This window comes from Saccharothrix sp. S26 (genome assembly GCF_021390395.1).
Classification (GTDB): domain Bacteria; phylum Actinomycetota; class Actinomycetes; order Mycobacteriales; family Pseudonocardiaceae; genus Actinosynnema.
Window position 1 is genome coordinate 56,485 of record NZ_JAJUWT010000012.1, and the last position, 57,671, is coordinate 114,155.

Consider the following 57,671-nt stretch of genomic DNA (forward strand, 5'->3'; position numbering starts at 1 on the left):
TCGCGGTCGTGCTCCAGCCGCAGGCGCTGCTCGGCCTTGCGCAGCTTGCCGACCTCCTCGTGCACGTGCATCGGCAGGCGGATGGTCCGGGTCTGCTCGGCCAGGCCGCGTTCGACGGCCTGGCGGATCCACCAGACCGCGTAGGTGGAGAACTTGAAGCCCTTGGCGTAGTCCCACTTCTCCACCGCGCGGATCAGGCCCAGGTTGCCCTCCTGGACGACGTCGAGCAGCGGCAGGCCGCGGAACGCGTGCTTCTTGGCCACCGACACCACCAGGCGCAGGTTCGCCCGGATCATGTGGTCCTTCGCCCGCCCTCCCTCGGCGGTCACGGTGCGCAGCGCACGGTGGTGTTCCGCGTCCAGCACCGGGCCTTCGCCCTCGTCGGCGCGGCGCAGCAGCTCGGCCGCGTACACGCCCGCCTCGATGCGCTTGGCCAGCACGACCTCCTCGTCGGCGGTGAGCAGGGGCGTCGAGGTGAGTTCACGCAGGTAGCGGCCGACCAGGTCGGCCTCGCGGGCACCTTCACGGGCGGTCGTGGCCGGCCGGGCCTCGCGGGTCGGGCGGGTCTGGCGGGGCATCTGGGCCGTCGACGACATGTGTCTCCTTGCCGGATCGCATCCACGCACCGGTGGGTGCGGGATTCGCTCGGATCAGTGGGGCCGTCCGCCGACGTCGCGGCTTCGGACGACTTCGCCCCGCGCACCTCGGGCAGGGCCGACACAGGGTCCAACGGAACGCTTCCGACTCGTATTCCACCTCGGAAGGTGGTGTGCGCGTGGACGTGATTGGGCACACGGGGACATGCTGTGGTTGCGTTGACCGACGACGCTTGGAGGAGGGCCCGTGGTCGAGAACGCGACCGACGACGACCTGGCCGTGCGGCTGAACAAGGTGGCCCGCGCCCTGCACCGGCAGGACAACGCCCAGGACACGTTGGACGAGATCGTGCGCGCCGCGGTGGACACCATCCCCGGCGCGTGGCAAGCCGGGATCATGACGATCGTCGGCAAGCGCGACGTGCGGACCGTGGCGGCGACCGGCGAGGTGCCGCACGACGTGGACCAGGTCCAGTACGACACCGGGCAGGGACCGTGCCTGACCGCGCTCTACCAGCAGAAGATCGTCAGCGCGCCCGACCTGCACGAGGAGAGCCGGTGGCCGGTGTTCGCCAAGCGGGCGCTGGCGCTGGACGTGGCCAGCATGTTGTCGTTCCGGCTGTACGTGGCGGGTGACGACCTCGGCGCGCTCAACCTGTACTCGCCCGACACGCACGCGTTCGACGAGGATTCCGAGCACGTGGGCCTGCTGTTCGCCGGGCACGCCGCCGTGGCGCTGGCCACCGCCCAGGAGCGCGAGCACTTCACCGAGGCCGTGCAGACGCGCGACCTGATCGGGCAGGCCAAGGGCATCCTGATGGAACGCCACAAGCTCACGGCCGACCAGGCGTTCGCCGTGCTCGTGCGCGCCAGCCAGCAGGCCAACCTCAAGCTGCGCGCCCTGGCCGAACAGCTCACACGGACGGGTGAACTGCCGACCAGGTGAACCCTCCCCCGGGCCGCCGCGGGAGAGCACTCAGGCGGTAGTTGCCGGTCGCCCCCGCTCACTACGTTCAGGGAAGTCACGTCGGACGGCACGAGAGGCGACTCGTGGGGCCGGACATCACCGACCGGCGGTGGCGGGACGCACGTGAGGCCCTCACCGGTGCCGCGCACCGGTTCAGCCGGATGCTCCTGGACTGCCGCGAGGCGGACCGCACCGCGATCGGCGACTGGTCGGTGGCCGACACGCCGCGCACGTAGCCCTCGTGGCCCGCCTGAACGCCGGGCTGATCGCCGGCGACCTGGCCCCGCTGGACGCGCCCGACCTCGACCGCGGCTGGCAGCGGTCGAACCCGGGTGGGTTCGCCCGGCTCAACGCGCAGACGCTGGACCGCTTCCCCGAACGGGCGCTGGACGTGGTCTCGCGCACCCCGCTCCACCAGGTCGACCTGGTGCTGGCCAGGGCCGACGAGGTCGACCCGCAGGAGCTGCGGCCGTGGCTCGGCGGCGCGCTGCTGCCCGCCGCCGCGCACGTGGCGCACCAGCTCAACGAGATCCTGATCCACGGCCTGGACGTCGCGCGTGCGCTGGACGTGCCGTGGCACATCTCCGCTCCAAGCACACCACACCGGTCGTCCTGAGCAGCGACAACGGTCGATTATCCGTCCAGCCCGCGGCCGGGCGGCGCAGCGACGCGCAGGTCAGGTTCGACCCGGCCGCGATGATGCTCACCATCTTCCGCCGCACCCGCCTGGCCCGGGCCGTGCTCACCGGCGAGGTCTTCGCGTTCGGCCGCCGCCCCTGGGCGGCCGTCACCTACCTGCGGGGCATGCGCTCGCCGTGATCGGCGACGGGGAACTCCGCGTGGACGTCGCCGTCGAACAGCCGCCAGTAGAACCCGTTCATCCGCGCGGCCGCGGGTGCGTGGCGGGCCAGGATCGCGGCCACGCCGGGCGGCACGTCGTCGGGGATGTCGCCGGCGGCGCACCGGCGGACGTAGGCGTTGCGGGCGGTGGGGATGCCATCAGGTGGCACCGCGACCCCGCACACGGCGGTCACCAGCCAGTTCACCAGGCGCATGGCGGCGTAGTCGGCGTCGTGCCCGGCGTGGCGGCGGACGAAGTCCCGTTCGGCGGCCGACAGGTCGAACGAGGGCGAGGTGGCCAGCCCGAAGTCGGTCAGGTAGAGCCGCTCGCCGTCGGTGCGCAGGTTGCCGAAGTGCCCGTCCAGGTGGAGCAGGTCGTGGTCGCGCAGGAATCCCACGATCCCGGCCAACTCCCGCTCGACCACGTCCGCCTTGGCCTCCGGGTCCTCGGCCAGCCAGCCCTCCACCGGGTGGGCGATGTACTCGCTGAACAGCACGAGGCTGTGCGAGGCGGCGGCCAGCGCTTCGAGGCGGACGCGCACCGCCGCGCTGCCGCCCATCAACGCCGCGGTGGCGTCCACGTCCGCGTGCTCGGCGGCGACGGGTGCGCGGCCGGGCAGCACCCGCCAGTGGTGCAGCAGCGGGACCGGGGCCGTGGCACCCGCGTCGGTGGCGACGCGGTTCGCGGCCAGCTCGCGCCAGGCGTTGAACGACGGTCCGCCGATGCCGTACTGGCAGAACACCGGCAGGTCGAACAGGTTCGCGGTGGAGTGCGGCCGGGCGAGCTCCTCGTCGGTCAACGGGATCCGCTTGACGAACACCGGCTCGCCCTCGACGTCGATCACGGACGAGCCGCCGCCCACGCCGACGACTTCCCGCGTGTCCACGCGGGACGCGAGGTCGTCGTCGCTGCGGGAGGCGAGGAAAGCCGACAGGCGCTCGTGCCTGGCACGACGGGAAGTGGTCACCCCACGATCATGCCGCGCCCGGGCGGAGGGGCCCGTCGGGAACCGGGTGGCCGGCTCCACGAAGGCCCAGCGCGGAAAACACCGTCTGCTCCGCGTGCCGAGTGGCTACTGTGCACGTGCGTGCATCCGTGAGGGCACGTGGTCGTCCGGTCGCAGCGGGGGTGGGCGTGGTCCAGCCGATGGTGGTGCCGGCCCGGTGGCCGCAGGACGCCGAGGTGCGGACGGAGCGGTTGCGCGTCGAGCCCGTGCGGGTCGGGCACGCCGAGGAGATGGCGGCGGTGCTGGGCGATCCCGCGCTGTACGCCATCACGGGCGGCGCGCCGCCCAGCGTCGCCGACCTCGCCTCCCGGTACCGGCGGTGGGAACGGCCCTCGTCCGACGACGGCCGCGAGGGCTGGCTGAACTGGGTCGTGCGCCGGGACTCCGACGACACCGCGGTCGGCACCGTGCAGGCGACCGTCACGGCGGGCGCGCACGGCCCGGTCGCCGAGGTGGCGTGGGTGGTCGGGGTGCCGTTCCAGGGCCGCGGCTACGCCACCGAGGCCGCCGAGGCGGTGGTGGCGTGGCTGGTCCAACGCGGGGTGCGGGACGTGTGCGCCCACATCGCGCCCGAACACCTGTCCAGCGAGGCGGTGGCGCGGCGGATCGGCATGAGGGCTACCGGCGAGTTCCGCGACGACGGCGAACAGCGGTGGCGGTACCGCCTGCCCGGCACCGGCCGCAACCCCGTCTAGGGCTGTCCTGCCCCCGGCCGCCGGGTTGGTCTCGATCCGTCGCACGACGGCGGTGTCGGGTTGACCTCGCCGGCGGCTCGGGTTATCCACGGTTGTGCGCGATGAGCAGAGCGGGCCGGTGCCCCAGGACGACCGCGTGACCGTGCCGCCGCCCGAGGCCCGCCCCGCACGGCAACGGCAGGTGGGGTTGTCGTTGCTGGCCGTGTTCCTCGCCGGGCAGATCACCATGCTCGTCGTGTCGGTCGTCGTGCTGCTGTCGAACGGCCCGGGTGACGCGGCGTCGCTGGAGGACGGCCGGTTGCTCGCGCTGCTGGTCGTGCCGACGTCGTTGGGCGCGCTCGTGGCGGCGCTCGGGACGGGGTGGCTGGGTGCCGGGCCGAGGGCCGGGCGGGTGTGGCGTGAGCTGGGGGTCCGCTGGAACGCCAAGGACCTCGCCATCGGCCTGGCGCTGGGGCTGGGCGGGTTGGCGCTGACGCTGCCCGCCGCCGCCGTGTGGTCCGCCTGGGTCGGCGAGGACGAGGCGTCCTCGGCGGTCGGTGACGCGTTCGCCGGGCGCGAGCTGGCGCCGGCGGCGGCCGTGGTCGCGTTCCTGGCGGTGTGGCTGATCGCGCCCGTCGCCGAGGAGGTGCTGTTCCGGGGCGTGCTGTGGCGGGCGTTGGAGCACCTGGGCTGCAATCGCTGGGTCGTGTTCGCGGCGACCAGCCTGGTGTTCTCGATCGCGCACCTGGAACTGCTGCGCACGCCGTTGCTGCTGGTGCTGTCGATCCCGATCGGCCTGGCCCGGCTGCTCACCGGCAACCTGCTCGCGAGCATCGTCGCCCACCAGCTCAACAACCTCCTGCCGGCCATCGCGCTGCTCCTGGCCACGACCGGCAGCCTGCCCTGACCGTTCGCCCGTACGGGGGACACGGCGACACGACCGCATGATCCTCGGCGATACCCGGAGTACTACGCCACAACTCCGCGCGGAGGTCCGGGTGCACACGTCGGGAGGTGCCGCAGAGCGCGGGAGCGGCCTGCGCGGCCGGTGGCTCGCGCCGGTCTACGCGCTGGCCGTCTCGTTCCTGGCCGTCCTGCTGCTCGGTGCCGTCATGCCCGAGCCGGAGCAGCCGACGACCGTGCACCTGCGGTTCGTGACGAACGGACAACCGGCTGCGGCGTTGCACGACGCCGAGGTCGAGGTGCTCGCCGGCGCCGATTCGGACCTCACGGTGAACGCCGAGGGCGGGGTCGACGCCGTCACGTCCGGCCGACCGCTCAGGATCTGCGTGCACCTCCCCGCGGGCTGGAAAGCGCAAGGGGAGACCAAGCCGCTCGGCGACCTCACGTGCTGGGAGCGCGTCACCCCCGACGCCGAGGGCCGGGTCCAGTTGGCCGTGACCCGATCGGGGGCGGCCGGATGACCACGAGGAACGCGAACATCCTGCTCGTGACCGCGCTGGGTGGCGTGGTGGGCGGGCTGCTCGGCTGCCAGTTCCTCGACCTGGGCTTCTGGCGGTCGGTCGGCGTGGTGGCGGGCGGCACCGTCTTCGGGGTCGCCGTCGCACTCGGGCTGCTGACCGCAGACCGGCGTCCGGTCACGCGCCCGCGACGCACCGTGCCGGTCGCCCCGGATCGCGAGCCGGTGTTCGCGCGGGCGGCGGAACCCGAACCCGCGGCGGCGAACCGGACCTGGTGGACCGAGGCACCCGCCCGGCCCGCGTCCGGCCCGGCCGACCCCGCACCGACGCCACCCGACGACGGCCACGACGTCGGTCGGGCGGTGATCGCGCAGTGCCCGCGCTGCGGCGATTTCCGGCTGGACCTCCAGCAACGGGCCGACGCCTACGCCTTCCACTGCCGCAACCCCCGCTGCGGCCACCGGTGGGAGTGGCGCGCGGGCACGCCGTGGCCGATGACGGTGATCCGCCGCAACCTGACCGGATGACGTGACGACCGACGAAGAGGGGGGTGTGCCGTGGAGAAGTACCGACAGTCCGTGTCTCGGTCCGAGCCGGGGTGCGTGGTCATCCTGCTGGACCGCTCGGACTCGATGAAGCTCGCCTGGGGCCGCACCGGCGCGTCGCTCGCGGAAGGCGCGGCGCTGGCGGTCAACAACATCCTGCTGGACATGTGCATCAAGGCGACCACCGAGGTCAACGCCCCGGTGCGGCACTACTTCGACGTGGGCATCTTCAGCTACGGCGCCCGCCTGACCGACCCGGGAGAGGGCGTCGAGTCGGCGTTCGGCGGTGCGCTGGCCGGTCGCGGCCTCGTGCCGCTGCCGGAACTGGCCGAGCACCCCGTGGCGGTGCGCGAGGAGCCGTCCATCGACGTGATGCCGGTGAGCGCGCGCATGCCGGTCTGGGTCGACCCCGTGCACGGGTACCGCACGCCGATGTGCCAGGCCATCGCGGTCGCCGGCGCGCACGTGTTCGACTGGGCCGCCGCGCACCCCGACTCGTTCCCGCCCATCGTCGTCAACATCACCGACGGCATGGTGACCGACAGCCCGTACGACGGCGCGACCCTGGAGGACTGGGTGCGGCGGCTGACGTCGATCGAGACCAACGACGGCGCGACGTTGTTCTTCAACGTCTTCCTCTCCCCCTTCGAGGTCACCGAAATCGTGTTCCCGTCCGACCCGACCGGGCTGCCCGCGCCCGGACCGGACCTGTTCGCGCTGAGCAGCCCGCTGCCGCCGCCGATGGTCGACAACGCCAGGGTCGACGGCTACGACGTCCGGCCGGGCGCGCGCGGCCTCGCGTTCAACGTCGGCCGATCGACCCTGCTGCGGGTGTTGCAGATCGGCACCAGGGTCCCGGATCGCGCGAGGTGAGGTGTGCTCCACACCCGGCAGGTCGTCTTCTACGCGCCCAAGCGCGGCAACGCCGACGCCGAGTGGGAGGACGGCGCGGCGGCGGCTCCGGCACAGGCCGGGCGCGGGCCGCGGTTCGCCGTCGCCGACGGCGCCACGCAGGGCTTCGGCTCCGCCCGGTGGGCCCAGCAGCTGGTCGCGGGCTTCGTCGGCGACCAGGGCGCGCCGCCGGACCTGGCGGTGGACGCGTTGCACCACTGGGCGTCGGACGTGCAGGAGCGGTGGCGGGACGACCCGCGCCTGTCCGGCGCGACCGACCTGCAACGGCTCAAGCAGGCCACGGTGGGCTCGTTCGCCACGTTCCTGGGCTGCGAGCTGCGCGACCTGACCGGGCCGCGCCCGCGCTGGGCGGCGGTCGCGTTGGGCGACGCGGTGCTGTTCCACGTCCGCGAGCACCGGGTGGTGGCGCAGTTCCCGCGCATCGCGCCGGAGGAGTTCGGGTCCAACCCGGACGGTGTGCCGACCGGTGCGGCCGCGCTGGCCGAGCTGATCGGGCGGGCGCGGTTCGCCGACGGCGACCTCGCCGACGGTGACCTGCTCTACCTGGCCACGGACGCGTTCGCGCAGTGGGTCACCGTGGCCGACCGGCGCGACCCGCGGGCGTTGTGGAGCACGTTGGCCGGGTTGGACCACCCCGAGGCGTTCCGGGGCCTGGTGCGCGGCCGGCGGGCAGCGGGCGAGATGGTCAACGACGACGTCACCCTGATGCGGGTGCGCCTCGAACGGTCACCGGCCACGCACTTGGTGGTGTGCCTGTGACGCGCTACCCGACGCCCGACGAGTACATGAAGGCGGTGCAGCGGCCGGACTGCTTCGTCGCCGAGGAGCTGCGCGGGCTGCGGCTCGTGACGCACCCGCTGTACGGGATACCGATGCCGGCCGCGGGCACCAGCGCCGTGGTGTTCAAGGCGACGGCCGGTGCCGAGGCGCAGGCGCTGCGGTTCTTCACCAGGGACGACGTGTCCAGCAGCGAGCGTTACGGCGCGTTGTGGGAGCACTTCACCGCGCACCGGCTGGAGAGCGTGGTCGCCCTGCCCCGGTGGATCGACGACGGCGTCCGCGTCAACGGGCGCGTCTGGCCGGTGGTGCGGATGCAGTGGGTGGAGGGCCACACGCTCAACCGCCACGTGGACGAGCTGGTGGAGCGCGCGGACACCACGTCGTTGTCCGCGCTGGCGGGCTCGTGGCGCGGCTTGGTGACGCGGATCCAGCGGGCCGGGTTCGCGCACGGCGACCTCCAGCACGGCAACGTCCTGGTCGGCCGGGGTGGCGAGCTGACGCTGGTCGACTTCGACTGCTCGTGGATCGAGCGGTTCTCCGGGGCGCTGCCGCCCAGCGAGACCGGGCACCGCAACTACCAGCCCGAACACCGGCCGTGGGGTCGGTGGATGGACACGTTCTCCGGGCTGGTCATCTACCTGTCGCTGCTGGCGCTGGCGAAGGACCCGACCGGCTGGCGCGCCTGCCACACCGGGGAGAACCTGCTGTTGCGGCGGGAGGACTTCCGGCCGCCGTTCGACACGCCACCGTGGGCGCGCCTGGCCGCGATCGGCGACCCGCAGGTGGACGAGGTGGCGGCCCGGCTCCAGCAGTGCTGCACGCCGGGGTGGGTCGCGCGGTCGGGCCTGGACGACCTGCTCGCGCCCCGCGTCACGCCGTGGTGGGAGCGGACGCCCACGGTGGTGGCGCCGACACGCGTGCCCGTGCCCGCCGCACCCCCGCCGGTCACCGCGCCCGTGCGGCCACCGGTCGTCGCGCCGCGGGACGGCAACTGGTGGGCCGCGGTCGACCCGGCCGTTCGCGCCGTGCCCGGAGCGGCCCGGCCGCCCGGGCGGAAGCGGCCGTCGGTGGCGGTCGTGGTCCTGGTCGCGTTGCTGGCCGGCTCGGTGGTCGCCGGGCTCGGGGAGGACTCGGAGCTCGGACCGGCGCTCGGGGCCGTGGTGACGCTGGTCGCGCTCGTCATCGGGTTGGTGTGGCGCAGGAGGGTCGGTTAGGCGGCCGCGCCACTCACGACTCGCGCCGGTGCAGGGCCATCACGCCGAGGACCACTCCCGCCATCATCGCGGTCACGCCCAGGGCGGTCAGCGACGCCAGCGCGGGCACGTTCGTCGCGAGCAGCAGGACGACGATGCCGAGCAAGCCGAACACCATGCCGAGCCGGCCCGACCGGCGGGCGTTCCACCGTGACGCGGGAGGTTGGGGTCCGGGTGGCTCCGGTGCGGGCTGTGGCGCGGTGGAGGGTTGAGCGGCGGAGGGTTGAGCGACGGACCACTGCGGCGGTGGCTGCTGTTCCGCTGTGGACGGTTGCGCGGTGGAGGGCGGTGTCGTGGACGGTTGTGCTGCGGGTGAAGTCGGGGTGCGAGGGCGAGCCGTCGTGCCCTGCCACCACGGCTGTGTGGGCGGCGGGCCGGTCGGCTTCGGCTCCTCGGCGGCGGTCTGAGGTTCGGCCGCCATCACGTCCCGCAACCACGTCGGCGTCGTCGCGGGCCCGGTCGTCCCGGGTTCTTCGGGCGGCGGCGCTTTCGGCGGCTCCACCGGCGCCTGCTCCGCAGCGGGTGGCGGACCGATCACCACCGGGTGCTGCTGCCAGTAGTCCGCGCCGGACAACCAGGTCACGCCCTCGGGCAGCTCCTCGCCCTCACCCGGTTCGACGTTGGCCAGGATCTCGTCGATCTCCCGCGTGTTCAGGTTCGTGATCTCGCCGCGCTCGCGGAACTCGCGCAGCAGCTTAATGATGTCGGCCCGGGCGACCTCGTCGCGCTCGGTGCGCAGGTGCCGGCGCAACTGGCCGATGATGATCTCCTGCCGCTCCGGCGAGATCGGCTGCGGCCCGAGCAGCTCGGCGATCCTGTAGAGGTACTCGAACGGCACCTTGGGCGGCGTGGGCATCGGGTTCGGCAGCACGCGCGGCCGGGCGGTCAGCTCGGTGAGCGCGCCCGCCAGCGACACGATGGCATCGGCGCTGCGCTCCCGGTAGTCGACCAGCTGCCGTTCCATGATCGGGATGCGCAGGTTGTCCAGCGGTCCCACCTGCACCGGGAGCACGGGCACGCCGAGCTGCTGGGCGTAGTCGAACTCCGCGTGACAGGGCACCGACCTCCACGACGCCTCCGACAGCGCGAACACGAACACCCGCGCGGCCTGGATCGTGCGGATGATCTCGCGCCACCACAGCTCGCCGCCGTGGATCTCGTGGTCGAGCCAGACCTGGTGCCCCATCCGGTCGAGGTCCTGCCGGAGGGCGCGCACCAGGTTCTCGTCGGCACGGGTGTAACTGACGAAGACGGTCATGGGTCACGCCCTCCGGTCCGGGCACGTCGCTCCTACCTGTTTGGTCGCCCGCGAGCGCCCTTTCGTTGCGCCCCGACGCGGCGCGATGTCGGCGATCCGGCGTCGTTACGATGACCGCATGGCCCTGATCCACCAAGCCACGCTGAACCCGACCAAGGCCGAACTGCTGGCCGGCTGGCTGCCCGGCCGCGCCTGGCACACCGGACCGACCGGTGCGGTCCGGCGGGTGGCGGGCTACCGCTTCGACGACCCGGCGGGCGCGGTCGGGATCGAGACGATGCTGGTCCAGGTCGGCGACGGGCCGGTGTTCCAGGTGCCGCTCACCTACCGCGACGCGCCGCTGGACGGTGGCGACGAGTGGCTCATCGGCACCTCCGAGCACTCGACGCTGGGCAAGCGCTGGGTCTACGACGCGTTCGGCGACCCCGTGTACGCGGCCGCGCTGGCGGAGGCGATCCTCGGCGGGCACGGCCAGGCCGAGGAGTTCCTCCAGGTCGAGGACCGGCTCCAGCCCCGGGAGCTCAGCATGGGCATCACCGTGACCGGGCACGGGCGTGCGGAGCGGCCGGTCGCGGGCGCGGTCGAGCGCGTGGTCGAGGGCGACCCCGCCACGATCGTCACGGCGACGGTCGAGCTGACCGTCCGCCGTCGCCTCGACACCGAGCGCGAGCTCACCGGCGTCGTCCTGGCCGGCACGTGGGCCGGCCAGGAGACGCCGGTGCCGCTGGCGTCCGCCTCGCCGCGCTGAGCGCGGCTCAGTCCTTCCAGGGCATCTCGTCGCGCAGGCCGTCGTGGATCGCGTAAGCGTTCTTCACCGCCGCCTTCAACGCGCCCTCGACCCACCTGCGGTGCCGCCGGTCGCAGGCGTCGTTGGCGAACCACACCCGGTTCACCGGCCGGATCACGTCCTCGTAGAACGTCTCGCTCATCTCGAACGCCCGGAACAGCGGGCCGATGCCGCACGCGAACCAGTCCAGCGCCCAGTCCTTGTACACGCCGAACTCGAACGTGTCCCGCGCCTCCGGGTGGATCTTGACCAGGTCCTCCAGCGCCTGCATCACGCTCTCCTCGCCGGCCAGCGGCGTGTACGGCATGCTGTCCTGCTCCCAGCAGTACGACGCGATCATCACGCCCTTGCGGAACCGGGTGTCCTGTCCCGCGGGCGGGTAGACGATGTTGCGGATCGCCAGGTCGGTCACGGTGAGGCCGTGCGTGATGCCGTACGCGCTCTCCCACCACCGCTCGCTGAACTGCATGAACAGCTTGTGCGCGCGGCCGTAGTAGGTGTTGCGGATGGCGTACCACTTGTCCGGGTCGAGCCCGCCGATCTCCATGTGCCGCAGGCTGGCGAACGGCACCGTCACGATGCACTCGTCCGCCGCGACGGTCTGCGAGCGGCGGCCGGCGCGGTAGTGCACGCGCACCCCGCTGTCGTCCTGGTCGATGCCGTGCACGAGCGCGCCGAGGCGGATGTCGTCCATCAGCATCGGCTCGAACGCGCGCGGCAGCGAGTCGGCGCCGTCCACGATGTAGTTCAGGTGGCCGAACACGTCCTCGTAGAAGTGCGAGAACCACTCGACCAGCGAGAAGTGGTAACGCCCTTCCAGGTTGAACAGCGGCCCGAGCATCGACAGGGCACCGTCGCTCAGGCCCCGTTCCTTGAGGTAGCCCAGCAGCGTGTACCGGTCGTAATCGGTGAGCAGCCGGTGCCACGCCTTCGCCTCTTCCTCCTGTTCCATGATGTCGATGAGCGGCTGCACGGTGTGCCGCAGCAGCTCGTGCGGCGCTTTGTCCGCTTCGCCGGGAGCGAGGGCGAACGAGAACTGGTCGGCGGTGAAGTCGCGCCGCCGCACGCCCTTTCCCTGGAGGTACACGAAAGTGTCCTCGTCGTACATCGGGAACGGCTTGGTGGCGAGCTTGAACTTCTCGTCGATCAACCAGGAGACCAGCGGGTGCTGTTGTGGGAACCGCATCGCGCCGAACTCGCCGTACATGTCACCCGCGAACTCGCGATGGGTCAGGATCCGCCCGCCCAACCGGTTCTGACCTTCGAGGATCGTCACCTCGTGGCCGGCTTCCTTCAGCAGCATGGCGGCGGTCAGGCCGGCCATTCCGGCGCCGACGACCACGATCCGCCGCCGCGGCGCGGAACTGTCCGGCAAACCTTCCTTGAGCAGGTCGAGCGCATCCAACCCCATCGAGACCACCTCACACCGGATCGACACCCGCGGGCACACCGCGGAGTTGTGCTGACAGCGGAGGTGGCCACCCTCGGTAATGCCGACCGTACTAGGCCGGAAACCGGCGGCCAACGCCCTGATGGGGTGAGCCGAATCGTCGCCGAACGACCTGGAACGAGGTCGCGGAAACGCAATACGGCGGTTTCACGGACCGGCCGGGTACGGCCGAACGGGGTATCCCATCCACCTGCCGGGTGGAAACCCCGACGAAGTGCGGACCCGCTGCGCCAACGCAGACCTCCGGCTCGACGGCCGGTTCGACGTGACGCGGAGGCGCGAGGGCCGGCGTCATCGCGCCGCCGGCGTGCCGTCGACTTAGGCGATCCACGTGGTGCCGTGACGGACCTCCTCGGCGATGCCCGTGCGGCCGGCGGCAGGCCGGAGGGGCCGCGCCGTGGTGGCGGTCACACGACCCGGACCGAAGGTCTCCGCGTCCGACCTCACCGCGCCGAAGATCCGGGCACAAGATCGTCGAGCCGCGGGCCGTCGCGCCGCGGCTCACCCGGCCGGAGGTCACCGGGCCGGGTGTCGCCGAGCCGGACGGGGATGCGCCGCAGGTCGCCGGGCCGGAGGCCGCCGAACCGGGAACGACCGAGCCGAACGACCGCGCGGCCGCCGTCCGGCGTGTCCACGCGTCACGTCCGGTGTTCGCCGCGAGACTCGGCGTGGTCGATCGGCGGGTGGCCGTACTGTTTCTTCGCCGGCCCCGGCACAACGCCGGTCGGACCGGGAAGAGTGTGACCTGACCTGTGAACCAGCACCGCACGCTCGAAGGCACGGACAGAAGGGAATGGCCGGTCGGATGTTCCGCCGAATCGCGATCGTCAACCGAGGAGAAGCCGCGATGCGGCTCATCCACGCGGCCCGGGAATTGGCCGAGGAGACAGGTACCGCGATCGAGACGATCGCGCTGCACACCGACGTGGACCGCGGTGCCGCTTTCGTGCACGAGGCCGACGTCGCCTACGACCTCGGCCCCGCGGCCAACCGCCCCTACCTCGACCTGAAGGTGCTCAAGAAGGCGCTGGTGGAGACCGGTGCCGACGCGGTCTGGCCCGGCTGGGGCTTCGTCGCCGAGGACCCGGCGTTCGCCGCGCTGTGCGACGAGATCGGGGTCACGTTCGTCGGGCCGAGCGCCGAGGCCATGCGCAAGCTCGGGGACAAGATCGGCGCGAAGCTGCTCGCCGAGGAGGTCGGCGTCCCGGTCGCGCCGTGGAGCCGCGGCCCGGTGGAGTCGCTGGACGCGGCCCTGGCCGCCGCGGCCCGGATCGGCTACCCGCTGATGCTCAAGGCCACCGCGGGCGGCGGCGGGCGCGGCATCCGCGTGATCACCAACGAGGCCGACCTGGCCGACGCCTACGAGCGCACCAGCCAGGAGGCCGCGCGGGCCTTCGGCAGCGGGGTCGTGTTCCTCGAACGCCTGGTCACCGGCGCGCGGCACGTCGAGGTGCAGGTCATCGCCGACGGCCAGGGCACGGCGTGGGCGCTGGGCGTGCGCGACTGCTCCGTGCAGCGGCGCAACCAGAAGATCATCGAGGAGTCGGCCTCGCCGGTGCTCGCCGCCGACCAGGCCGCCGACCTGAAGGCCTCCGCCGAACGGCTGGCCGTCGCGGTCGGTTACCGGGGCGCGGCCACGGTCGAGTTCCTCTACCACCCCGGGGACAAGGCGTTCGCCTTCCTCGAGGTCAACACCCGGTTGCAGGTCGAGCACCCGATCACGGAGTCCACCACGGGCTTCGACCTGGTCAAGGCCCAGTTGTGGGTGGCGGCGGGCAACCGGCTGGAGGGTGAGCCGCCGGTCGAGCGCGGCCACGCCGTCGAGGCGCGGCTCAACGCCGAGGACCCCGACCGGGACTTCGCGCCGTCGCCGGGTCACATCGCCCGGCTCGCGCTGCCGTCGGGTCCGGGCATCCGGGTGGACACCGGGGTCCGGGAGGGCGACACCATCCCGGCCGACTTCGACTCGATGATCGCCAAGATCATCGCGCACGGCCGCGACCGGGAGGAGGCCCTGGGCAGGCTGCGCCGCGCCATGGCCGACACCACGGTGCTCATCGACGGCGGCGCGACCAACAAGAGCTTCGTCCTCGACCTGCTCGACCAGCCCGAGGTCGTCGACGGCAGCGCGGACACCGGCTGGATCGACCGCGTCCGCGGCGAGGGCGGGCTCGTCGCGCAACGCCACTCCGCGGCCGCCGTCGCCGCGGCGGCCATCCAGGCCTACGAGGAAGAAGAGGGCGCGGAGCAGCAGCGGCTGCTGTCCAGCGCGTTCGGCGGCCGCCCGCAGGTGCGGCACGAGTACGGCCGCAGGCTCGACTTCAAGCTGCGCGGCGTCACCTACCGGGTCCGGGTCACCCGGGTCGGCGCGCAGGGGTTCCGGGTCGGCATCGAGGCGGGCGGCCAGGACCGCACCGCCGACGTCGAGCTGGAGCGGTTCGACCGGCACACCGGGCAGCTGCGCGTGAACGGGAGGCGTCACCGCCTGCTCATGGGCGCGACCGGGCCCGTGGTGCTGGTCGAGGTCGACGGCGTCGCGCACCGGGTCAGCCGGGACGAGGGCGGCGTGCTGCGCTCCCCCGCGCCCGCGCTCGTCGTGGACACCCCGGTCGGGGTCGGCGACGAGGTGGAGGCCGGCGCCCCGGTGCTCGTGCTGGAGAGCATGAAGATGGAGACGGTGCTGCGCGCGCCGTTCGCCGCGCGGGTCAAGGAGTGCGCGGTCACCGTCAACAGCCAGGTGCCCAGCGGCGCGCCGCTGCTGCGGCTGGAGCCCCTCGGCGACGACGCCGTCGCCGACACCGCGGCCGACCAGCCGGTCGTGCTCGACCTCGCCCCGCTGCCGGACGCCTCCCTCGCCGACCGCGTCCAGCGCGGCCTGCAGGAGCTGCGCGGGCAGCTGCTCGGCTTCGACGTCGACCCGCTCGACGACGGCCGGGTGCTGCGGGACTACCTGGACGCGCGGCAGGAGGCCGCCGCGGCGGGTCGTCGGCCGCTGGCCGGGGAGGTCGCCGTGCTGACGGCGTTCGCCGACCTGGCCGAGCTGAGCCGCAACCGCCCCGCGGGCGAGGACTCGGCGGGCGAAGGCCACCTCCACAGCGCCCGCGAGTACTTCCACACCTACCTGCAGAGCCTGGACGTGGAGCGCTCGGGCCTGCCGGAGCGGTTCCAGCGCAGGCTCGCCAAGGCGCTGGCCCACTACGGCGTCACCAGCTTCGACCGCACGCCGGAGCTGGAAGCGGCCGTGTTCCGGATCTTCCTCGCCCTCCAGCGGTCCACCGCCGACGCGGGCGTGGTGGCGGCGATCCTGCGGTCCTGGCTGGCCGAGGCGCCGCCGGACGACGCGCTGCGCGACACCGTGGGGCGCGCCCTGGAGCAGCTGATCTCGGCCACCCAGGTGCGGTTCCCCGCGGTCTCCGACCTGGCCCGCGGCGTCGTGTTCGCCTGGCTCGGCCAGCCGCTGCTGCGCCGCAACCGGGCCCGCGCCTACGCCGAGGTCCGCAGGCACGTGCGGTACCTGACCGAGCACCCCGACGCCGAGGACCGCGACGAGCGGGTCGCCCGGATGGTGCGGACCACCGAGCCGCTCGTGCGGCTGTTCAGCCAGTACCTGGAGCGCAGCCCGCTCGACGACGCGCTGATGCTGGAGGTGCTGACCCGGCGGTACTACGGCAACAAGCGCCTGGTCGACATCCGGACCAGCACGCTGGACGACCGCACGTTCGTGGTCGCCGAGCGCACGGACTTCACCGTGGTGTCCGCCGCGACCCACTACGACGACCTCGGCGCGGCGCTGCGCAGCCTCGCCGCCCTGGCGTCGGACACGGGTCCGCTGGAGGCCGACGTCTACGTGGCGTGGCGCGACCAGCCGCAGGACGCCGCCGAGCTGGCGGCCGCGCTGGCCGCCGTGGTGAGCGCGCACCCGCTGCCCGAGCAGGTCCGCAGGCTCACGCTCACCGTCGCGGGCCGCGGCGTGGTGGGCCACCAGCACGTCACGTTCCGCCCGTCCGAGGCGGGGATGGCCGAGGACCGGCTGATCCGCGGCCTGCACCCCTACATCGCCCAGCGGATGCAGCTGGAACGGCTGCGCGAGTTCGACCTGACCCGGTTGCCGTCCTCCGACGAGGACGTGTACCTGTTCCACTGCGTGGCCCGCGACAACCGCGCCGACGAGCGGATCGTGGCCTTCAGCCAGATCCGCGACCTGGTGGCCCTGCGCGACCACGACGGCCGCCTGGCCGCCCTGCCGACCGCGGAGAACACGCTGGCCACGTGCCTGGACTCGATCCGGCGCGCGCAGTCGCTGCGCTCGTCGTCGGTGCGGTTCAACACCAACCGGATCGTGGTCTACGTCTGGCCGGCCAGCGACATCACGCGGGACGAGCTGGAGATGCTGGCCAAGCGCATCCTGCCCACCACGGCGGGCGCGGGTCTGGAGGAGATCGAGTTCATCCTGCGGCAGCGGCGCGAGACGGGCGAGCTGGCGCGGATCGCGCTGCGGATCACCTTCGACACCACCGGGACGCCCGCGCTCACCATCGGCGAGCCGTCCGACGCGCCGATCCCGCCGCTGGACGGCTACCGGCAGAAGGTGCTGCGGGCGAGCAGCCGCAACACGGTGTACCCGTACGAGATCACCGACATGATCGGCGAGTTCACCGAGTACGACCTGGACGAGGACCACGCGCTCACGCCGGTGGACCGCCCCAAGGGCAAGAACACCGCGGCCCTGGTCGCGGGCGTGGTCCGCACCCCGACCGCGCGGTACCCGGAGGGCGTCACCCGCGTGGTGCTGCTCGGCGACCCCACCAATTCGCTGGGCGCGCTGTCCGAGCCGGAGTGCCGCCGGGTGATCGCGGCGCTGGACCTCGCCGAGCGGCTCCACGTCCCGGTGGAGTGGTACGCGCTGTCGGCCGGCGCCCGGATCTCGATGGAGTCCGGCACGGAGAACATGGACTGGGTGGCGGCCGCGCTCAAGCGGATCGTCGAGTTCACCCAGGCGGGCGGCGAGATCAACGTGGTGGTCGCGGGCATCAACGTGGGCGCCCAGCCGTACTGGAACGCCGAGGCCACGATGCTCATGCACACCAAGGGCGTGCTGGTGATGACGCCCGACTCGGCGATGGTGCTCACCGGCAAGCAGTCGCTGGACTACTCCGGCGGCGTGTCGGCCGAGGACAACTTCGGCATCGGCGGCTACGACCGGGTCATGGGCCCCAACGGGCAGGCGCAGTACTGGGCCCCGGACCTGCCGGCGGCCCGTGACCTGCTGATGGCCTACTACGACCACACCTACGTCGTGCCCGGCGAGGACGGGCCGCGCCGGGTGGAGACGAGCGACCCGCACGACCGCGACATCACCGGCTACCCCCACCACGCGCCGGGCAGCGACTTCACCAGCGTCGGGCAGATCTTCTCGGCGGTGGACAACCCGGACCGCAAGAAGCCGTTCGACATCCGGGTCGTCATGCGGGCGCTGTCGGACCAGGACCGGCCGGTGCTGGAGCGCTGGGCGGGCATGGCCGACGCCGAGACCGCGGTGGTGCAGGACGTCCACCTGGGCGGCATCCCGGTCTGCCTGGTGGGCATCGAGTCCCGGCCGGTGGAACGGCGTGGCTTCCCGCCCACCGACGGCCCGGACACCTACACGGCGGGCACGTTGTTCCCGAGGTCGTCGAAGAAGGTCGCGCGGGCGATCAACGCGGCCAGCGGCAACCGGCCGCTCGTCGTGCTGGCGAACCTGTCCGGGTTCGACGGCTCGCCCGAGTCGATGCGCAAGCTCCAGCTGGAGTACGGCGCGGAGATCGGCCGGGCGGTGGTGAACTTCCGCGGGCCGATCGTGTTCTGCGTGATCTCCCGCTACCACGGCGGCGCGTTCGTGGTGTTCTCCAAGGCGCTGAACCCGAACATGACCGTGCTCGCGGTGGAGGGCTCGTTCGCCTCGGTGCTCGGTGGCGCGCCCGCGGCCGCGGTCGTGTTCACCCGCGAGGTCGCGGCCCGTGCCGCGGCCGACCCCCGGGTCCGCGACCTGGAGGCCAGGACCGCGGCCGCGACCGGTGCGGAGCGGGCCGCGCTGACCGCCGAGCTGGACGAGCTGCGTTCCGCGGTCCGCACCGAGAAGCAGAGCGAGATCGCGCGCGAGTTCGACCGGATCCACAGCATCGGGCGCGCGGTGGAGGTCGGCTCGGTCGACGCGGTGATCCCGGCGGGCGAGCTGCGGCCGCGGATCATCCACGCGCTGGAGGCGTGGCAGGCGTAGTGGTTTCGAGCTGACGAGGGGCGGACACCGCGCGGTGTCCGCCCCTCGTCGCGTCTTGCCATCGTCGGGTGAGAGTTCTAGAGTTCTAGAAGTGTCCGTTGATGGAGTTACCGGCGTGATGCGCGCACCCGACGCGGCCGGTCGGTTCGGGAGGTTCGGCGGGCGTTACCTGCCGGAGGCACTGGTGCCCGCCGCACAGGCGGTGGAGGCGACGTTCCGCGAGGCGTGGGCCGACCCGGCGTTCACCGCGGAGTACCGGCGGCTGCTGGCGACGTACGTGGGCCGGCCGACGCCGGTGACCGAGTGCGAGCGGTTGTCTCAGGTGCTGGGCGTGCGGGTGCTGCTGAAGCGGGAGGACCTCGCGCACACCGGGTCACACAAGATCAACAACGTGCTGGGGCAGGCGTTGCTGGCCCGGCGCATGGGCAAGCGGAAGCTGATCGCCGAGACCGGAGCGGGCCAGCACGGCGTGGCCACGGCCACCGCCGCCGCGCTGCTCGGGCTGGCGTGCACGGTCTACATGGGGCACACCGACGTGCGGCGGCAGGCGGTGAACGTCTTCCGGATGGAGCTGCTCGGCGCGGAAGTCGTGCCCGTGACCTCGGCGAACGGCGTCGGCACGCTGAAGGAGGCGACCAACGGCGCGCTGCGCGCGTGGGTGAACGAGACGGAGCACGCCCACTACTGCGTCGGCTCGACGATGGGTCCGCACCCGTACCCGTGGATGGTCCGGGAGTTCCAGCGGGTCATCGGCGACGAAGCCCGTGCCCAGTGCGCGGAACCGCCGGACGTGGTGGTCGCCTGCGTGGGTGGCGGGTCCAACGCGGCGGGCACGTTCGCCGGGTTCGTGGACACACCGGCCCGGCTGGTCGGGGTGGAGGCCGCCGGCGGCAGCGCGGTCGAGAAGGGCAAGCTCGGCGTGCTGCATGGGTTCATGTCGCACTTCCTCCAGGACGACGACAGCCAGGTGCTCGAAGCGCACTCGATCTCGGCCGGGCTGGACTACCCGGGCGTGGGGCCCGAGCACGCGCACCTGGCCGAGACCGGCCGAGTGCGGTACACGAGCGTGACCGACGAGCAGGCGCTGCGGGCGTTGAAGCTGGTCACCCGGACCGAGGGGATCCTGCCCGCGCTGGAGTCGGCGCACGCGCTGGCGTGGGTGGTCGACGCCGCCGCGACCGGTGAGCTGGCGGCCGGGTCGACGGTGCTGGTCACGCTGTCGGGGCGGGGCGACAAGGACATCCAGCAGATCAGGGAGCACCTGCGATGAGCACGGCGTTGGACTTGCGGGCAGACGGGCCGCCGCTGGTGATCCCGTACGTGATGGCGGGCGTCGTACCCGACTGGCTGGACCTCGTGCGGGGTGCGGCGGAGGCCGGCGCGGACGCGGTCGAGATCGGCCTGCCGTTCTCCGACCCGATGCTGGACGGACCCACCGTGCAGCGGGCCGCCGCCCTGTCCGCCGCCCGCGGCGGCAGGCCCAGGCCCTTGCTGGACGAGCTGGCCGGGCTCGACGTGGGCGTGCCGCTGGTCGTGATGACCTACGCGAACGTGGCGATGACGTTGACGCCCGACCGCGGGGTCGCCGGTTTCGTCGAGCACCTGGCGTCGGTGGGCGTGCGGGGTGTGATCGTGCCGGACCTGCCGCTGGAGGAGTCGGCGGAGTACCGGGCGCGCGCGGCCGAGGCCGGGGTCGCCGCGGTGCTGCTGGCCGCGCCCTCGTGCGGTGACGACCGGTGCCGCGAGATCGCGCGGGCGTCCGCCGGGTTCGTGTACTGCATGAGCTCGATGCGGGTCACCGGTGAACGCGCCGACCTCGCCGCCACGGCCGGCCAGACGGCCCGACGGGTGAAGGCGGTGACCGACCTGCCCGTGGTGACCGGTTTCGGCATCTCCGCGGTGGAACACGCGGTTCAAGCGTGCGAGGACGCCGACGGTGTCGTGATCGGCTCGGTGCTGATGCGGATGCTGGTCGACGGCGCGCCCGTGGCCGAGGTCGTGGAGGAGGTGGCCGCGTACCGCCGGGCGCTATCCTCCGTGCACCACTCCCCCGCGGGGGGCTGAGAGTCGGGGGTGCCCACCGGTGGACGACGGGCGGCGCACGGGCCGCGAGTACGGGGCGCGCGTGCCCAAGTACCTCGCGATCTACCGGGAGCTGGCCGACCGGATCGCCGACGGCCGCTACCCGGCCGACGCGCCGCTGCCCGCGCAACGGGAGCTGGTCGACGAGTTCGACGTCTCGTTGATGACGGTCCGCCAGGCGATCCAGGCGCTGGAGGCCGACGGGTTGCTGGAGACCCGGCACGGGGTGGGCACGTTCGTGCGGCGGCCCTCGTTCGCCTACGACCTCACCGGGTTGCGGAGCCTGTCGCAGGACCTGGTCGAGCAGGGCATCGAGCTGGAGACCGAGGTGTTGGACGCGCGGCTCGTCGTGCCGCCGGGTGACGTGGCCGCCCGGTTGGGCCTCGCCCAGGGTGGCCGGGTGCTGGCGGTCGAGAGGCTGCGCAGCACCCGGCCGTCCTCGGTGCCGCTGTTGTTGCAGACGTCGTACCTGCCGGAGGCGATCGGGGCGCGGATCGGCGTGGACGACCTGCGCGACCGGTCCCTGTACCGGTTGTTGGCCGACTCGGGGCGGCCGGTGCGCGAGGCGAGCGAGACGATCCAGGCGGTGGCGCTGACCGCCGAGCAGGCCCGGGTACTGCGGCGGGAGCCGGGTTCGCCCGCTCTGCTCAGCTCCCGGCTCAGCCGGGGCGAGCACGGCACGCCGCTGGTGGACGACCGCGCCGTGCTCGTCGGCGACACGGTGATCACCGCGGAGCGCGCGGCGACCGGCACCAACCTCGCCTACGAACACCGCTGACGACGCCCGGACCCCGGCCGCGCCGCCACCACCTCAGCGCCCCAGGCTCGTCCCGTGCTCCAGGTGCGCGAGCTTCGCCGGGTTGCGCACGGCGTACAGGCCGGTGACCTTGCCGTCGTCCACCCGCATCGCCACGACGGTGTCGACCTCGCCGTCGAACCGCAGGAGCAAGGCCGGGTGCCCGTTGACCTGCGCCGGCTGCAACGACCCCCGGGCCATCCGGCCCAACCCGGCGGCCAGCAGGCGGGCCACCTTGTCCGCGCCCACGACGGGCCGCGGCACGGCCCGCACGACCCCGCCGCCGTCGCCGAGGAAGACGACGTCCGGCGCGAGGACGTCGAGCAGCCCTTGCAGGTCGCCGGTCTCGACCGCGCGCTGGAACGCCGACAGCGCGTCACGGGTGGCGTCCGGGGAGACGGTGCCGCGCGGTCGGCGTTCGGCGACGTGCGCGCGGGCCCGGTGGGCGATCTGGCGGACGGCGGCCGGGCTCTTGTCCACGGCCTCGGCGATCTCGTCGTAGCCCAGGTCGAACACCTCGCGCAGCACGAACACCGCCCGCTCGGTCGGCGCGAGCGTCTCCAGCACCAGCAGCATCGCCATCGACACGCTGTCGGCCAGCTCCACGTCCTCGGCCACGTCCGGCGAGGTCAGCAACGGCTCGGGCAGCCACGGGCCGACGTAGGACTCCTTGCGCCGACCCAACGTCCGCAACCGCGTCAACGCCTGCCGGGTGGTGATCCGCACCAGGTACGCCCGCCGGTCCCGCACGGTGTCGAGGTCGACCGACACCCACCGCATCCACGTCTCCTGGAGCACGTCCTCGGCGTCGGCGGCCGAGCCGAGCATCTCGTACGCGACGGTGAACAGCAGGTTCCGGTGCGCGACGAACGTCTCGGTGGCGGAGTCCGAGCGGTCGTCCCCCGTGGTGCGCGTGGGCGCGGTCCGCGTGCCGGTCATGGTCGTCCCCTCGTCAGGTCTGGCGCGTCACCACCAGACACCGGTCACCGCCGATCTGTGACAGCGGGACGCGGCCGTCGCGGGGTGGCGCTCGTCACGCCGCCGAGTCGTCACGGGGAGCCCGTCGCCGGCATCTGGTGGTCGCCCCAACAAGCGCCGACGAGTGAGGACGACACCATGGAACCCCGCTTCAACCTGTTCGAGAACGAGTTCGCGGCCAAGTTCGCCAAGCGGTTCGCCGGCATGGCGACCGTGCTCGAGCAGTCGCCGCTGCCGAAGTCCACCCAAGAGCTGGTGTCGTTGCGCGCCAGCCAGATCAACGGCTGCGGCTGGTGCATCGACATGCACACCAAGGAGGCCGCGGCCGCCGGGGAGACCGCGGTGCGGCTGCACCTGGTCGCCGCCTGGCGCGAGTCGACCGTGTTCACCGAGGCCGAGCAGGCCGCGCTGGCGCTCGCCGAGGAGGGCACCCGGCTCGCCGACGCCCACCGGGGCGTGTCGGACGAGACGTGGGCCCTGGTGCGCGAGCACTACGACGACGACCAGATCGCCGCGCTGATCGCGCTGGTGGCGCTGATCAACGCGGCCAACCGGCTCGCGGTGATCGTGCACCAGCGGGGCGGCTCCTACGAGGCGGGCATGATGGCCGCCGCCCACTGACCGGTGAGCCCCGGACCGGTCCGGGGCTCACCGGGGTTCGACGGCGGTCAGCCACGCGCGACGGGCGGCGGCACGGGTGAACTCGCGGACGTGCAGCCCGGCGCGCAGCCACGCGGACGGGAAGTCGTCGCCCTCGTCGCGGACCACCCGGCCGAACGCGTCACGGCCCCGGTCGCGCGCGGCGTCGGCCAGGTCGGCCAGCAGGTCGGCGGTGGCGGTGAGGCCGTTGCGGGTGAGGGCCGCCACCTCGCGCTGGGCCGAGGCGACCGCGGCGACGGCACGTCCGCCGAGCGCGATGCGGTGCACCACGTTCTCCAGCGGGCGGACCGGGCGCGGGACGCGGTCGACCGGGTCGGGACGCGGCGGCAGTTCACGCGTGCCGTCGCCGGCGACGTGCGAGCGTTGCAGCCGGTCCAGGCCCAGGTCGACGTGGTGGCGCAGGTCGTCGGGCAGCTCGAGGTCGCCCGCGACGGCCAGCGCGACGGCGGTGCCGGGCCGGTCGGGCAGCAGCCGGGCCACCACTCGCAGCCGCAGGCCCGGCGCGTTCGCCAGGACCCGCAGGTTCTCCCGGGTCCGGTCGCGGTCGCCGACGAGGTCCAGCCGGGCCTCGTCGGTGGCCAGTCGCAGCGCGTCGCCCGCCGCGCCGAGCACGGTCCCCGTCACGAACAGCAGGTCCGCGCCGGCCGGGCGGTGGGAGTCGGGCCTGGTGTGCGCGTGGAAGGCGCGGGTGACCTGGTCGGCCAACGGCCGCGCCCACAGGCCCGCCAGCGGCGGCTCGTCCCACGACGCGGCGGACGCGGCCACCGCGCGCACGGCCTTGCCCGCGCCGAGCCGGTGGTCCGGGGACGCCGTGCCACCGGACAGCAGCAGCCCGCCACGGCCCAGGTCGCGCTGGCTCAGGCCGGATTCACCGATGGCCACCGGCCCGCTCGCGGCGGCGGCGACCCGTTCCGCGCCGCCCGGCATGATCGCGGGCACGGTCCACAGGCCGCCGGCGTCGTCGACCAGGTGCGTGACGACGCCGGCGTAACCCGAGGCGGCGACCACCACCTCGGTGCACAGGCCGTAGAGGCGCAGTGAACCGATCGGGCGGTACTCGCGCCGGGCCGTGCCGCGCAGCTCGGCCACCGGGCCGGTCGACGTGCCCAGGTCGTGGCACAGCAGCATCAGGTCGACCAGTTCGGCGGTCAGCTCCTCGCGGTCGAACGACGAGTCGCCCGACCGTGCGGCGGCCAGCGCGGTGGCGATGCGCAGGCCGTTCGCGGCGGCCCGGTGCAGGCCCGCGACCCGGGCGGTGTGCACGGCGCGCAGCAGTTCGGCCCGCACCACGGCACCGCTGCCGGTCGCTCCGGCGCGGAGCACGGTCGCACACGCCTGCCAGAGAGCGCTCGCCGCCGCACGCTCGTCCTCGGACGTCGTCTCGACCTGCCCGGGGTCCAGTTCGGCGGCGACCGGCTCGGTCGGGGCCTCGGTCGGGTCCGGCACGCCGTCGGAGACCTCCGCGGCGGCCACGGCGATACCTCGGTGCAGGCACTTCGGCGCGAGCAGGCAGCTGCACGCCAGGTCGTCGGCCGCCGTGAGCACGCCCGCGCGCAACGTCCAGGTGAGCGTGGTCTCGGCGTCGAGCGTGGCGCGGGCCGTGTCGGCGTCCGCGGTCACGGTCCACTCGGCCACCCGCCCCACCGAGGCGTCGACCCGCTTGCGCAGCCGGGGCGGCAGGGCGTCGAGCACGTCGCCCACCACCGCCGGGAACACCGGGGGCACGCTCATCCGCGCACCTTCTCCCCCACCCAGCGGGCCAGCTCCTGCGGGCTGAGCGCGGCGACCGGCATGCCCGCCGCGACCAGCGCGCCCGCTACCGACGTGGAGTAGCGGGCGACGCCGCGGTCGTCGAGGCTCGCGCAGCCGAGCACCGTCACACCGGACGTGACCAGCTCCCGCACCTGCGCGACGAGCGGCCCGACCGGACCGCCCTCCTCGAAGTCGCTGACCAGCACCACCATCGTCCTCTCCGGCACGGTCACGAGGGAACGGGCGTGGCGCAACGCTCCCGCGATGTGGGTGCCGCCGCCCACCCGGACCTCCAGCAGCAACGACAACGGGTCGGCCACCCGGTCGGTCAGGTCCACGACCTCGGTGGAGAACGCCAGGAAGTGCGTCGACAGCGCGGACACCCCGGCGAAGACGGACGCGGTCAGCGCCGACCACACCGTGGACGCCTCCATCGAGCCGGACACGTCGACCACCAGCACCAGCCGCCAGTCGTTCGCCTTGCGCCCGCGGGTGCGGAACACCGGTCGTTCCGGCACCACGACCACCCGGCCGCTGCCGTCCCGGCGCGCGGTGGCGAGGTTGGCGCGCAGGGTGCGGGGCAGGTCCAGCCGACCACCGGGCCGCCGGGTCGGCCGCGGCAGCTGGATGCCGGTCAACGCGGGCTTCACCCGGTTGGCCAGTTGTTCGGTCAGCTCGCGCACCAGCCGTGCCACCAACGGTCTCAGCCGGGCCAGCGCCGACTCCGACAACCCGCCCGCCAACGCCAGCACGTTGCGCAGCAGTTCGACGGACGGCCGGACCGACCCGGGATCGATCTCCAGCGCCGCCTCCAACCGCCCGCCTTCCGCCGCCGCGGCGAGCACCTCCTCGCGGACCCGCTCACCGAACAGCTCCCGCAACTCCTCCGACCACTCGCGCACGTCGGGGAACGGCGTGGAGCGGTCGGCACCGAGATCACCCCGCGCCGCCCCTTCACCACCGTCACGCCCGTACAACTCGTCCAACGCCGCCGCGAACCGCCCGACCCCGGCCGGCCGCTCACCGTTCGCCCCGAGCACGAGCCGCCACCGGATCCCGGCGGACAACGAACCGGCCTCCACCGACCCGGCGGCCGACGGCCCACCCCCGGCCGCCTCTACAACCACACCTCCAGCAGCCCGCCCACCGGCCGATCCGCCCGACGCCGCTCTTGCGCCGGCTCCCCCGACCGACCCCTCACCCACACCGGCCGCCCCGGACCGCGCAGCGCCCGCACCAGCGCTCTGCCCACCGGCCGATCCTTGCGGGCCGGCTACGCCGGACATCCCCTCTTCCCCGTCGGACCGCGCAGCACCCGCCCCAGCGCTCCCAGCGGTCTGTCCGCCGGCGGCACCGTCGGTCAGGTCACGCGTGCCCGCCGTCCTCGGGCCGCGCGGCGACCGCAGGCCGTGGGCCCGCAACACCTCCACCGCCGCGTGCTCGGCGTCCAACCACCCCGCCAGCAGTTCCGGGTCCGGGGCGCCGACCACGTCCACCCGTTCACCCGAACGCTCCTCCACGACCGCCAGCACCCGGGCCCGCGCGGCCGGTCCGACCGTCGTGAACGCACCCCGCAGCGCCGGCAGCCGGTCGAGGAAGTCGCGGTCCGCCAAACGCTCCACCCGGTCCAGCAACGGCGACAGCGCCTCCGGCGTCTCCAGCAACGGCCCGGCCGCCGCCAGCACACCGGTCAGCGCGCGGCGCAGCACACCCCGCCCCTCGAGTGTCGTCGCACCGTCCACCCACGACGCCACCCGCTCCCCCAGCGCCGCGGCGGGCACCAACCCGAGCAGCACCCGAGCGGCACCGGCCGCGCCGGCGATCAGCGGCGCACCCGTGTCGGCCAACGTCCGCAGGCACGCCGCCAGCCGCAGCCCGTGCGCCTGCGGCCGCTGCCCCAGTTCCACCAACGCCCGCGCGTCCTCGACGTCCTCCGACCCGGCGAGCCCGACGAGCCCGGCCACCGCCGCCGTCTCCAGTTCGCCCGCCAGCGACGGGTGCGCGTCGAGCACGTCACCGGGCGTCCCGGGCACGTGACCGGCGCGCAACCGGTCCAGCAGGTCCAACGCCGACAGCAGCTCCCGCACCGTCGCCGACGACGGCAGGACGGTCGCCGCGTCGGCCAGCACCGCGTCCACCATCCCCGGCAACCCGCACCGCGCCGCATCGACCAGGTCGACCAGCACCGCGGCGGGCGTCGGTTCACGTTCCGCCCGTCGGGCGCGCAGCCGGCCGAACGCGGCCAGCTCCAACGTCGCGCCCCACAGCCCCGCCACCGGCAACGTGGCCGCCGTCGCCGGGGTCCACGCCACCGTCCAGCGGGTGGTGAGCGCGTCACCCCCGCCGACACCCGTGGTCGCGGTCTCCTCGGCGTAGGTCACGCCCAGCACGGTCAACCGCCGCAACGCCACCTCGCGCCGCGCGTCCAGCTCCGACCGCAGCGGGTCCAGCCGCAACGACACCGGCTCCCGCGAGTCCGGCCCCGGCAACCGCAGCGACGCCACCAGCGCCTCCACCGCCGGTGCCAGACCGGACCGGGGCGTGCCGGGAGCGAGCACCCCGGTCCGACGCCCGACCAGCACGTCACCGGCGGCCCGCGCCACCACCCGGCCGCGGCCCAGCGGCTCGGCGTGCGTCAGCACGGTCTGCACCGCCTCCACCAGCTCGCCACGACCGGGCGCGGGCAGGCCGCGCAGCCGGGCCAGGTCTACGGCCAGCCGCAACGCCTCCCGCGCCTCACCGGGACCGGCCGGGTGGCCCAGCTCCCGCACCCGCGCGCAGATCCGCACGATCACCGACGCGGCGGCGGCCTCCACCGCGTCCGGGTCACCGGCCGCCTCCAGCACGGCCTGCTGCCACTCCGGGTCGCGGATGCCCGCCGGGTAGCCGGACCGCTCGTCCAGCAACGCGAACCCGTACGGCACCAACGACGTGACGATGTCGGCGGCGGCCGGCTCCGAGGTGTCCACCGGCCCGTCCAGCAGCGCCGCCGCGTGGAACGACCCCACCACCGCCGCGCACCGCCGCTCGCCCACGTCCCGCACGGCGCGTCGCATCCACGCCTCCCGGCGCAGGTCGTAGGGGTCGACGACGGCGTCCTGGCGGAACGCCCAGCCCACCATCAACGCCGCCCGCCGCACCGCCTCGGGTGTCTGGCCCGGCGCGGCGGCCTCGACCAGCCGGTCCCACAGGTCCTCGCCGTCACGGCCGGTGATCGCGCCGCGCAACGCATCGGTCAACGGCGACGGGCCCCGCTCCCCCACCCGGTGCCCGTCACCGCGCGCCGCGAGCGGCAGGTCGCACGGCCGCACCTCGACGCCGTGGCGGCGCGCCCACCGGATCGCCGCCAGCTCGGGCGAGAAGTCCGCGAACGGGTAGAACGCCGGCTCGCCGCCGGGCGACGCGCCGGACAGCGCGACCGGTGCGACCAGGTCGGGGTCGGCCAGGTACGGCAGCCACTCGCCCAGCTCCTGCGGCAGCTCCACCAGCAGCACCTCGGGCGCGAACGCGTCCAGCAGGGCGGGCACCACCGCGGCCAGCGCGGGCGAGTGGTGCCGCACCCCGATCAGGTACGGGTGCCGGTGGTCGGCCAGCTCACGCATCGAGGACGTCACGGAGTTCCCACAGCCGTCGCCAGGTGCGCGCGCCGGACTCGGCCCGCCGCCGCACCGCGCCGTCCCAGTAGCCGAGCAGCCGGGCCGCGTCGCTCGGGTCGTCCTTGCGGACCACGCCGAGCAGGTGGCCGGGCAACAGCGACAGCGGATCCCGGTCGCCCGGGAAGTACGCGCCGGCCAACCCGAGCGAGGTGGCGACCGACACCGCCTCCGCCGTGCTCATCACGGTCGACGGCCGCTCGACCGCCCAGCCCTCCTCCGACACGCCGTTGCGCAGGTCCCGGAACGCGGTGACCAGCACCTCCAGCACCACGTCGTCCACCGCGAAAGGTGCGCTGACCCGGTCCAGCGCGGCACTGGCCTGCCGCCGCACCAACGCCGTCTCGGCGGCCAGGTCGCCGATCGGCCCCACGTTCTCGAAGTTGAACCGCCGCTTCAACGCCGCCGACATCTCCGACACGCCCCGGTCGCGCAGGTTCGCCGTGGCGATCACGGTGAAGCCGGGCGCGGCGTGCACGGTCGCGCCGTCCGTGCCGGACAGCTCGGGTACGGCGATGCGCCGGTCCGACAGGATCGACACGAGCGCGTCCTGCACCTCCGGCAGGCACCGGGTGACCTCCTCGACCCGCACCACGCCGCCGCCGCGCATCGCGGTGAGCACCGGCGACGGCACCAGCGCGCGCGGGCTCGGCCCTTCGGCCAGCAGCAACGCGTAGTTCCAGCCGTAGCGCAACTGGTCCTCGGTCGTGCCCGCGGTGCCCTGCACGACCAGCTGGCTGCTGCCGGACACGGCGGCGGCGAGCAGTTCGGACAGCATCGACTTGGCCGTGCCGGGCTCGCCGACCAGCAGCAGCCCCCGTTCGCCCGCCAGCGTCACCACGGCCCGCTCCACCAGCGCCCGTTCGCCGACGAACTTCGGGCTGATCGCCAGCCGGGACGGCACGCCGTCCGCCGACGCACCCTTGGGCAGCGCCAGCACCTCGCCGCTGCCCATCACGAACGTGACGACGGCACGCGGGGTGAGCCGCCACCCCGGCGGGCGGGGGCCGCTGTCGTAGGCGGCGAGGAACGCCAACTCCTCGCGGTAGGCGTCCTCCGCCGGTTCGACCTGCCTCGCTGCGGTCACCTGCGTCCTCCGGTCTTGAGCTCTTCGTATGCGGGCGCGTCGCCGTCGAGCACCCGTTGCCAGGCGCGGGCGAACAGGTCGGCGACGGGTTCGAGCGGCACGATGACGCCGCGACGGCCCTCGACGTGGTCGAACATCGGCGCTTTCCACGACTCCAGCGGCAGGTGCGGCGCGGACAGCGCCAACCACCCGCCGGGCAGGAACAGCGACCGCCCGGCCCGCGCGCGCTTCGCGGTGAGCACGAGGTCGGTCTCGGCCAGCGCGGCGCGGGCCTGGCGCAGCCGGGCGGGTTTCCAGCCGGTCCACCGCGCCACGTTGGCGTCGGTCGGGTCGGGCAGGGCCAGCAGTTGCAGGTACAGCGCCGCCGCGTCCTCGGTCAGGCCGAACCGCGTCGCGACCTCCGCGACCAGCGCGGGCACGGACACCGTCGGGTCCTGGTGGTAGCTGGCCGGGTCGACGCCGTCGGACGCCGGGACCGCGCACAGGGCGGTGAGGCGGTCGTCGGCCAACCGGTCCAGCAGCGGCAGCACGTCCCGCGCGCCGGTCAGCTCCACCACGGCGACGAGGAGGTCGCGGTCGGCCGGCCCCACCAGGCCCGGCCTGGCCACCAACCGGCAGTGCGCCTCGCCCGCGCGCGCCAGCTCCAGCCAGTCGCGATAGGAGTGGACGCCGTCGGGCGGCACCTCGACCCCGAGCAGCGCCTCGACCTTCTCCACCGCGACCCACGTGCCGAGGGCCACCGCGAAGCCGGGGTGCGCGACCCGCTGCCGCGCCAGCGCCAACGCCTCGGGCAGCCGCGCCCGCAGCGGCGAGCCCGCCGGCAGCCGGTGCGCCAGCCACGACAGCACCTGCGGGACCACCCACAGGGTCGTGCGGTCGAACCCCTTCGGGTTGCGGGCCTCCAGCCCCGCGCCGGTGAACGTCAACTCGGCGTCCTCGGTGAGCCACGGCGTGAGGTCGGGGTTGACCGCACCCGCCACGTGCTCACCGGGGTTCGGCACCGCCAGCAGCTTCGCCGCGTCGGTGAGGACGTCGTCCGGCACCGGCGACCGGCGGCCCATCCGGGCCACCCACACCTCGGCGAGCGCGGCCACGTCCGGGCCGCCGGTCCACAGGTCGGCCGGGTCGGCGGGCACGGCCGCGGCGACGAGCTCCAGCCGGAACCAGCCGGCCAGCCGGCGGAACCGCTCCTGGGCGGCCTTGGCGCCGCCCGAGGACAGGCCGAGCAGCCGCCGGTCGTCGGTGGCGAGGAAGTTCGCGTCCCGCCGGTCCACGCCGGGCAGCCCGGCCAGCAGCAGGATCGCCTCGGCCGTGCTGAGGCCGGTGCGCTCCACCAGCGCGGGCACCGCGTCGGGGAACCACGGCGCGGGGCCGCGCTCGGCGAGCACTTCCAGGAACCGGGCCACCCGCTCCGGCCCGAACGGCGTGCGCACCTCCTCGGCCGACTCCAGCGTCCAGTTCTTCGGCAGCTCGAACGCACCGGGCGTGCGGCTGTGCTGCACGCCTTCGAACCGGCTGCCGGGCTCGTGGCGCCACCGGGTCTCGAACAGGGCGATGAACCCGTCGCCCACCGGCGTCACCCGGTTCATCGGGTTCGCCTGCCCGTCGGGGACGACCACGGCGACGGTGCGCCAGTGCCCGGCGTCGTCGGCCAGACCGCTGTCCGCGACCGACCGCAGCACGAGCGCCAGCGCGGCCCGCTCGTCGTCCGACGCGAGCGGCGACGCGGCGCGGTGGGCCAACGCGGCCAGGTGCGGCAGCACGTCGAACCAGCGCGGCGCGTTCGACGGGTTCAGGGTCCGTCCCTCGGGCCGCGCGGCCGCCTCGCCGAGCGCCGCGATCAACGCGGGCAGCGTCGTGGGCACCGGGCCGCGCGAGGTGTAGGACCGGTAGCCGCCGAACCAGTTGAGCGCGGCGTTGACCTGGTCCTCGCTGACCTCGGGTCCGACGGGCGCGAGGACCGGGTCGACCTCCCGGGCCGCCGCGGCGATCTCGGCGTAACCCCGCAACGAGCGCTCCAGCTCCGCAGCGCGCCGGACCACGTCCACCACGCCGGAGAGCAGCGCCGGGTGGCTGAGGCCGGGCAGGGCCGCGGCCACGACGTCGGCGAGCCGACCCCGCTCGCCCTTGAGCAGCGCGGTCAGCCGCTCGCGGACCGTGCGCTTGTCCGGCTCGTCCTCCCGGGCGGCGGCGAGCATCCGGTCCACCGCCTCCCTCGTCACGGCGCGCAGCGCGGTGGAACCGGCCTCGTCCCGGGGACGCAGCAGGTGCCACCAGTCCAGCGGCGGCACCAGCGGAGTGCCCGTCGCGTACCGCGGGTGCCGCGCCGAGGCCGACACGGCGGCGAGCCGGACGCCGTTCGAGTCGAACAGCACCATCGCCTCGCGCCCGCCGGTCAGCGTGACCTCGGCACCACCCGGCAACCGCACCACGCCGGTCGGGCAGGCCGGGGTCCGGGCGGCCCGGCGGCCGTCGACGCCCTCGCCGACGTGCGAGCCGTCCGCCTCCCGGCGCACCCGCCAGCCGTGCAGGCCGTCCGCCGCGCCCAACGGGCTGTGCTCGGTCTCGGGCAGCGCCGGCCGCAGGTCGCAGGAGTCGAGCACGAGCGCCGCGCCGTCGGCGGCGAAGTCCTCCACGAACCGGGGCAGGCTCGCCCGGCCGCGCTGACCCGTGGCCGGGTCGACCTCGAGCCAGCGGAACGCCCGGTCCAGCCACGCCCCGGTCCACACGGTCGTGCCGTCGCCGTGCGCCTCCACCGGCCCCGACACGTCGGTGTCACCGGGGTGCACGGCCCGCCCGCCGGCGAACCGGCCGCCGCCGGGCAGCGCGATCGACGCCGCCGGCGCGGAGTTGCGGTAGTAGCCGCGGCCGTCGCCGATCGCGAAGACGCGGTCCGGCGCGTCGCTCCAGTACGCCAGCTCGCCCTCGGGGCCCTGCCAGCGGACCAGCAGCACCCCGTCGACCCACGCCGTGGTCGGCGCGAAGCCCCAGCGGCTGCGCGCGTCGGCCGGGATGCGGGAGACGTGCTCGGCCAGCACGCCGTCCGGGCCGACCACCACGAACGTCTCGCCGCGGCGCAGCACCAGCGCGGGCCACCCCTCGCCGCACACGACCACGGGGTCGTCCTTGGCCGCGCCCGCCTGCGCCAGGCGCTCGGCCGCCGCTTCGAGGGCGGGCCAGCCCAGTTCGTCCAGCAGGCCGCCGCGCAACGTCGTGTGCAACGCCGCGGCGACGTCGGTGCGGGCCAGGGCCTCGGCCGCCTCGGGCACGTCCACGTATGCCTCGGGCAGCCGCAGCACGGCCAGCTTGTCGAGGTGGTCGGACAGGTCCGGCAGGCCGGTGGGCGCGACGCTCCCGGCGTGCGCGCGGATCCACGAGGCCAGCGCGCCGCGCAGGCCCGGCACGGCCATCGCGGACGTCAGCACCTCCTTGGCCACGGCCGTCGAGCGGAGGTTGCCGCGGGCGTGCGCGACTACGCCCTCGCCGAGCGAGCGGCCGAACCTCTCCGACGCGGCCAGCGCCGCGAGGTCGCGGCGGCCCGGCGCGTCGTCGGCCAGCCACCGCGTCACGTCGAGCTGCTGGTGGCGGTCGGCGTCCGCGATCGGCACGTCCCGCGCCACCAGCAGGTCCAGCACGTCCAGGTCGCCCTGGTGCCAGTGCCGCAGCGCCCGGACCGGCACGGCGTCGGCGGCCAACCGGCCCGCCATCGCCTCGACCAGCTCCAGCAGCCGCACCGAGCGCGCCACGCCCCGCCAGCCCGACGCGCGCACCGCCAGGACCGACGACAGCCACTCGGCCGCGTCTACCTCGACCTCGTCCGGCCCGACCAGGGCGCGCGTCGCGCCGCAGTCGGTCAGGATCTCCAGCCACGTCTCCAACACGGAGTCCGAGTCGGGCACGAACGACAGCAACCGGCCGCGCACCTCCGCGTCGGCCGAGGCCAGCGCCACCAGCGAAGCGCGGTAGGCCTTCCAGAACGCGCCGCCCGCCCGGCTGATCGCGGAACTGTCCAGGATCGCCCGCAGCAGCCGCTGGTCCTCGGCCGTGAGGTCGCGCTTGGCCGCCTTCGCCAACCGCCGCAGGTCCTCCGGCATGCCCGTGTACGGCGGCAAGCCACCCCGCGTGCGCTCCACGCACAACGTGAAGAACAGCTCGTAGGCCGCGTCCGCGTCGTGCTTGCGGGCCAGGCCCTTGGCGTGGGCGGACAGCGACTTCGCGGTCAACGCGCCGGCGAACGCGAACTCCAGGAACACCTCGCGCGTGCGCTCGGGGTCGACCGCCAGGTCGTGCACCTCCTCCGCTTCGCGGGCCTTGCCGAACATGCTGGCCGCGTAGGTCGTGTTGCCGTGTTGCAGGAAGATCCGGCCGGCCTGCTCGTAGAACGTGGGCAGGAAGTGCGGCGCGGACCGGCCGAGCATCGCGCCCAGCGCGGTGAACCCGTCCTTCGCCGCGCCCGCCCGCGACTTGGCCGTGCGGGCCAGCCGCTCGACGTCCTTGACGAGGTTGAGCGCGTGGTGGGCGTTGGCCGGGTCGTGCACCAGCGCCCACGCGGGGAAGCCCATCGCGCTGCGCTTGCCGGTGCCGACCTCGGCGACCCGCGCGGGCGCGGCGAACCCGAGGTACTCGCAGGTGAGGTCTTCGGCGCGACCCAGCACGGCGGGCACCAGCCGCACCACGACGCGGCCGTCGAGGCCCTCGTGGGTGTAGTGGCGCGCGGTGATCGCGTCGCGGTCGTCGCCGACGTCCGCCGCGCCGGGCAGCACGGCGCCGGCCGACAGCAGGGCCTTCTGGCTCGGGTCGCTCACGGGGCCACCACCGCTTCCTCGACGACGCGACCGGCGTGGATCGCCGCCGCCATGCGCATCCCCTCGGACCACGCGACCGGTCCGACGTCGGACAGCGGCAGGCCGGTTCCGTCCTCCAGCGCCCACCTCAGCTCGCCGGTCCACGTCTCGCTCTCGGGGTAGTCCGAGCCGAGCCAGTAGCGGGCCTCCACCACCCGGCCGTCCTCGAACGCCGCGTAGACCGCGTCGCCGCCGCGCACCGGGTAGCCGAGCGTGCGGCAACGGCTCAACGCGTGGTTGAGCTGCTCGAACTTGCCGCCGGCGTAGTCGTCCACCGAGGTCTTGCCCGCCAGGCCGGCCGGGCGGGCGTACGTCCGCCGGAACAGCTGCTGCACCTTCTGCTCGACGCCGAGCTCCGCGCCGAACTCGCGCAGCTCCTCCAGGTCGTCCAGCAGCACCGGGTGCGGGATGCGCACCACCTCGGGCTTCAGGCGCCGGGTGTCGCCGTCGAGCGTGACCACGCCCAGCCCGCGCTCGGGGTCGGCGTCGCGCAGGAACCCGGTTTCGACGCCCGTGCCGTCATCGGCCGTGACGACGAGGTCACGCAGCGCTTCGGCCCACGCGGCGTCCGCCCAGACCTCCCCGATCAACGCGGCGGGCACCGGCAGGGAGCGCACCATCCAGCCGTCCACGGCGGCCAGGCACTCGGCCTTGTGCCGTGCCAGCCACTCGGCGAGCTGGCGCAGCTGGACCACACCGGGGTCGTCCTTGAGCGACGCGGGCACCGAGGACAGCACCTTGCCCTTGCCGTTGCGGGCTTGGACGCGCCCGTTCTCCCCGAGCCGCACCTGGTACCCGGCGGCGCGCCCGGATTGGGATTGGGCTTCCAGCCAGCTCACTGTTCCTCCTGCCGGTCGTTCACGACGTGTGGCGGGGAGGTTAGCGAGGGGGTCCGACAAAACGATCTCGGATGGCGCGTTCGTCGCCTCGCCGTGACCAGCGGCGGGCCGCGGCGCAGCCGGCCCTTACCTCAAGTCTTGCCCAAATCAGGTGCGGATGTGACCGGGGTCTCCCTAGCCTTCCCCCATGAGACTGCTGCTGTGGATCGCACTCACGTGCGCACTGGCGGTCGAGGGGGCCATGGTCCTTCCGCTGGTGGCGGGCGTGCTGCTGGTCGGCTGCGCCGAGGCGCGCCGCCGCCGGGCACCTCGACCGCCCGCCCGGATGCGACAAGACCTCCTCGCCGGCTGACGGGGCGCGACCCGATCCGTGCGCGACGCCGCGCACGGTGGTCGACCCGTGCCCGGACCGCTCGTCGTCGGCGGGTCCGGCCCGCGCCGGGCCGACGTCACGGCCAGTCCACTGCGGACGGTCGACGTCACTGCAATGGCGGGACGCGGTGCGCTTGCGGCGCAATACGATCGAGCCATGGACAAGGGTGAGCTGGTTCCCGATTTCACGTTGCTCGACCACAAGGGGCAGGAGCGGTCGCTGGCGGAGTTCACCGCCGCCGGTCCCGTGGTGGTCTTCTTCTACCCCGCGGCCATGACACCGGGCTGCACGATGGAGAGCTGCCACTTCCGCGACCTCGCGGCCGAGTTCGCCGAGGTGGGCGCGCAGCGGGTCGGGATCAGCGCCGACCCGGTCGACAAGCAGCGGGAGTTCGCCGAGGCCAACGGGTTCGACTACCCCCTGCTGTCCGATCCGGACGGTGCGGTGGCCGCGATCTTCGGCGTGCGGCGGAAGGTGCCGCTGCCGGGCGCGCTGTCGGCCCTGCGGACCCGGCGCTGGACGTTCGTCATCGGCCCGGACCGCCGGGTGCTGGAGGTCGTCAAGAGCGAGACCCGGATGGAGGTGCACGCCGACCTTGCCCTGCGGGCGCTGCGCTCCGCCTGAGCGGAGGCGCCCGGTGGCGTCGGCCACCGGGCGCCTCGTCCGACCTCGCGCCGGCTACAGCTCGACCAGCACCTTGCCCCGCTTCGCCGCACGGTCGACGAACAGGCTGCGGTAGGCGTGCGGGATCGCGTCGAACCCGTGGTGGACGGTGTGGTCGTAGACCACCTCGCCCGACGCCACCAGCGGGCCGAACCGCTCCTCCAGGTCCTTCACGCAGGCCGGGTCCTCCAGCCACTCCAGCGAGAAGATGCCGCGCACGGTGGCCCTGGGACGCATGAGCAGCGGCAGCAGCCGCGGCCCTTCCTGCGGGCCGCCCGCCTGGCTCTCGAACTGGGCGCACACGGCGATCTCGGAGCCCACCGCCAGCACGCCGAACACCTCGTCGGTCAGGACGCCGCCCAGGGTGTCGAGGTAGCGGTCCACGCCGTGCGGGAACACCTCGGCGAGCCGGGCGCGCACCTGCTCGGCCGGATCGCCGGGCCGGTACTCGATCACCTCGTGGAACCCGAGTTCGCGCAGGTGGTCGGCCTTCTCCGGGTAGCCGGTGGTGCCGACCACCCGGCCGCCGGCGCGTCGGGCCAACTGCCCGGCCACCGAGCCGATCGCCCCGCTCGCGCCGCTGATCAGCACGTTGTCGCCGGGCCGCACGTGCAGCACCTTGGTCATCGCGCCCCACGCGGTCATGCCCGGGCCGCCGAGCGCGCTGATCGCGGTGTACAGCGGCACGGTGTTGCCGTACAGCTGCGGGTCCAGCGCGCGGAACCCCGGGAACACCAGCGGCGCCGCGCTGCCGACGTGCCAGGTCGACGCCCACGGTTGCGGGGCGCCCGTGCTGATGACGTGGCTGCGCCACCCGCCGAACCCCTGCACGAGGTCGCCGGGTCGGTGCTCGGCGTCGGGACCGGCCCGCAGCACCCGCATCACCGAGTCGGCGCCCATGTGCTCGCCGAGGGGCGTGTCCAGCGCCAGCCCCTGCTGGTACGGGTCGACCGACACGTACAGGGTCTCCAGCAGCATCTCGTCCGGCGCGAGCCGGACGTCGACGTCCTCGACGACCTTCTCGTAGACGCGGTTTACGTCGGGCAGGCCCGGCAGGTGCTCGCGGACCACCCACTTCTCGATCTTCACCCGCGGCTCCCCGCCTGCGCCGCCAGCGGCCGACCCGCGGCCTCGCCGGGCTGTGGTCCCACCGGGATGACGACGTGGGTCGGCGGCGGCGCCGTGTCGTCGACGTGCGCGGTGAACGCGACGCCGTCGTCCCGGCAGATGAACTGCATGACCTGGCGGCCCGCCGCGGCGGCCCGGATCAGGCCGCCGGTGGTCGCCCACACGCCCGCCTGGTAGAAGTCGCGCAGGCCGGGCAGGCCGGGCCCGTACTTCTTCACCAGCTCCTCCAGCGTCTCGCCGCTGTCGACGAACGGCTGCCAGCCCAGCACCGTGCCGTCGTAGTTGCCGGTGTACCTGACCTGCGTGAGGGGCGTCGACAGGTCCCGCGCCACCACCGAGTCCGTGATGCCGGGGTAGCGCTTCTCCAGGTAGCGCATCAGGGCCAGCCTGGTCCTGCGCTTGTTCTCGTAGTAGCCGCGGCCGTGCCGGACCGGCAGCGTGTGCAGCACCTCACCGCCCCGGCGGCGCGTCACCTGCTCGGGGAAGTCGTCCACCTCGCGCCACGGCGCGATGTCGGCGAAGTAGGTCATGTAGACCACGGTGGTGCCCTCGGGCGACAGCTCGGGGTAGTGCCGGCTGCGGAACTGGATGTTGATGCTGGCGTCGCGGATGCCGACGAGGTCGGCCTTCTCCTCGTCGGTCAGCAGGTGCGTCGTGCACGGGTCGCCCTCGGGCACCGGTCGGTTCAGCCCGAGGAACAGGCACACGTAGCCGGGGAACACCATGCCCGGCTTCTCGATGGTCTCGGTGTAGAGCTCCCGGTACTCGTCGGTGAGGTACCGGCCCTTGAGGAACTTCATCATCGTGGTGTGGCCGTCGGCCGCCGACACCACGACGTCGGCGCGGAACTCGCGGCCGTCGTCCAGCCGCACGCCCGCCGCCCGGCCGTCCTCGACGATGATCTCCTCCACCTTGGCGTTGTAGGTGACCTCGCCGCCCAGCCTCAGGTAGCGCTGCTCGATGGACTTGGCCAATCCGAACGACCCGCCCTCGGGGACGCCGGCGGACAGGTTGGCGTGCGAGGCGAGCTGGAAGTAGAACGGCAGCACGGGGAACGCGGGGTGCTTCTCGTACAGCACGTAGTTGAACGCCTCGCGCAGCAGCGGGTCGCGGAACCGCGCCGAGTAGTCCGTCATCAGCGTGCTGATCGACTTGCGGACCACGTTGAAGTACGGGATGAAGGAGGCGAGCATCTTCACCCGCTCCACCGTGCCCATCAGGCCCACCGGCTTGAGGAACGGGTACACCGCGAGGGCGCGGCGGAACTTGCGCAGCCCGCCGCAGAACTCGCGGATCAGCTTGGCGTCGGCCGGCGAGAGGTCGAGCAGGTGCGCTTCGAGCCGGTCGGGGTCGGAGTAGAAGTACACCGAGCGCCCGTCCCGGCCGCGCACGATGTTGAACACGTCGAAGTGGCGCATCTGCTTGCCCTGCAACGCGCCCAGCTCCAGCCAGATCTGGTGCATCTCGTTGCCGGGGCCGTTGCCGAGCAGCCAGCTCACGCAGCAGTCGAAGGTGAACTGGCCGCGGTCCCAGGCGGTGCAGCACCCGCCGGGGATCTCGTGCATCTCGAAGATCCGGCTCTCGTACCCGTTCATCTGGGCGTAGCACCCGGCGGAGAGCCCGCCGAGGCCGGCGCCGATGACGATCATCGTCTTGCGTCGCTCGCCGGTCATGTCCGTGACGTCCTCGCTGTCGGTCGGGCGGCCCGCGGGCGCTCGGTCCAGTTGTCCAGTTGGGGCAGTTCGCCGAGCTTCCCGGCGTGCCACGGCTCGGTGCCGCCGCTCTCCTGCGCGCGGAACGGCACGCCGAGCTCGCGGCACAGGTACTGCACGGCGAACCGGCCCGACGACGCCGCCTTGATCAGGCTGCCGCCGCCGACCCAGTGCCCGGCCAGGTGGAAGCCCGCCAGGCCGGGCAGCGCCAACTTGTCCTTGGCGATCAGCTCGTCGAGCAGGTCGTCCGCTCTGGGCGACTTCCAGGCCAGGATCGCGCCGCGGTGGTTGCCGGTGTAGCGCTCGGTGGTCGCGGGCGTGGCGATCTGGACCAGCTCGATGCGCTCGCCGATGCCGGGGAAGCGGCGTTCCAGGAACTCCCTGATGAACGCGGCCAGCTCGCGCTTGAGGTCCCAGTACGCCCGCCGGTCGGTCTTGCGCAGCGCTTTCCAGGTCTCGAAGTCGCTGAAGTAGTTGCAGTGGATCAGCGACCGGCCCTCGGGCGCGAGCCCCGCGAGCACCCGCGACCTCAGGTGCACCACCAGGCTCTTCTGGAGGGCGCCGGGCAGCCGGGCGGCGTCCTCGTCGGGCAGCAGGTAGGTGGTGCTGACCGGTTCGTCCGCGCCCACGTCGCCGCGGAAGCCGACGAACACCGACACCAGCGCCGGGTACAGCTGCTCCGGGTCGGGCAGCACCTCGTTGAGCAGGGTGTCCAACCGCGGGTTGCTGTGCTCGCCACCCAGCAGCTTGGACACCGTGGTCAACCCGTCGCACGCGGCCACCACGTGGTCGGCGTAGTGCCGTTCGCCGTTGCGCAGCTCCACGCCGACCGCGCGCCCGTCCTCGACGAGCACGCGGACGACCTTGGCGCGGAAGTCGATGCGCCCGCCCAGGCCCGCGTAACGCTCCTCGATCGACCGGGCCAGCCCGAGCGACCCGCCCTGCGGCACGCCCACGTTGCCCTTGTGCGCCTGGGACATCGTGTAGTGGTAAGGCAGCAGGGCGAAGTTCTGCGGGTCCTGGAAGAACATGTTGCGGAACGCCGTGGCCAGGAACGGGTCGCGCAGGCCGTCGGCGAAGTCGGCCATCTGGGTGCCGCCGGTGCGCCAGAACAACCGGAACGCGGGCAGCACCTTGCCGAGCATCCTCAGCTTCTCCCGCCACGACATCAGCGGCGGCGGGGTGAGGAACGGGTGGATGTCCACCCGGCCGAAGCGGCGCAGGTCCGCGCAGAACGCCCGGATCTCCGCCGCGTCGGCGGGCGAGCACGACTCCAGCTCCGCCTGCAACAGGTCGGGGTCGGTGTGGAAGGTGACCGAGCGGCCGTCCTGCGCGACGACCCGGTTGAACTCGCTGAACGTGGTGACCGTCTTGCCGTCCAGCGCGCCGAGCTCCCGCCAGACCTGGTTGGCCTCGTTGTCGGGCGCGGTGCCGTTGAGCCAGTCGATGCAGTAGTCGAGCAGGTAGCCGTCGCGGGCCCAGGCCGTGCAGCAACCGCCGGGCAGCACGTGCGACTCGAAGATCCGCGTCTCCAGGCCGCTCATCTGGCCGTAGCAGCCGACCGCCATGCCGGCCACGCCGGCGCCGATCACGATGACCCTGGGTTTGACGTCGGGGGTGCGGGTCCGCCGCTCCCAGACGACCCTGGCGTTACGCGACATCGCGGACACCTCCCGCCTGGAGGACGGCGCGCAGCAGGTCGGCGTTGCGGGTCAGGTGCTCCCCGTCCAGCATCTCCGCGTGCACGCCGGACCCGGCCAGCACGGTGGTGCCCGAACCGGACGCGCCGTGCCACGTGCCGTGCGCGGACGCGGCGTAGAACTCGACCTTCTGCTCGTCGGAGATCACCGTGACCGGCCCGGACACCGTGCCCAGGTTCGGCGTGGCGCTGGAGTAGTGCAGGTACTCGCGCGCCTGCCGCATGGTCTCCTCCGCCACGGTGGCCGAGCCGGTGTGCCGGGCCAGGTGCTCGGACAGCTCGTGCTCGAACTCCGCCACGTGCTCCTCGGCCAGGGTGAACCGCTCCGGGATCCGGTAGGAGTCCATGATCACCACGTGCGCCGCCACGTGCCCGCGCCGTTCCAGCTCCTTGGCCACCTCGAAGGCGAGGTTGCCGCCGAGCGAGTAGCCGAACAGCTGGTAGGGCCCCTGTGGCTGCAACGACTCCACGAGGTCGGCGTACTCGGTCACCTTGCCGTCGCCGGGGACGTAGTTGAACGCGGCGAGCCGGTGCTCGCCCAGGTGCGCGGCCAGCAGCCGGTAGACCAGGCCGTGCCCGCCCGCCGGCGGGAAGCAGAACAGCGTCGGCTCCCGGTCGGGGTTGAACACCAGGTACGGCTTCGCGCCGGCGATCTGCCCGGTGACGATGTGCTCGACCGTCTTGGCCATGCCGCGCAGGGTGGTCACCCGGAACAGCAGGCTCACCGGGATGGTGATGGCGAACTCGGTCTGGAGGTGGTGGATCAGCTCGATCAGCGTGATCGAGCTGCCGCCGGACTCGAAGAAGTCCTGTTCCAGGCCCACGCGGTCGACCGCCAGCAAGGACTGCCAGTGCTTGGCGGTGCGCACCTCGTACAGCGTGACCGGGGGCTCGTAGGCGATGTCGTCCACCGCGGCGGGCAGCGGCAGCGCGTCCACGTCCACCTTGCCGTTGGAGGTCAACGGCAGTTCCGGCACCGCGACGAGGTGGGCCGGGATCATGAACGTGGGCAGGTACTCGCCCAGGTGGGCGCGCAACGCCCGGCTGTCGAGCTCGGTGCCCTCGGTCGGGACGCAGTAGGCGAACAGGGTGTCCTCGCCGCGCGCGTCGGGGCGCACCAGCACCACCGCCTGCGCCACGCCGGGCCACCGGGTCAGCTGGGCCTCCACCTCGCCGACCTCGACGCGGTGGCCGCGCACCTTCACCTGGCCGTCGGCCCGGCCCAGCAGCTCGACCACGCCGTTCGCGGTCCAGCGGGCGAGGTCGCCGGTCCGGTACAGCCGGACCCTCCGCCCGTCCAGGTCGCGGGTGGCGAAGCGCTGCGCCGTCTGCTCGGGGTCGCCCACGTAGCCCCCGGCGACACCGCCGCCGCCGATCCACAGCTCGCCGACGACGCCCTGCGGCACCGGTTCGCCCCGCTCGTCGAGCAGGTACAGCGCCGAGTTGGGCAACGGCCGCCCGATCGGCACCACCCGGCCGGGTTCCAGGTCGTCGACCGGGCCTTCGAAGAACGCGCTGTCGATGGTGGCCTCGGTGAGGCCGTAGGAGTTGACCACCCGGGTGTCCGGGCCGCACAGGCCCTTGAGCCGCCGGTACTCCTCGACCTTCCACACGTCGGAGCCGACGACCAGCAGCCGCATGAAGTCCAGCCGCGCGCCGGTCCGCTCGCAGTGGCCCATCAGGCCGCGCACGATCGCGGGGACGAACTCGGCGCTGTCCACGCCCTCGGTCACCATCGTGTCGTACAGGCGCGCGGTGTCGAACAGCAGGTCACGCGGGACCAGCACCAGCGTGCCGCCCGAGCACAGCGCCCGGACCAGGTCGCCGGTGAACACGTCGAACGCGAAGCCCGCCATCTGCAGGTGCACCCGCGCGTCGGTGTCGAGCCGGTACTCCTGCCGCCAGGCGGCGAAGGCCGACGCGAGGTTGCGGTGCGTGACGCGGACGGCCTTCGGCGTGCCGGTGGAACCGGAGGTGTAGATGACGTAGGCCGTGCTGTCCGGGTCGACCGGTTCCAGGTCGTCGTCGCCGGCGGTCGTGCCGGCGGCCAGGTCGGCCACGTCGACGACCGGTGCGGAGAGCCCGGCCAGCCGGTCGCGGGTGCGCCCGTCGGACACCAGGAAGGCGGTGCCCGCCGTGCGGACCATGTGCTCCAGTCGTTCGGTCGGGTAGTCGGGGTCCAAGGGCAGGTAGGCGCCGCCCGCCTTGAGCACGGCGAGCAGGGCGACCACCAGGTCGGCCGACTTCTCCAGGCACAGGGCCACCACCGCGCCGTCCCGCACGCCCCGCGCGCGCAGCACGTGGGCCATGCTCGTGGCCCGCCGTTCCAGGTCGGCGTAGGTGAGCCGGTCGGCCCCCGAGTCGGCGGGCGTCACGACGGCGACGGCGTCCGGGGTGGCCGCCGCGGCCTCGGCGACCAGCGTCGTCACCGGCACGTCCGCGGGCGCGGTGCGGGCCGCCCCGCTCCACTCGTCCAGGATCGCGGCGCGCTCGGCCGGCCGGAGCAGGGCGAGCTCACCGGTGGACGTGTCGGGGGACGCGCCAGTGAGGCTGTCGAGCAGGGTCACGTAGTGGCCGGCCATCCGGCTGACCGTCTCGGCGAAGAACAGGTCGGTGTTGTACTTGAACGCGCAGTGGAACCGCTGGTCCGCCTCGTCCTCGTAGACCGAGAGCGTGAGGTCGAACTGGCCCTCCTCCTCGGGCAGCTCGATGTACTCCAGGCGGTAGCCGTACTTCTCGGTGGACACCTTGTGCGCCAGCAGGATGAACATCGCCTGGAACACCGCCGACCGGCTCGGGTCGTGGCGCAGGCCCAGCTCCTCCACCAGCAGCACGAACGGGTACTCCTGGTTGTCCAGTCCGTTGAGGACGGTCGAGCGGACCTGGGCGAGCAGGCTGCCGACGTCCGGTGCGGCCGACAGGTCCGCCCGCAGCGGCAGGGGGTTGACGAAGTAGCCGTAGACCGAGGCGAAGTCCTCCTCGGTGCGGCCGGTCACCGGGCTGCCGACGATGATGTCGTCCTGCCCGGAGTAGCGGCTCAGCAGCAGGTAGTAGGCGGCCAGCAGCACCACGAACACGGTGACGTCGTGCTCGCGGGCCAACCGGTGCACGCGGGCGCTGAGGTCGGTGTCCAGGACGAAGAACTCCGACGCGCCGTTGTCGGTCTGCACGACCGGCCGCGGCTTGTCGGTCGGCAGGTTCAGCACCGGCGTGCGCTCGGGCAGGTGCCCGCGCCAGTACTCCAGCATCCGGCCGGCGTCGGGACTGGCCAGGAACCTGTTCTGCCAGTTGAGGAAGTCCAGGTACTGCGCGGTCGGCTCGGGCAGCCGCACCGCCTCACCGCGACGGAGTCCCTCGTAGACCGACAGCAGCTCCTCGATGAACGTGAACGTGGAGATGGCGTCGGAGATGATGTGGTGCACCGCCTTCATGATCACCCAGCGGTCGGGGCCGCGGCGGAAGAGCCGGAAGCGCACGAGCGGGTCGTGCTCCAGGTCGTACGGCTCGCGGTACTCGGCGATGATCATCCGGTAGATCTCGTCCCAGTCGCGGTCCGCCACGTCGAACAGGGCGACGTCGGCCTCCGCGGACGCCGAGATCTGCTGGATCGCCTGTCCCTTCTCCATGGTGAAGTTCGCGCGCAGCAACGGGTGGCGGGCGATGAGCGTGCGCACCGCGTCGAACATCAGCTCCGGGTCCAGCTCGGCGGCCACCTCGACCGCGCCGCCGATGTTGTAGGCGAAGCCGTCGGGGTTGAGCTGCTTGAGGAACCACAGGGCCTTCTGGTTCTGCGTCAACGGGAACCGGTGGGCGTCGGTGAACACCTCCACCGCGGTCTCGTCCTGGTCACCGGTGGCGGCGTGCGCGATCAGGCCCGCGTGCACCTGCTCGACCAGCTCGGCCACCGGCGTGCCGCTGAGCAGGGCGACCACCGGCAGGCTGACCTTCAGCTCGGTGGTGATCCTGGCCCGCAGCTCCATCGCCAGCAGGGAGTCCAGGCCGGCCGCGGTGAGCCCGGAGGACGGCTCGACCTGCTCGGCGGGCACCCTCAGCACGCCCGCCACGATGTCGGTGAACCGCTCGGCCACCAGTTCCCGCCGGGTTGCGGCGTCAGCGGCGCGGAAGGTGTCCAGGAAGCTGCCGGACTCGGCCGGTGCGGAGTCCGCCGCGGCGGCGGCGAGCGCGCTGACCAGCGGCGGCGTCGTGCCGTACCAGGACAGGAACACCGACCAGTCGGCGACCGTGGCCACCAGCAGCTGGGGCTCGTCCTGGCCGATCACCCGCTCCAGCGCGGCCATGCCGGCTTCCGGTGACAGCGAGGTCATCCCCCGGCTGACCCGGTAGTGCTCCACCAGGCCCAGCTCCTCGATCATGCCGGTGGCCCACGGCCCCCAGTCGATGCTGAGCGCGGGCAGGCCGCGGGCCCGGCGGTGGTGCGCCAGCGCGTCCAGGAAGGCGTTGCCGGCGGCGTAGTTGGTCTGCCCGGCGGTGGACAGCAGCGACGCGATCGAGGCGAACAGCACGAAGTGGTCGAGCGGCTCGTCGCGCAGGTGGTGGTGCAGCAGGTAGGCGCCGACGACCTTGGGGTCGTGCACGGCGTCGAAGCCCGTGCGGTCCATCGCCGGGACGAGGGTGTCCCGGACGTGGCCCGCGAGGTGGAACACGCCCCGGATCGGTTGGGCGTGCTCACGGCGGTAGTCCGCCAACCACGTGACCAGCGACCGCTCGTCGGTGATGTCCACCGGGGCGAGGATCACCTGCGCGCCCAGGGCTTCCAGGTCGCGGACGAACCGCACCGACCGGCCGACCGGGGTGTCGCGGTCGATCATGCTCCACCAGGCCCGCTCGGGCAGCCTGGTGCGGCCGACCAGGATCAGCCGGCGCGCCCCCCGGGCGGCCAGCGTGCGGCAGAGCAGTTGGCCGAGCGCGCCGAACGCGCCGGTGACCAGGTAGCTGCCGTCCGGGCGCAGGCTCAGCGGCAGGGGCTGGGTCAGCTCGGGCGCGGCCGGGAGCAGCCTGCTGGTGTGCCGGTCCGCGCCGCGCAGGGCGACCTCGTCGACCACGCCGACGCCCTCGACCTCCGCGTCGAACGGCGCCAGCACCTCGCGCAGCAGCGCGTCGACCTCGGCGCGGCGGGCCTCCGGTCCGACCGGTCCGGTGGGGTCCAGGTCGATCAGCTTGCCCCGGTGGGCGGTCAGCTCCTGGTGCCACAGCACCCGGCCGATCCCCCACGCCCGTGCGCCCAGGGGCCGCACCAGGTCCTGTTCCGCCACGGCCTGCGCGCCCCGGGTGACCACGTGCACCCGGCCGGTCAGCTCACCGGCCAGCAGCGCCTGCGCGAGGACGACCAGCGAGTACGCGCCTTGACCGGTGGCGCGGTCGAGGTCGGCGCGGGTCAGGCCGTCCAGGTCCGGCTGGTCCAGGTTCCACAGGTGCACCACGCCCTCGAACCGCGTGCCGTGCTCCTCGGCGAGGTCCGCGGCCAGCCGGGAGAGGTCGCCGAGCTCCCCGGCGGTGACCGTCGACTCCCACCGGCCGCGCCGGTAGCCGAGCCCGGGCCGCACGAGGTGGCAGTGCCTGCCGGTGGCGCGCAACGCCGCCGCGAGCTCGTCCGCGACGCCGCCCGAGTCGGCCAGCAGCAGCCAGCGGCCCTCGGCGTGCTCGGGTTCGGGCGCGGGCGGGCACACCGGCCAGGCGACCTTGGCCAGCCAGCTGTCGACGGTGGCCCGGCCGACCGCCGTGGCGGCCTTCTCCACGTCGGCGGCGCGGAACCCGCGCACGTCACCGAGCGGGGTGCCGTCGGCCGCGTAGACCCGGATGTCGCCGACCAGGTCGCCGCCGTCGCGGTCGGTGATCACGGCGTGCGCCCACAGCTCCTGGTCGCCCACCGGGTCGAGCCGGACCTCCTCGATCGACAGCGGCAGCCGGATGCCCGTGCCCGGCGCGGGCGGCGCGGCCAGCAACGGCGTGAGCAGGGTCTGGAAGCACGAGTCGAGCAGCACCGGGTGCACGTGGTGCCCGGAGGCGTCGATGCCCGCGGTGGGTCGGATGCGGGCCAGCGCCTCGCCCTCGGACACCCACACCTCGGCGATGCCCTGGAACGCCGGGCCGTAGTGGTAGCCCAACCCGGCCAGCTCGGTGTAGCAGTCGGGGCCCGCGACGAGCCGTTCGGCCCGGCCGCGGACGGCGTCGAGGTCCAGTGGGGCCACCGGTCCCCCGCGCTGCCCGGCGCGCACCACGCCCGCCGCGTGCACGACGCGCTCCTGCGCGGGATCGGTGACCGAGGCGATGGTGAACCCGGCGTTCTCACCGGAGAACGACAGCCGCACCGTCCTGGACTCGGTGTCGGACACGAACAACGCCTTGCGCAGTTCGAGGTCGGCGATCGCGGCCGACGCGCCGCCGGTCAACGCGCGCACGGCCTGCGCGGCCATCTCCACGTACCCGGCGGCGGGGAACAGGGCGTTGCCCTCGATGCGGTGGTCGTCGAGGTACGGCAGGTCCTCGACGTCGATCCGGGCCTCCCAGGTGGGCTCGGCGCCCGCGACGCGGCGACCGAGCAGCGGGTGGTCGCGGTGGCCGAGGCGGATCTGCTCGACCGACGCGGGCTCCACCCAGTACCGGTCGCGCCGCCACGGGTAGCGCGGCAACGGCACCGGCGACCCGGCGGGCTGGAGCACCGCCCAGTCCAGCGGGACGCCGAGGGTGTGCAGCTCGGCCACGGAGCGGTTCAGCCGGGCGGGCTCGTCCTCCATGCGGCGGATCGACGGCACGGCACGGCCCTCGATGCCGTGCGCGGCCAGGCACTCGGCGATGGAGTGCGCGAGCACCGGGTGCGGGCCGATCTCCAGGAACAACCGGTGGCCGTCGACGGCGATGGCGTCCACGGCGGCCCGGAAGCGCACGCGGTCGCGCACGTTGTCCCACCAGTACCCGCCGTCCAGCTCCGGGCCGCGGGCGCGGCCCTCCCGCCCGGTGAGGTACAGCGGCACGGTCGCCGGTTCGGGGCGCAGCCCGGACAGGGCGGTGACCAGCTCGTCCTTGATCGCCTCCATGCGGGCGCTGTGGTAGGGCACCCGGACGGCGAGGAACTTCGCGAACACGCCGGCCGCGGTCAGCGCGTCGCGCACCTCGCCGAGGGCGTCCTCGTCACCGGCCAGCGTCACCGACGTCGGTGAGTTGACCGCGGCGACGGACACGCGGTCGCCGTAGGGCCGCACGTGGGCGCTCGCCTCGTCCTCGGTCAGGCCGACGGCGAGCATCGTGCCGGTGCCGACCAGCTTCTGCTGGAGCCGGCTGCGTTGCAGGACCACGTCGACCGCGTCGGCCAGCGAGTACACGCCCGCCTCGTAGAACGCGGCGATCTCACCGGTGCTGTGCCCGACGATGGCGGCCGGGCGCACGCCCCGCGCGCGCCACACGGCCGCCAGGGCGATCTGGACCGCGAAGTTGGCGGGCTGGGCGAGCCAGGTCTCCGCCATCGCCGAGTCGGCCTCGTCGGCGGCCATCTGCTCGATCAGCGACCACCCGGCCTGCTTGCGGATCTCCGCGTCGACCTGTTCGACCACCGCGCGGTACACCGGGTCGGCGGCCATCATGCCGCGCCCCATGCCCCACCACTGCGGGCCCATGCCGGTGAACACCCACACCGGGTCGCGCGGTTCGGCGGGCGCCTGGTTCTCGACCACGTCGGGGTGCGCTTCGCCCCGCTCGCGGGCGGCCAGCGCCGCGTCCAGGTCGTCGGCGGTGGAGTAGGCGATCGCCAACCGGTGCTCGTGGTGCTGGCGACGGTGCGCCAGGGTGTGCGCGACGTCGGTGACCGACGCGCCCGCGGCCAGCTCACGGCGGATGCCCGCGGCCAGCTCGCCCAGCGCGCCGGGGTCGCGGGCGGACAGCGGCAGCACGGTCCGCGCCGGGGTCGCGGCGGGGTCGACCTGGGAGCGCGACGCGCGCGGCGGCGCCTCTTCGAGCAGGACGTGGGCGTTGGTGCCGCCGAAGCCGAAGGAGTTCACGCCCGCGAGGGCCGGACCCTCGTGCTCGGGCCACGGCACGACCTCGGTGGGGATCTCGAAGGGCAGCGCGTCCAGGTCGATCTCGGGGTTGACCCGGTCGAGGTTGATGTGCGGCGGGATGAGCCGGTGCTTGAGCGCCAGCGTCGTCTTGATCAGGCCCGCGATGCCCGCGGCGGACTCGGTGTGGCCGATGTTGGTCTTGACCGAGCCCACGTAGCAGCGGGCTCCCGGGGCGCGTCCCTCGGCCAGCGCACGGCCCAGCGCGTTGGCCTCGATCGGGTCGCCGACCGGGGTGGACGTGCCGTGCGCCTCCACGTACTGCAGGTCGCCCGGGGTGATGCCCGCCTCCGCGCAGACCCGCTTGATCAGCTGGACCTGGGCGTCGGCGCTGGGCACGGTGATGCCGTTGGTGCGGCCGTCCTGGTTGACGCCGGTGCCGATGATCACCGCGTGGATCGGGTCGCCGTCGCGCTCGGCGTCGGCGAGGCGCTTGATGGCGACCATGCCCACGCCCTCGGCGCGCACGTAGCCGTTGGCGGCGGCGTCGAAGGTCCGCGAACGCCCCTGTGGGGACAGGAACCCGCCCTTGGTCTCGGCGATCGTGTACTGCGGGGTCAGGTGCAGCAGGGTGCCGCCCGCGAGCGCCAGGTCGGTCTCTCCGCGCAGCAGGCTCTGGCAGGCCAGGTGCACCGCCACCAGCGACGAGCTGCACGCGGTGTCGATGGAGACGCTGGGTCCGCGCAGGTCGAGGCAGTAGGAGATCCGGTTCGACACCATCGTCATCATCGTGCCGGTGGCGGTGTGCGCGGCCAGCGTCTGGAAGCTCAGGTCGGCGAACTGGAGGATCTTGTAGTCCAGCGTGAACGCGCCGACGTACACGCCGACGTCCGAGCCGGCCAGCTCACCAGGCCGTTGCCCGCCGTCCTCCAGCGCCTCCCACGCGACTTCCAGGAGCTTGCGCTGCTGCGGATCCATGTGCTCGGCCTCGCGCGGGCTGATGCCGAAGAACGCGGGGTCGAACTCGTCGAAGCCGTCGATGTAGCCCCCGCGACCGCCGACCAGCCTGCCCGGCTTCGCCTTGTCGCGGCTGCCGAGGGTGCCCACGTCGTAGCGGTCCGGCGGCGTGTCGGTGATGCAGTCCTTGCCGTCGAGGAGGTTCTGCCAGAACGTGCGGTGGTCGGACGCGCCGCCGGGCAGCCGGCAACCGATGCCGATGATCGCCAGCCGGTTGTCCCGAGGTGATGTGCTCGTGGACGTGCTTTTGGGCATGGATTCGAAATCCTTCGCGAGAGCAGCGCGAACCGCCGCCGCAGGTGGCGGCGGGCCGCTGGAGAGATCCGGCGTTGGGGCCGGCGCAGGGAGGTGGTGGTGCGGGGGTCGGGTGGGGGTCAGGGTCGGGTCCCGCCGCCGGGCTCCTCGACGCGCCGCCTCGGGCGGATCGGGTGCAGGAGGCTCGCGACGAGGGACTCGGTGCGGGGGAACGACATCGGGTCGAACAGGCCGATCGCCCGGGGAGTGCGTCCGGGCACCCAGGTGTAGCTGCGGAAGAGGTGGTCCCAGATGGCCAGGTCGGAGCCGTAGTGGCCGGCTTCCTCGGGGTTGTTGCTGTGGTGCAGCCGGTGCTGTTCGGGACTGGCCAGGACGTGGTTGAAGCGGCCGAGCCGCACGTCCACGTTCGCGTGCGTGAAGTAACCCTGGGCGGTCACGAACATGCCCACGACGAGGACCGAGTCGGCGGAGAATCCGGCCAGGGCGAGCGAGAGCTGGACCACGCCTTGGGCCAGGACGATGTCAAAGACGTGGTTGACGCCGTTGTTGCCGACGTTCACCTTGGCCGGCACGTGGTGCACGCCGTGGAACCGCCACAGGAAGCGGTTGGTGTGCCCCAACCGGTGCATGACATAGCTGCCGAGAGAACCGAGCAGCAGTGCGGCGGGAATTTCTGCCCAAACGGGCAACGACGGGTCGAGGGGCGCGACCACGCCCACCACGAGGGTGACCACGAATTGGGCGACGCCCGCGCCGACCGCGGTCAGGATGAAGTAGGCGCCGTACCAGCCCCATTCCCGCGCGGTCGGGTGCCAATCCGGGTTGAACGGGATGACGCGCTCCAGCACCGTGAAGTAGCCGACCACGCCGAGCAGGAACAGCGGGCTGACCACCGACGGCGGCCAGTCCAGCAGCACCACCGCCACGCCGGTACCCATTACCAGCAACAACAGGACCGGGTAGGCCACCCGGCGCAGCACCCCGCGGGACACCACCGGCCCGTACGCGTCCGACGGCGAATCGACACCCTGCTCGCGCAACAATTTCGCCCGCCTTTCCGGGAGCACCGTGAATCCACCCGGCGATTCCGTGTCGAATGATTGCCGCCCAGTCGTCGTTGACCGTGCGCAAGGGACCGTGGACGGCTCGTGGACAACCGCGCGGAGGACGATGCGGTGCCGTCCCGCCACAAATTACGAGCCCACCATACGAGTGTGATCACGACCCGCTCAATCAGCCGACCGGCTGAGCGGCCCAGTCAACGCTGTATGGAATTTCCAGGCGACCTGTCGTGAACCGACCCAAAAAAGCGGGATCGGCCAAGTGGCGGAAACAGTCCTCATGGGAACGACTCGAACTGCCCCGATCCACCGGCGGCCGATCGGTATTCCACGTCGGTTTCCCCGGAACACCTCGCCGTCTCCGCACATCTACGGCCAGGCCGTATGGACACAAAAGACCATTGGGGTGTGATGGACACCACGGGTGTTCACTCTTACGCGCCTCAACACGCACCCACAGACACGAGGAGGGGCGCCCACCGCATTTCGAAGCCGGCAAGCCCTTCCTTCGGCATTCCGCGCGGCGCGCGGACCGGCCGACCACCCGTCACGCCACAGTGGAGGGTCCACCGGCGGGTGCGGACCTGGTCGATCGTCGCCGCGGTGCCGGTGCGGTCGTGCCGGACCGGCCGGCCCGTAGTCCTGAGTGGACGGACGACGGCGGGGCGACCGGCGGGTGCGAACACCGACCGTGATGCCGGGCCGTGAGCTGTACCCGGTGGGGCGGGTTGCGGACCCGATGATGGCATCGCCGATCCCCTTCTTCCTCCCTCTCCCACGGGCGTGGCGCGGGCATCTGACCTCTCCGGGTGAACGGGTCGTCCCATGGCGGCACCGGCATTGCGACCGGTGGATCGCACTGCCGATGCTGGGTCGAACCCCGCCCGGCGTCCGATCACGACGCCGGCCGACGAAACGCGGTCGCCATGCTGAGAGTCCTGTTCCACCTCCGGTTGACCGAGGGCGCTGAGCAGCGCTTCCTCGACGCCTACGACGCGATCCGGCACCGGGTGGCCGCGGTCGACGGCTACCTGTCCGACCAGGTCTGCCAGTCCGCCGACGACCCGGCGGAGTGGCTCGTCCTCAGCGAGTGGGCCTCACCCGCCCACTTCCTGGCGTGGGAGGCCGGGCCGGAGCACCGCGCCCTGGCCGCGCCGCTGGTGGCGTGCGCGGTCTCGCGCCGGTCGCTGCGTTACGAGGTGCGACGCGCCACCACCGCGGCGGACGCGCGTGCCGACGAGCCGAGGAGCGTGACGTGGGCCGCTACGCGTTGACGTTCCCGGTGAAACCGGGCTCGGAGTCCGCCGTGGCGGAGATCATGTCCGGCTACCGGGGTCCGGCGCCCGGCGGCGCGCCCGGCCGCGCGCGCCCGCTGCTCGACCGCACGTCGGTGTTCATGGTCGGCACGCACGTGGTCCGGCTGATCGACATCCGGTGCACGCCGATCGAGGCGATCCGGCACCTCCGGTCGCAGCCGCACATCCAGGCCGTCGAGACGCTGCTGCAACCGCACCTGCTGCACGGGCGCGACATGTCCGACGAGCCCGGTGTGCGCCGGTTCCTGGCCTCCGCGGTGATGGGGGTGCGGATCGCGCGGTCGGAGCCGACCGGGCGCGCGGACCGGCACGCGACGCTCTACGAGGCCGCACCGGGACGAGGGCGCGAGCTCGCGGCGGCGCTGGTCCGGCAGTTCCCGAACGGGGAGGCGGGCGTCACCGTGTGCCGTCGCCGCGACCTGGTGGTCCGGGTCGTGGAGACCGCCGGCGAGCCGCCGCACCCCATCGCACCGCCCGCCGACCTCGTGCACGAGGTGCGCCCGATGACGCTGGTCACGGACCGCACCGTCAGGCCCGGACCATGAGCGCGCCGACGCACCGGGTGATGAGCCTGGACGACGTGGTCGCCAACCGGCGGCGGGGCGGGGCGCTGCGGATCCTGCTCAGCCCGGTGACCACCGGCTCGACGGCGGGTTTCCTCGGCGTGGCCACCGTGGAGCCGGGCGAGCAGGTGGACGAGCACTACCACCCGTACTCCGAGGAGTTCCTGTTCGTCGTCGAGGGCTCGATCACCCTGGACCTCGACGACGTGCCGCACGCCTTGACCCGGGACCAGGCGGTGCTGGTGCCCATCGGCACCCGCCACCGGCTGCGCAACACCGGTTCGACCACGGCACGCGTGCTGTTCCAGCTCAGCCCGCTGGCCCCCGCGCCCGAGCTCGGGCACGTGGACACCGAGACCGGGGGCACGCGGCACGTCCGCGTGGAGGGAGCCCGGTGATCCGCCGTGCGGTCGTCACGGGTCTGGGGGTCGTCGCGCCGGGCGGCACGGGCACGCCCGCGTTCTGGGACCTGCTGACCGCCGGCCGCACGGCGACCCGGCCCATCTCGCTGTTCCCCGCGTCGGGGTTCCGGTCCCGGATTGCCGCCGAGTGCGACTTCGACCCGCTGGACCACGGGTTGGGCGCCGCCGACGTGGACCGGATGGACCGCTACGCCCAGTTCGCCGCGGTGGCGGCCGACGAGGCGTGGCGGCAGGCGGACCTGTGCGCGCCGGACCCGTGGCGGATCGGGGTGTGCATGGGCTCCGCGGTCGGCGGCACGACGGTGCTCGAACGCGATTACGCCATCACCTCCGCCGAGGGCCGGCGGTGGCTGGTCGACCCGTCGCGGGCGTCGCGGTTCCTGCACCGGGCGTTGTCCCCCAGCGCGCTGGCGGCCGAGGTCGCCGAACGCGTCGGCGCACAGGGGCCGGTGCGCGGTGTCTCCACGGGCTGCACCGCCGGGCTCGACGCGGTCGGTCACGGGGCCCGCCTGGTCGAGGACGGCCGGGCCGACGTGGTGGTGGCGGGCGCGGCCGAGTCGCCGATCTCGCCGATCACGGTGGCCTGCTTCGACGCCATCCGCGCGACCTCGGCCCGCAACGAGGAGCCGGCGACCGCCGCGAGGCCCTTCGACCGCGACCGGGACGGGTTCGTGCTCGGCGAGGGCGCGGCGGTGTTGGTGCTGGAGGAGTCCGACCACGCCCGCCGGCGCGGCGCACGCGCGCTGGCCGAGGTCGGCGGGTTCGCCACCCGCAGCAACGCCCACCACATGACCGGGCTGACCACCGACGGCGTGGAGCTCGCCGAGGCCGCGTGCCGGGCGCTGGAGTCGGCCCGGCGGTCCGCCGCCGACGTCGACTACGTCAACGCGCACGGCTCGGGCACCCGGCAGAACGACCGCCACGAGACCGCCGCCCTCAAGCGGGCGATGGGACGGCACGCGCACGAGGTGCCGGTCAGCTCGATCAAGTCCATGGTCGGCCACTCCCTGGGCGCGATCGGGGCCATCGAGCTGGTCGCCTGCGTGCTGGCCATGGTGCACGGCGTCGTGCCGCCGACCGCGAACCTGCGCACACCCGACCCCGAATGCGACCTGGACTACGTGCCCGGCACGGCCCGCGAGCGCCACCTGCGCACGGTGCTGTCGCTGGGCAGCGGGTTCGGCGGGTTCCAGTCGGCCGTCGTGCTCACCGACCCGGCGCGGTCATGAGCCGCGCGGCCGTGGTCACCGGCTCGGGGGTGGTGGCGCCGACCGGGATCGGTGTCGACGCCTTCTGGTCGGCCGCCGTCGACGGCCGCAGCGCCCTGCGGCCATCGGTCCGGTTCGACTCCGACCCGTACGGCGTGGCGCTGGTGGGCGAGGTCGCCGACTTCGAGGCCGCCGACTGGGTCGAGCCGCGGATCGCGGTGCAAACCGACCGGTTCACCCACTTCGCGCTGGCGGCCGCGTCGATGGCGTTGCGCGACGCGGGACTGGACCCCGCGACCGTGCCGCCGTTCGGGATCGGCGTGATGACCGCGAGCTACTCGGGCGGGGTGGAGTTCGGGCAGCGGGAGATCGAGCGGTTGTGGCGGGACGGGCCGACCCACGTCGGGCCCTACCAGTCCATCGCCTGGTTCTACGCCGCCGGCTCGGGGCAGATCTCCATCGGGCACGGGCTGCGCGGGCCGTCCGGTGTGCTGGTCGCCGACGAGGCGGGCGGGCTGGACGTGGTCGCGGCCGCCGTCGACGAGCTGCGCCGGGGCGCGCTGGCGATGCTGGTGGGCGGCGCGGAGGCCCCGTTCTCCCCGTTCGCGCTGTGCTGCCAGCGGGGTCACGGCCTGCTCAGCGCGAGCGCCGAGCCGACGGCCGCCTACCTGCCGCACACCGACGCCGCGGCGGGCTTCGTGCCCGCGGAGGGCGGGGCGATGCTCGTGGTGGAGAGGGAGGACGTCGCCCGCCGCCACGGCAGGCGCGGCTTGGCGGTCGTGGCCGGGCACGGCGCGACGTTCACCGGCACCGACCTGGTGCGCTCGGCGGAGGGGTTGTGCCGCGCCGCCCGCGCCGCGCTGGCCGAAGCCGGTGCGCGCCCCGAGGACGTGGACGTCGTGTTCCTCGACGCGCTGGCCGACCGGCGGGGTGACGACGCCGAGGCGCGGGCGCTGCGCGAGCTGCTCGGCGTGCGGGCCGGCCGGGTGCCGGTGACCGCGCCCAAGACCGGTTACGGCCGCTGCTACGCGGGCGCGGCGCCGCTGGACGTGGTGGCCGCGGTGCTGGCCATCGACCGCGGTGTCGTCCCGCCGACGCCCAACGTCGACCGCCACCGCCCGGAACTGGACCTGGTCACCCGCCGCGCGCGGGAGGTCGACGTCCGCACGGCGCTGGTCCTGGCCCGAGGGCTGACCGGCGGCAACTCGGCACTGGTGCTGCGGCGCCCCGAACCGGCACGACAGGAGTGATGAGATGGGCACGACGCTGACCGCGGGCGACCTGGCGGCACTGATCAGCAGGTGCACCGGCGTGACCGTCACCGACGAGCAGGTGGGCGATGCCGGGGTGACGTTCACCGACCTCGGGATCGACTCCCTCGGCGTCCTCGGGGTGGTGGCGGAGCTCCAGCGCGGCCACGGCGCGCCGGCCGACGCCGACATCTGCCCGGAGCACTCGCCACGCGAGCTGCTCGCCCTGCTGCCGCCGCCCCGGGACGTCCCGGGGCACACCGACAACGAGATCACCATCGCCGCGCCGCTCGACCTGGTCTGGTCGACCACCAACGACGTCGAGGGCTGGCCGCGGCTGTTCAGCGAGTACGCCTCGGTGGAGGTGCTGGAGCGCGACGGCGACCGCGTGGTGATGCGGCTGACGACGCACCCCGACGACCAGGGCCGGGTGTGGAGCTGGGTCTCCGAACGCGTCGCCGACCCGGCCACCCGCACGGTCACCGCCCGTCGCCTCGAAACCGGGCCGTTCGAGCACATGCGCCTGCGCTGGACCTACCACGAGACCGCCGAAGGGGTGCGCCTGCGCTGGGTGCAGGACTTCGCCATGAAGCCGGACGCGCCGGTGGACGACGCCGCCATGACCCGGCGCATCAACCACAACAGCGGCGTGCAGCTGGCGCGGATCAAGCAACTGGTCGAGGAGCGCGCGTGCACCGCACCCTGATCGTGGCCCGCATGGTCCCGGGCGCGGCCGCCCGCATCGCCGACGTGTTCCGCCACTCCGACCAGGACACCGACCTGCCGGGCCTGATCGGCGTGCGCGGGCGCAGCCTGTTCCAGTTCGGCGAGCTGTACCTCCACCTCGTCGAGGGCGCGCAGCCGGTCGAGCAGGCCGTGTCCGCCCACCGCCACCACCCCGAGTTCCGGCGCATCAGCGACGAGCTGCGCCCGCACGTCCGCGCCTACGACCCGGACACCTGGCGCGAACCGCGTGACGCGATGGCCCGTGAGTTCTACCGATGGGAAGCCCGACCATGACGAAGACCACCACACCCGTGCTCGTTGTCGGCGGCGGGCTGACCGGCCTGTCGGCGTCGATCTTCCTGGCCTGGCGGGGCATCCCGGTGGTGCTGGCCGAACGCCACACCGGCACGTCGACCGACCCCAAGGCCCGCGTCGTCAACCCGCGCACGATGGAGCTCTACCGCGCCGTCGGCCTGGAGCCGGCGATCCGGGCGACCCGCTCGCCGATCGAGGGGCACACCGTGGTCGCGCACGCGCCCACCGTGGCCGCGCCGGAAGCCCTGCGGCTGCCGACCGCGCTCAACGAGGACGTCGGCGCGCTGTCCCCGTGCGACTGGGCCACCATCGACCAGAACCAACTGGAACCGCTCCTGCGCGACCGGGCCGTGGACCTCGGCGTGGACGTGCGGTTCGGCACGGAGGTGCGCGACCTGCGTGACGCCGGCGACCACGTGACCGCCCTGCTGTGCGACCGCGTGGGCGGACGGCCGCACGAGGTCACCGCGCGGCACGTGATCGCCGCCGACGGCGCGCACAGCCCGGTGCGGGCGAT

Annotated in this window: 42 protein-coding genes (2 of these 42 only partly in view); 27 read left to right on the forward strand and 15 right to left on the reverse strand. The window is 73.6% G+C overall.

Translation table 11 applies throughout. The features are described from left to right. Window positions 1-596 carry the 5' portion of an RNA polymerase sigma factor RpoD/SigA gene (locus LZG04_RS20475; protein WP_233819347.1) on the reverse strand. Its footprint begins 409 nt before the window's first position, so the window shows 596 of its 1,005 coding nt (coding positions 1-596); its start codon is at window positions 594-596; its stop codon lies off the left edge, out of view. Between the two features lie 247 nt (window positions 597-843). Here LZG04_RS20475 and LZG04_RS20480 point away from each other — a divergent pair, with 247 nt between their 5' ends. The 4 genes from LZG04_RS20480 (at window position 844) to LZG04_RS20495 (ending at window position 2,382) form a co-directional block, all read left to right on the forward strand. Further along, window positions 844-1,542: a GAF and ANTAR domain-containing protein gene (locus LZG04_RS20480; protein ID WP_233819349.1), complete on the forward strand. Its 699-nt coding sequence runs from the start codon at window positions 844-846 to the stop codon at window positions 1,540-1,542. Window positions 1,543-1,646: 104 nt separating this feature from the next. Further along, window positions 1,647-1,799 carry a hypothetical protein gene (locus tag LZG04_RS20485; protein ID WP_233819350.1) on the forward strand — a complete coding sequence of 51 codons (153 nt, stop codon included), beginning with the start codon at window positions 1,647-1,649 and terminating at the stop codon, window positions 1,797-1,799. Window positions 1,800-1,804: 5 nt separating this feature from the next. Beyond that, the gene (locus tag LZG04_RS20490) at window positions 1,805-2,179 is read left to right on the forward strand and encodes a hypothetical protein (protein ID WP_233819351.1); all 375 of its coding nucleotides are present in this window, start codon (window positions 1,805-1,807) and stop codon (window positions 2,177-2,179) included. Next, window positions 2,137-2,382, forward strand: coding sequence for a hypothetical protein (locus LZG04_RS20495; protein ID WP_233819352.1), 246 nt, complete (start codon window positions 2,137-2,139; stop codon window positions 2,380-2,382). Before LZG04_RS20490 ends, LZG04_RS20495 begins: the two co-directional genes overlap by 43 nt. Here the strand turns inward: LZG04_RS20495 and LZG04_RS20500 are convergent. Next, window positions 2,355-3,371 (reverse strand): serine/threonine protein phosphatase, encoded by a 1,017-nt coding sequence (locus LZG04_RS20500; RefSeq protein WP_233819353.1) that lies wholly within the window; start codon window positions 3,369-3,371, stop codon window positions 2,355-2,357. The genes LZG04_RS20495 and LZG04_RS20500 overlap by 28 nt on opposite strands. Before the next feature lie 167 nt (window positions 3,372-3,538). Between LZG04_RS20500 and LZG04_RS20505 the strand changes: the two genes are divergently transcribed. From LZG04_RS20505 to LZG04_RS20535, 7 genes are all read left to right on the forward strand, one after another. Continuing rightward, window positions 3,539-4,105: a GNAT family N-acetyltransferase gene (locus tag LZG04_RS20505; RefSeq protein ID WP_233819354.1), complete on the forward strand. Its 567-nt coding sequence runs from the start codon at window positions 3,539-3,541 to the stop codon at window positions 4,103-4,105. 118 nt (window positions 4,106-4,223) lie between these two features. Then, complete coding sequence (locus tag LZG04_RS20510; protein ID WP_233819355.1) at window positions 4,224-4,991, forward strand: CPBP family intramembrane glutamic endopeptidase; 768 nt, start codon at window positions 4,224-4,226, stop codon at window positions 4,989-4,991. A gap of 91 nt (window positions 4,992-5,082) precedes the next feature. Then, window positions 5,083-5,508: a hypothetical protein gene (locus tag LZG04_RS20515; protein WP_233819356.1), complete on the forward strand. Its 426-nt coding sequence runs from the start codon at window positions 5,083-5,085 to the stop codon at window positions 5,506-5,508. Further along, entirely contained in the window at window positions 5,505-6,032 is a 528-nt protein-coding gene (locus tag LZG04_RS20520; RefSeq protein ID WP_233819357.1) for a hypothetical protein, read from the forward strand. Before LZG04_RS20515 ends, LZG04_RS20520 begins: the two co-directional genes overlap by 4 nt. 51 nt (window positions 6,033-6,083) lie before the next feature. Next, window positions 6,084-6,923: a hypothetical protein gene (locus tag LZG04_RS20525; protein ID WP_233819359.1), complete on the forward strand. Its 840-nt coding sequence runs from the start codon at window positions 6,084-6,086 to the stop codon at window positions 6,921-6,923. Between the two features lie 3 nt (window positions 6,924-6,926). Then, the gene (locus LZG04_RS20530) at window positions 6,927-7,721 is read left to right on the forward strand and encodes a hypothetical protein (RefSeq protein WP_233819361.1); all 795 of its coding nucleotides are present in this window, start codon (window positions 6,927-6,929) and stop codon (window positions 7,719-7,721) included. Then, complete coding sequence (locus LZG04_RS20535) at window positions 7,718-8,956, forward strand: hypothetical protein (RefSeq protein WP_233819362.1); 1,239 nt, start codon at window positions 7,718-7,720, stop codon at window positions 8,954-8,956. Before LZG04_RS20530 ends, LZG04_RS20535 begins: the two co-directional genes overlap by 4 nt. A 13-nt stretch (window positions 8,957-8,969) precedes the next feature. Here LZG04_RS20535 and LZG04_RS20540 read toward each other — a convergent pair whose 3' ends face one another. Further along, window positions 8,970-10,253 carry a toll/interleukin-1 receptor domain-containing protein gene (locus LZG04_RS20540; protein ID WP_233819363.1) on the reverse strand — a complete coding sequence of 428 codons (1,284 nt, stop codon included), beginning with the start codon at window positions 10,251-10,253 and terminating at the stop codon, window positions 8,970-8,972. Window positions 10,254-10,371: 118 nt separating this feature from the next. On the opposite strand from LZG04_RS20540, the gene LZG04_RS20545 reads away from it, so the two are divergent. Continuing rightward, complete coding sequence (locus tag LZG04_RS20545) at window positions 10,372-11,001, forward strand: hypothetical protein (protein WP_233819364.1); 630 nt, start codon at window positions 10,372-10,374, stop codon at window positions 10,999-11,001. Window positions 11,002-11,008: 7 nt separating this feature from the next. Here the strand turns inward: LZG04_RS20545 and LZG04_RS20550 are convergent, their stop codons facing one another. Continuing rightward, entirely contained in the window at window positions 11,009-12,451 is a 1,443-nt protein-coding gene (locus LZG04_RS20550; RefSeq protein ID WP_233819365.1) for an FAD-dependent oxidoreductase, read from the reverse strand. An 844-nt stretch (window positions 12,452-13,295) separates the two neighbouring features. On the opposite strand from LZG04_RS20550, the gene LZG04_RS20555 reads away from it, so the two are divergent. The 4 genes from LZG04_RS20555 (at window position 13,296) to LZG04_RS42615 (ending at window position 21,606) form a co-directional block, all read left to right on the forward strand. After that, window positions 13,296-18,746 carry a carboxyl transferase domain-containing protein gene (locus tag LZG04_RS20555; RefSeq protein WP_233819366.1) on the forward strand — a complete coding sequence of 1,817 codons (5,451 nt, stop codon included), beginning with the start codon at window positions 13,296-13,298 and terminating at the stop codon, window positions 18,744-18,746. A gap of 118 nt (window positions 18,747-18,864) precedes the next feature. Next, complete coding sequence (gene trpB, locus LZG04_RS20560) at window positions 18,865-20,016, forward strand: tryptophan synthase subunit beta (RefSeq protein ID WP_233819367.1); 1,152 nt, start codon at window positions 18,865-18,867, stop codon at window positions 20,014-20,016. Further along, on the forward strand, window positions 20,013-20,810 hold the full coding sequence (gene trpA / locus LZG04_RS20565; RefSeq protein WP_233819368.1) for a tryptophan synthase subunit alpha: 798 nt from the start codon (window positions 20,013-20,015) through the stop codon (window positions 20,808-20,810). Before trpB ends, trpA begins: the two co-directional genes overlap by 4 nt. 19 nt (window positions 20,811-20,829) lie before the next feature. Then, window positions 20,830-21,606, forward strand: coding sequence for a GntR family transcriptional regulator (locus tag LZG04_RS42615; protein ID WP_233819369.1), 777 nt, complete (start codon window positions 20,830-20,832; stop codon window positions 21,604-21,606). A gap of 33 nt (window positions 21,607-21,639) precedes the next feature. Here LZG04_RS42615 and LZG04_RS20575 read toward each other — a convergent pair whose 3' ends face one another. After that, entirely contained in the window at window positions 21,640-22,563 is a 924-nt protein-coding gene (locus LZG04_RS20575) for an RNA polymerase sigma-70 factor (RefSeq protein WP_233819370.1), read from the reverse strand. Between the two features lie 177 nt (window positions 22,564-22,740). Between LZG04_RS20575 and LZG04_RS20580 the strand changes: the two genes are divergently transcribed. Next, window positions 22,741-23,223, forward strand: a complete 483-nt coding sequence (locus LZG04_RS20580; protein ID WP_233819372.1) for a carboxymuconolactone decarboxylase family protein — start codon at window positions 22,741-22,743, stop codon at window positions 23,221-23,223. Window positions 23,224-23,250: 27 nt separating this feature from the next. On the opposite strand, the gene LZG04_RS20585 is transcribed toward LZG04_RS20580, so the two are convergent. Genes LZG04_RS20585 through LZG04_RS20605 form a run of 5 tightly spaced genes read right to left on the reverse strand, consistent with a single transcriptional unit; the run spans window position 23,251 to window position 35,437 of the window. Continuing rightward, complete coding sequence (locus tag LZG04_RS20585; RefSeq protein WP_233819374.1) at window positions 23,251-24,993, reverse strand: hypothetical protein; 1,743 nt, start codon at window positions 24,991-24,993, stop codon at window positions 23,251-23,253. After that, window positions 24,990-28,628: a DUF5682 family protein gene (locus tag LZG04_RS20590; RefSeq protein WP_233819376.1), complete on the reverse strand. Its 3,639-nt coding sequence runs from the start codon at window positions 28,626-28,628 to the stop codon at window positions 24,990-24,992. The genes LZG04_RS20585 and LZG04_RS20590 overlap by 4 nt, the downstream gene beginning before the upstream one ends. Further along, complete coding sequence (locus LZG04_RS20595) at window positions 28,609-29,754, reverse strand: AAA family ATPase (protein ID WP_233819377.1); 1,146 nt, start codon at window positions 29,752-29,754, stop codon at window positions 28,609-28,611. The genes LZG04_RS20590 and LZG04_RS20595 overlap by 20 nt, the downstream gene beginning before the upstream one ends. After that, on the reverse strand, window positions 29,751-34,559 hold the full coding sequence (locus LZG04_RS20600) for a hypothetical protein (protein WP_233819378.1): 4,809 nt from the start codon (window positions 34,557-34,559) through the stop codon (window positions 29,751-29,753). The genes LZG04_RS20595 and LZG04_RS20600 overlap by 4 nt, the downstream gene beginning before the upstream one ends. Next, entirely contained in the window at window positions 34,556-35,437 is an 882-nt protein-coding gene (locus LZG04_RS20605) for a DUF4132 domain-containing protein (protein ID WP_233819379.1), read from the reverse strand. Before LZG04_RS20605 ends, LZG04_RS20600 begins: the two co-directional genes overlap by 4 nt. 187 nt (window positions 35,438-35,624) lie before the next feature. On the opposite strand from LZG04_RS20605, the gene LZG04_RS20610 reads away from it, so the two are divergent. Next, window positions 35,625-35,789: a hypothetical protein gene (locus tag LZG04_RS20610; RefSeq protein ID WP_233819380.1), complete on the forward strand. Its 165-nt coding sequence runs from the start codon at window positions 35,625-35,627 to the stop codon at window positions 35,787-35,789. Between the two features lie 177 nt (window positions 35,790-35,966). Further along, window positions 35,967-36,434 carry a peroxiredoxin gene (locus LZG04_RS20615; protein ID WP_233819381.1) on the forward strand — a complete coding sequence of 156 codons (468 nt, stop codon included), beginning with the start codon at window positions 35,967-35,969 and terminating at the stop codon, window positions 36,432-36,434. Window positions 36,435-36,488: 54 nt separating this feature from the next. On the opposite strand, the gene LZG04_RS42620 is transcribed toward LZG04_RS20615, so the two are convergent. The 5 genes from LZG04_RS42620 to LZG04_RS20640 all read right to left on the reverse strand — a co-directional run bounded on the left by LZG04_RS42620 (window position 36,489) and on the right by LZG04_RS20640 (window position 51,360). Further along, the gene (locus LZG04_RS42620) at window positions 36,489-37,562 is read right to left on the reverse strand and encodes an NADP-dependent oxidoreductase (protein ID WP_233819382.1); all 1,074 of its coding nucleotides are present in this window, start codon (window positions 37,560-37,562) and stop codon (window positions 36,489-36,491) included. Next, a complete protein-coding gene (locus tag LZG04_RS20625) occupies window positions 37,559-39,274 on the reverse strand; it encodes an NAD(P)/FAD-dependent oxidoreductase (RefSeq protein WP_233819383.1) in 1,716 nt (571 codons plus the stop codon). Before LZG04_RS20625 ends, LZG04_RS42620 begins: the two co-directional genes overlap by 4 nt. Further along, entirely contained in the window at window positions 39,271-40,974 is a 1,704-nt protein-coding gene (locus LZG04_RS20630; protein ID WP_233819385.1) for an NAD(P)/FAD-dependent oxidoreductase, read from the reverse strand. Before LZG04_RS20630 ends, LZG04_RS20625 begins: the two co-directional genes overlap by 4 nt. Continuing rightward, complete coding sequence (locus LZG04_RS20635; RefSeq protein ID WP_233819386.1) at window positions 40,964-50,293, reverse strand: non-ribosomal peptide synthetase/type I polyketide synthase; 9,330 nt, start codon at window positions 50,291-50,293, stop codon at window positions 40,964-40,966. Before LZG04_RS20635 ends, LZG04_RS20630 begins: the two co-directional genes overlap by 11 nt. Before the next feature lie 119 nt (window positions 50,294-50,412). Next, window positions 50,413-51,360 (reverse strand): sterol desaturase family protein, encoded by a 948-nt coding sequence (locus tag LZG04_RS20640; protein ID WP_233819387.1) that lies wholly within the window; start codon window positions 51,358-51,360, stop codon window positions 50,413-50,415. Window positions 51,361-52,280: 920 nt separating this feature from the next. On the opposite strand from LZG04_RS20640, the gene LZG04_RS20645 reads away from it, so the two are divergent. The 8 genes in view from LZG04_RS20645 to LZG04_RS20685 are tightly spaced (at most 4 nt apart) and all read left to right on the forward strand, a layout consistent with a single transcriptional unit that may run on beyond the window. Next, window positions 52,281-52,628 carry an antibiotic biosynthesis monooxygenase gene (locus LZG04_RS20645; protein ID WP_233819388.1) on the forward strand — a complete coding sequence of 116 codons (348 nt, stop codon included), beginning with the start codon at window positions 52,281-52,283 and terminating at the stop codon, window positions 52,626-52,628. Next, window positions 52,610-53,215 carry a SchA/CurD-like domain-containing protein gene (locus LZG04_RS20650; RefSeq protein ID WP_233819389.1) on the forward strand — a complete coding sequence of 202 codons (606 nt, stop codon included), beginning with the start codon at window positions 52,610-52,612 and terminating at the stop codon, window positions 53,213-53,215. Before LZG04_RS20645 ends, LZG04_RS20650 begins: the two co-directional genes overlap by 19 nt. Continuing rightward, window positions 53,212-53,631 (forward strand): cupin domain-containing protein, encoded by a 420-nt coding sequence (locus tag LZG04_RS20655; RefSeq protein ID WP_233819390.1) that lies wholly within the window; start codon window positions 53,212-53,214, stop codon window positions 53,629-53,631. The genes LZG04_RS20650 and LZG04_RS20655 overlap by 4 nt, the downstream gene beginning before the upstream one ends. Further along, a complete protein-coding gene (locus tag LZG04_RS20660) occupies window positions 53,628-54,884 on the forward strand; it encodes a beta-ketoacyl synthase (protein WP_233819391.1) in 1,257 nt (418 codons plus the stop codon). Before LZG04_RS20655 ends, LZG04_RS20660 begins: the two co-directional genes overlap by 4 nt. Continuing rightward, window positions 54,881-56,113, forward strand: a complete 1,233-nt coding sequence (locus LZG04_RS20665; RefSeq protein ID WP_233819392.1) for a beta-ketoacyl synthase N-terminal-like domain-containing protein — start codon at window positions 54,881-54,883, stop codon at window positions 56,111-56,113. Before LZG04_RS20660 ends, LZG04_RS20665 begins: the two co-directional genes overlap by 4 nt. Window positions 56,114-56,117: 4 nt before the next feature. Then, window positions 56,118-56,819: an SRPBCC family protein gene (locus LZG04_RS20675; RefSeq protein WP_308199205.1), complete on the forward strand. Its 702-nt coding sequence runs from the start codon at window positions 56,118-56,120 to the stop codon at window positions 56,817-56,819. Next, entirely contained in the window at window positions 56,804-57,133 is a 330-nt protein-coding gene (locus LZG04_RS20680; RefSeq protein WP_233819393.1) for a TcmI family type II polyketide cyclase, read from the forward strand. The genes LZG04_RS20675 and LZG04_RS20680 overlap by 16 nt, the downstream gene beginning before the upstream one ends. Then, window positions 57,130-57,671: the beginning of an FAD-dependent oxidoreductase gene (locus LZG04_RS20685; RefSeq protein ID WP_233819394.1), read on the forward strand. The gene runs 1,117 nt beyond the window's last position; the window shows 542 of its 1,659 coding nt (coding positions 1-542); the start codon lies at window positions 57,130-57,132; its stop codon lies off the right edge, out of view. Before LZG04_RS20680 ends, LZG04_RS20685 begins: the two co-directional genes overlap by 4 nt.

Excerpts from the sequence above, each read along its gene's own strand:
- LZG04_RS20520 (WP_233819357.1), top strand. The coding sequence starts at position 5,505 with ATGACCACGAGGAACGCGAACATCCTGCTCGTGACCGCGCTGGGTGGC.
- LZG04_RS20540 (WP_233819363.1), bottom strand. The coding sequence starts at position 10,253 with ATGACCGTCTTCGTCAGTTACACCCGTGCCGACGAGAACCTGGTGCGC.
- LZG04_RS20545 (WP_233819364.1), top strand. The coding sequence starts at position 10,372 with ATGGCCCTGATCCACCAAGCCACGCTGAACCCGACCAAGGCCGAACTG.
- LZG04_RS20550 (WP_233819365.1), bottom strand. The coding sequence starts at position 12,451 with ATGGGGTTGGATGCGCTCGACCTGCTCAAGGAAGGTTTGCCGGACAGT.
- LZG04_RS20555 (WP_233819366.1), top strand. The coding sequence starts at position 13,296 with ATGTTCCGCCGAATCGCGATCGTCAACCGAGGAGAAGCCGCGATGCGG.
- trpB (WP_233819367.1), top strand. The coding sequence starts at position 18,865 with ATGCGCGCACCCGACGCGGCCGGTCGGTTCGGGAGGTTCGGCGGGCGT.
- trpA (WP_233819368.1), top strand. The coding sequence starts at position 20,013 with ATGAGCACGGCGTTGGACTTGCGGGCAGACGGGCCGCCGCTGGTGATC.
- LZG04_RS20575 (WP_233819370.1), bottom strand. The coding sequence starts at position 22,563 with ATGACCGGCACGCGGACCGCGCCCACGCGCACCACGGGGGACGACCGC.
- LZG04_RS20580 (WP_233819372.1), top strand. The coding sequence starts at position 22,741 with ATGGAACCCCGCTTCAACCTGTTCGAGAACGAGTTCGCGGCCAAGTTC.
- LZG04_RS20585 (WP_233819374.1), bottom strand. The coding sequence starts at position 24,993 with ATGAGCGTGCCCCCGGTGTTCCCGGCGGTGGTGGGCGACGTGCTCGAC.
- LZG04_RS20610 (WP_233819380.1), top strand. The coding sequence starts at position 35,625 with ATGAGACTGCTGCTGTGGATCGCACTCACGTGCGCACTGGCGGTCGAG.
- LZG04_RS20615 (WP_233819381.1), top strand. The coding sequence starts at position 35,967 with ATGGACAAGGGTGAGCTGGTTCCCGATTTCACGTTGCTCGACCACAAG.
- LZG04_RS20625 (WP_233819383.1), bottom strand. The coding sequence starts at position 39,274 with ATGACCGGCGAGCGACGCAAGACGATGATCGTCATCGGCGCCGGCCTC.
- LZG04_RS20630 (WP_233819385.1), bottom strand. The coding sequence starts at position 40,974 with ATGTCGCGTAACGCCAGGGTCGTCTGGGAGCGGCGGACCCGCACCCCC.
- LZG04_RS20635 (WP_233819386.1), bottom strand. The coding sequence starts at position 50,293 with ATGCCCAAAAGCACGTCCACGAGCACATCACCTCGGGACAACCGGCTG.
- LZG04_RS20645 (WP_233819388.1), top strand. The coding sequence starts at position 52,281 with ATGCTGAGAGTCCTGTTCCACCTCCGGTTGACCGAGGGCGCTGAGCAG.
- LZG04_RS20655 (WP_233819390.1), top strand. The coding sequence starts at position 53,212 with ATGAGCGCGCCGACGCACCGGGTGATGAGCCTGGACGACGTGGTCGCC.
- LZG04_RS20665 (WP_233819392.1), top strand. The coding sequence starts at position 54,881 with ATGAGCCGCGCGGCCGTGGTCACCGGCTCGGGGGTGGTGGCGCCGACC.
- LZG04_RS20675 (WP_308199205.1), top strand. The coding sequence starts at position 56,118 with ATGGGCACGACGCTGACCGCGGGCGACCTGGCGGCACTGATCAGCAGG.